Annotated in this window: 48 protein-coding genes and 1 pseudogene (1 of these 49 only partly in view); 21 read left to right on the forward strand and 28 right to left on the reverse strand. The window is 73.0% G+C overall.

The window, feature by feature from the left end:
- Together ACFVHI_RS17420 and ACFVHI_RS17425 are read right to left on the reverse strand one after the other, a co-directional pair.
- Positions 1–860, reverse strand: a pseudogene (locus ACFVHI_RS17420) (hypothetical protein); the annotation flags it as partial.
- Positions 857–2269: an SWIM zinc finger family protein gene (locus ACFVHI_RS17425; protein ID WP_380340153.1), complete on the reverse strand. Its 1413-nt coding sequence runs from the start codon at positions 2267–2269 to the stop codon at positions 857–859. The gene ACFVHI_RS17425 and the pseudogene ACFVHI_RS17420, both read right to left, overlap by 4 nt.
- Positions 2270–2405: 136 nt before the next feature.
- On the opposite strand from ACFVHI_RS17425, the gene ACFVHI_RS17430 reads away from it, so the two are divergent.
- The 4 genes from ACFVHI_RS17430 (at position 2406) to ACFVHI_RS17445 (ending at position 6302) form a co-directional block, all read left to right on the forward strand.
- Positions 2406–3305 (forward strand): acyl-CoA thioesterase, encoded by a 900-nt coding sequence (locus ACFVHI_RS17430; protein ID WP_380340156.1) that lies wholly within the window; start codon positions 2406–2408, stop codon positions 3303–3305.
- A 143-nt stretch (positions 3306–3448) separates the two neighbouring features.
- Entirely contained in the window at positions 3449–4108 is a 660-nt protein-coding gene (locus tag ACFVHI_RS17435; protein ID WP_380340159.1) for a TetR/AcrR family transcriptional regulator, read from the forward strand.
- A gap of 246 nt (positions 4109–4354) precedes the next feature.
- Entirely contained in the window at positions 4355–5998 is a 1644-nt protein-coding gene (locus tag ACFVHI_RS17440; protein ID WP_363367186.1) for a BCCT family transporter, read from the forward strand.
- A 118-nt stretch (positions 5999–6116) separates the two neighbouring features.
- Positions 6117–6302: a hypothetical protein gene (locus ACFVHI_RS17445; RefSeq protein ID WP_063350032.1), complete on the forward strand. Its 186-nt coding sequence runs from the start codon at positions 6117–6119 to the stop codon at positions 6300–6302.
- A 156-nt stretch (positions 6303–6458) separates the two neighbouring features.
- Here the strand turns inward: ACFVHI_RS17445 and ACFVHI_RS17450 are convergent, their stop codons facing one another.
- Positions 6459–8276 (reverse strand): DUF2398 family protein, encoded by a 1818-nt coding sequence (locus ACFVHI_RS17450; protein WP_380340162.1) that lies wholly within the window; start codon positions 8274–8276, stop codon positions 6459–6461.
- A gap of 250 nt (positions 8277–8526) precedes the next feature.
- Between ACFVHI_RS17450 and ACFVHI_RS17455 the strand changes: the two genes are divergently transcribed.
- The gene (locus ACFVHI_RS17455; RefSeq protein ID WP_380340165.1) at positions 8527–9309 is read left to right on the forward strand and encodes a lysoplasmalogenase; all 783 of its coding nucleotides are present in this window, start codon (positions 8527–8529) and stop codon (positions 9307–9309) included.
- Positions 9310–9379: 70 nt separating this feature from the next.
- Here the strand turns inward: ACFVHI_RS17455 and ACFVHI_RS17460 are convergent, their stop codons facing one another.
- From ACFVHI_RS17460 to ACFVHI_RS17490, 7 genes are all read right to left on the reverse strand, one after another.
- Entirely contained in the window at positions 9380–10051 is a 672-nt protein-coding gene (locus ACFVHI_RS17460) for a hypothetical protein (protein WP_380340168.1), read from the reverse strand.
- A gap of 154 nt (positions 10052–10205) precedes the next feature.
- Positions 10206–11009 carry an exodeoxyribonuclease III gene (locus ACFVHI_RS17465; protein WP_063350028.1) on the reverse strand — a complete coding sequence of 268 codons (804 nt, stop codon included), beginning with the start codon at positions 11007–11009 and terminating at the stop codon, positions 10206–10208.
- Positions 11010–11181: 172 nt separating this feature from the next.
- On the reverse strand, positions 11182–12975 hold the full coding sequence (gene ggt / locus ACFVHI_RS17470; RefSeq protein ID WP_380340170.1) for a gamma-glutamyltransferase: 1794 nt from the start codon (positions 12973–12975) through the stop codon (positions 11182–11184).
- A gap of 119 nt (positions 12976–13094) precedes the next feature.
- A complete protein-coding gene (locus tag ACFVHI_RS17475; protein WP_063350026.1) occupies positions 13095–14201 on the reverse strand; it encodes an ROK family glucokinase in 1107 nt (368 codons plus the stop codon).
- A gap of 2 nt (positions 14202–14203) precedes the next feature.
- Entirely contained in the window at positions 14204–15118 is a 915-nt protein-coding gene (locus tag ACFVHI_RS17480) for an ATP-binding cassette domain-containing protein (RefSeq protein WP_380340173.1), read from the reverse strand.
- Positions 15115–16146 (reverse strand): ABC transporter permease, encoded by a 1032-nt coding sequence (locus tag ACFVHI_RS17485; RefSeq protein WP_063350025.1) that lies wholly within the window; start codon positions 16144–16146, stop codon positions 15115–15117. Before ACFVHI_RS17485 ends, ACFVHI_RS17480 begins: the two co-directional genes overlap by 4 nt.
- Positions 16143–17162: a sugar ABC transporter substrate-binding protein gene (locus ACFVHI_RS17490; protein ID WP_063350024.1), complete on the reverse strand. Its 1020-nt coding sequence runs from the start codon at positions 17160–17162 to the stop codon at positions 16143–16145. Before ACFVHI_RS17490 ends, ACFVHI_RS17485 begins: the two co-directional genes overlap by 4 nt.
- A 312-nt stretch (positions 17163–17474) precedes the next feature.
- Between ACFVHI_RS17490 and ACFVHI_RS17495 the strand changes: the two genes are divergently transcribed.
- On the forward strand, positions 17475–18623 hold the full coding sequence (locus ACFVHI_RS17495; protein ID WP_380340177.1) for an alpha/beta hydrolase: 1149 nt from the start codon (positions 17475–17477) through the stop codon (positions 18621–18623).
- 140 nt (positions 18624–18763) lie between these two features.
- On the opposite strand, the gene ACFVHI_RS17500 is transcribed toward ACFVHI_RS17495, so the two are convergent.
- Entirely contained in the window at positions 18764–20356 is a 1593-nt protein-coding gene (locus ACFVHI_RS17500) for a PucR family transcriptional regulator (RefSeq protein WP_380340180.1), read from the reverse strand.
- A 451-nt stretch (positions 20357–20807) separates the two neighbouring features.
- Between ACFVHI_RS17500 and ACFVHI_RS17505 the strand changes: the two genes are divergently transcribed.
- The 5 genes from ACFVHI_RS17505 (at position 20808) to ACFVHI_RS17525 (ending at position 27732) form a co-directional block, all read left to right on the forward strand.
- Positions 20808–21695 (forward strand): xanthine dehydrogenase family protein subunit M, encoded by an 888-nt coding sequence (locus ACFVHI_RS17505; RefSeq protein ID WP_063350021.1) that lies wholly within the window; start codon positions 20808–20810, stop codon positions 21693–21695.
- On the forward strand, positions 21692–22180 hold the full coding sequence (locus tag ACFVHI_RS17510) for a (2Fe-2S)-binding protein (RefSeq protein WP_063350020.1): 489 nt from the start codon (positions 21692–21694) through the stop codon (positions 22178–22180). Before ACFVHI_RS17505 ends, ACFVHI_RS17510 begins: the two co-directional genes overlap by 4 nt.
- Positions 22177–24546 carry a xanthine dehydrogenase subunit D gene (gene pucD / locus ACFVHI_RS17515; protein WP_063350019.1) on the forward strand — a complete coding sequence of 790 codons (2370 nt, stop codon included), beginning with the start codon at positions 22177–22179 and terminating at the stop codon, positions 24544–24546. Before ACFVHI_RS17510 ends, pucD begins: the two co-directional genes overlap by 4 nt.
- 335 nt (positions 24547–24881) lie before the next feature.
- On the forward strand, positions 24882–26369 hold the full coding sequence (locus ACFVHI_RS17520) for an NCS2 family permease (RefSeq protein WP_380340184.1): 1488 nt from the start codon (positions 24882–24884) through the stop codon (positions 26367–26369).
- Between the two features lie 106 nt (positions 26370–26475).
- Positions 26476–27732 (forward strand): XdhC family protein, encoded by a 1257-nt coding sequence (locus ACFVHI_RS17525; RefSeq protein WP_380340187.1) that lies wholly within the window; start codon positions 26476–26478, stop codon positions 27730–27732.
- 9 nt (positions 27733–27741) lie between these two features.
- Here the strand turns inward: ACFVHI_RS17525 and ACFVHI_RS17530 are convergent, their stop codons facing one another.
- The 12 genes from ACFVHI_RS17530 to ACFVHI_RS17585 all read right to left on the reverse strand — a co-directional run bounded on the left by ACFVHI_RS17530 (position 27742) and on the right by ACFVHI_RS17585 (position 42607).
- A complete protein-coding gene (locus tag ACFVHI_RS17530; protein ID WP_063350017.1) occupies positions 27742–28362 on the reverse strand; it encodes a LysE family translocator in 621 nt (206 codons plus the stop codon).
- A gap of 115 nt (positions 28363–28477) precedes the next feature.
- Positions 28478–30262, reverse strand: a complete 1785-nt coding sequence (locus ACFVHI_RS17535) for an SDR family oxidoreductase (protein ID WP_380340190.1) — start codon at positions 30260–30262, stop codon at positions 28478–28480.
- Positions 30259–31122, reverse strand: coding sequence for a M24 family metallopeptidase (locus ACFVHI_RS17540; protein ID WP_380340193.1), 864 nt, complete (start codon positions 31120–31122; stop codon positions 30259–30261). The genes ACFVHI_RS17535 and ACFVHI_RS17540 overlap by 4 nt, the downstream gene beginning before the upstream one ends.
- Positions 31123–31149: 27 nt before the next feature.
- Positions 31150–32235, reverse strand: a complete 1086-nt coding sequence (locus ACFVHI_RS17545) for a PDR/VanB family oxidoreductase (protein ID WP_380340196.1) — start codon at positions 32233–32235, stop codon at positions 31150–31152.
- 123 nt (positions 32236–32358) lie between these two features.
- Positions 32359–33276, reverse strand: coding sequence for a metal-dependent hydrolase (locus ACFVHI_RS17550; protein WP_063350014.1), 918 nt, complete (start codon positions 33274–33276; stop codon positions 32359–32361).
- Positions 33277–33548: 272 nt separating this feature from the next.
- Positions 33549–34328 carry an IclR family transcriptional regulator gene (locus ACFVHI_RS17555; RefSeq protein WP_063350013.1) on the reverse strand — a complete coding sequence of 260 codons (780 nt, stop codon included), beginning with the start codon at positions 34326–34328 and terminating at the stop codon, positions 33549–33551.
- Between the two features lie 325 nt (positions 34329–34653).
- Positions 34654–36114 carry a catalase gene (locus ACFVHI_RS17560; protein WP_063350012.1) on the reverse strand — a complete coding sequence of 487 codons (1461 nt, stop codon included), beginning with the start codon at positions 36112–36114 and terminating at the stop codon, positions 34654–34656.
- 98 nt (positions 36115–36212) lie between these two features.
- Complete coding sequence (alc, locus tag ACFVHI_RS17565; RefSeq protein ID WP_380340201.1) at positions 36213–37472, reverse strand: allantoicase; 1260 nt, start codon at positions 37470–37472, stop codon at positions 36213–36215.
- Between the two features lie 9 nt (positions 37473–37481).
- Complete coding sequence (gene allB, locus ACFVHI_RS17570) at positions 37482–38885, reverse strand: allantoinase AllB (protein WP_063350011.1); 1404 nt, start codon at positions 38883–38885, stop codon at positions 37482–37484.
- Between the two features lie 251 nt (positions 38886–39136).
- Positions 39137–40279 carry a glycerate kinase gene (locus tag ACFVHI_RS17575; protein ID WP_380340204.1) on the reverse strand — a complete coding sequence of 381 codons (1143 nt, stop codon included), beginning with the start codon at positions 40277–40279 and terminating at the stop codon, positions 39137–39139.
- Positions 40280–40734: 455 nt separating this feature from the next.
- Positions 40735–41622, reverse strand: a complete 888-nt coding sequence (locus ACFVHI_RS17580; RefSeq protein WP_363367147.1) for a 2-hydroxy-3-oxopropionate reductase — start codon at positions 41620–41622, stop codon at positions 40735–40737.
- Positions 41623–41761: 139 nt separating this feature from the next.
- On the reverse strand, positions 41762–42607 hold the full coding sequence (locus tag ACFVHI_RS17585; protein WP_380340207.1) for a TIM barrel protein: 846 nt from the start codon (positions 42605–42607) through the stop codon (positions 41762–41764).
- A gap of 225 nt (positions 42608–42832) precedes the next feature.
- On the opposite strand from ACFVHI_RS17585, the gene ACFVHI_RS17590 reads away from it, so the two are divergent.
- From ACFVHI_RS17590 to ACFVHI_RS17620, 7 genes are all read left to right on the forward strand, one after another.
- A complete protein-coding gene (locus ACFVHI_RS17590; protein ID WP_079136014.1) occupies positions 42833–43078 on the forward strand; it encodes a thiamine-binding protein in 246 nt (81 codons plus the stop codon).
- On the forward strand, positions 43075–43455 hold the full coding sequence (locus tag ACFVHI_RS17595) for a helix-turn-helix domain-containing protein (protein ID WP_063350007.1): 381 nt from the start codon (positions 43075–43077) through the stop codon (positions 43453–43455). The genes ACFVHI_RS17590 and ACFVHI_RS17595 overlap by 4 nt, the downstream gene beginning before the upstream one ends.
- A 274-nt stretch (positions 43456–43729) precedes the next feature.
- Positions 43730–44233, forward strand: coding sequence for a 2-oxo-4-hydroxy-4-carboxy-5-ureidoimidazoline decarboxylase (uraD, locus tag ACFVHI_RS17600; RefSeq protein ID WP_380340211.1), 504 nt, complete (start codon positions 43730–43732; stop codon positions 44231–44233).
- Positions 44234–44323: 90 nt separating this feature from the next.
- A complete protein-coding gene (uraH, locus tag ACFVHI_RS17605) occupies positions 44324–44659 on the forward strand; it encodes a hydroxyisourate hydrolase (RefSeq protein WP_063350005.1) in 336 nt (111 codons plus the stop codon).
- 32 nt (positions 44660–44691) lie between these two features.
- Positions 44692–45612, forward strand: coding sequence for a factor-independent urate hydroxylase (pucL, locus tag ACFVHI_RS17610; RefSeq protein WP_063350004.1), 921 nt, complete (start codon positions 44692–44694; stop codon positions 45610–45612).
- A gap of 342 nt (positions 45613–45954) precedes the next feature.
- Complete coding sequence (locus tag ACFVHI_RS17615; RefSeq protein ID WP_380340216.1) at positions 45955–47433, forward strand: nucleobase:cation symporter-2 family protein; 1479 nt, start codon at positions 45955–45957, stop codon at positions 47431–47433.
- Positions 47434–47501: 68 nt separating this feature from the next.
- Positions 47502–48887: an 8-oxoguanine deaminase gene (locus ACFVHI_RS17620; RefSeq protein ID WP_380340219.1), complete on the forward strand. Its 1386-nt coding sequence runs from the start codon at positions 47502–47504 to the stop codon at positions 48885–48887.
- Between the two features lie 304 nt (positions 48888–49191).
- Here the strand turns inward: ACFVHI_RS17620 and ACFVHI_RS17625 are convergent, their stop codons facing one another.
- A complete protein-coding gene (locus ACFVHI_RS17625; RefSeq protein ID WP_079136011.1) occupies positions 49192–49578 on the reverse strand; it encodes a gamma-glutamylcyclotransferase in 387 nt (128 codons plus the stop codon).
- A 153-nt stretch (positions 49579–49731) separates the two neighbouring features.
- The gene (gene aceB / locus ACFVHI_RS17630) at positions 49732–51384 is read right to left on the reverse strand and encodes a malate synthase A (protein WP_380340223.1); all 1653 of its coding nucleotides are present in this window, start codon (positions 51382–51384) and stop codon (positions 49732–49734) included.
- A 188-nt stretch (positions 51385–51572) separates the two neighbouring features.
- Between aceB and ACFVHI_RS17635 the strand changes: the two genes are divergently transcribed.
- Complete coding sequence (locus ACFVHI_RS17635) at positions 51573–52370, forward strand: IclR family transcriptional regulator (protein WP_079136010.1); 798 nt, start codon at positions 51573–51575, stop codon at positions 52368–52370.
- 184 nt (positions 52371–52554) lie between these two features.
- Positions 52555–53175 (forward strand): hypothetical protein, encoded by a 621-nt coding sequence (locus tag ACFVHI_RS17640; RefSeq protein WP_380340226.1) that lies wholly within the window; start codon positions 52555–52557, stop codon positions 53173–53175.
- A gap of 330 nt (positions 53176–53505) precedes the next feature.
- Here the strand turns inward: ACFVHI_RS17640 and ACFVHI_RS17645 are convergent, their stop codons facing one another.
- The gene (locus ACFVHI_RS17645) at positions 53506–54843 is read right to left on the reverse strand and encodes an esterase/lipase family protein (protein WP_380340229.1); all 1338 of its coding nucleotides are present in this window, start codon (positions 54841–54843) and stop codon (positions 53506–53508) included.
- Between the two features lie 209 nt (positions 54844–55052).
- Here ACFVHI_RS17645 and ACFVHI_RS17650 point away from each other — a divergent pair, with 209 nt between their 5' ends.
- Positions 55053–55382, forward strand: a complete 330-nt coding sequence (locus ACFVHI_RS17650; protein WP_063349998.1) for a MoaF N-terminal domain-containing protein — start codon at positions 55053–55055, stop codon at positions 55380–55382.
- Positions 55383–55487: 105 nt separating this feature from the next.
- Here ACFVHI_RS17650 and ACFVHI_RS17655 read toward each other — a convergent pair whose 3' ends face one another.
- Both ACFVHI_RS17655 and ACFVHI_RS17660 read right to left on the reverse strand, forming a co-directional pair.
- On the reverse strand, positions 55488–56630 hold the full coding sequence (locus ACFVHI_RS17655; RefSeq protein ID WP_063349997.1) for an esterase family protein: 1143 nt from the start codon (positions 56628–56630) through the stop codon (positions 55488–55490).
- A 204-nt stretch (positions 56631–56834) separates the two neighbouring features.
- Positions 56835–57108, reverse strand: partial view of a TetR family transcriptional regulator gene (locus tag ACFVHI_RS17660; RefSeq protein ID WP_380340233.1) — the end only. It continues 347 nt past the right edge of the window; the window shows 274 of its 621 coding nt (coding positions 348–621); the start codon falls outside the window, past its right edge; its stop codon occupies positions 56835–56837.

Here is a 57108-nt window from a genome sequence, read left to right on the forward strand (position 1 = left end):
TCCCGTACCCGGGCGGCGTACTCCTGCGGGGTCGGGGCGAGGGCCCGCAGCACGTCGAGGAAGAAGCGCTGGTCGGCCGGCTTGCCGCCGCGCAGCAGCCGGGCCAGGCAGCGGTCGATCAGGTCGGCCCGGTCGAGGTCGCCGGCGGCGGCGAGTTCGGCGATCGCCTCCGTAAAGGCGTCCCCGGGGCGGGGGCTGAACCGCAAGGACACCGCGCCACCGATGTCGGCGAGTTCGAACACCCGGGGCAGCAGCAGCGGGGTGAACGCGTCGGCCCGCAGCAGCTCGACCAGGGTGGGCCGTGCGCCGCTGCCCCGGCGCTGGCGTTCCATCCACTCGCGGACGAAGGGCTCGCTCTGCGGCACCGCGCAGCCGGTGCGGCGCACCACGGCCTCGATCACCGGGTACAGCGCCCAGCCCCAGCTCGGCGCCGGCCGGGCGGCGAGCCGGGCGGCCACCTCGATCTGCCACTCCACCGGCTGCGCCGCGACGAGTTGGCCCACCGCCGGGTGGCGGGCCCAGCCGAGCGAGGTGAAGTCGCGGGCGCCGAGCCAGGTGGCGGCCCCGGCCGGGCCGGGGTGGCAGCCGGCGCCGGCCAGCAGCAGGGCGCCCCTGGTGGCGAGCGCCTCCTTCGACCACTCGTCGCGCAGTTCCTTGCGCAGCGCCTTCAACGCGAGCAGGCAGTCCCGGCGCTGCGTCTGGTCCAGCGCGGCGACCAGCGCCGGTATCTGCGGCATCCGCCCGCCCCGGACGGCGGCGAGCAGGTCCTCGACCGCCGCCTCGCCCCGCACCGCTTCCGGTATCGGCGCCACCGCCGTCGCGCCCCGCACCGCTTCCGACCCCCCTACCGCCGCGCTCATGCCTGGACCCCCTTATCCGTCGTCGGAACCGCCGGAACCTGTTCCCCGGCCGCCCGTTGGGCCGCCTCCCGCACCATCGCGACCGCCAGCGCGTGCTTGCACGGACCGCGCCCGCCACGGTACTTGGCCCACCAGAGGCAGGTGCAGCCGAGGCGCCCCGCCTCGTCCGTACGCACCCGCTGGATGTGGTCGTCCACCGTGACGACGGCCGTCGTGCCGCCCGGCTCCAGCCGCACCGCGCCCGCCGCGACCAGGGCCTGGGCGGCACGCAGCCGCGGGTTGGCGGCCTCGGCCCGCCCGGCGTCGTACGGGAGCTGGCGGTGGAAGTAGGCGGCCTCGGCGGTGTCGTAGCCGATCTGCCCGGCGGTGCCGAGCCGGGTGAGCGCGGCGCGGACCCGCTCGTGGCTGAGCCCGGACTGCTCGGCGAGGTCGGCGACCTCGATCCGCGGCTCCCAGGCGAGCAGCACCGCGACGAGGTCGGCGTCCTGCTCGGCGGTGCCGGTGGCGAGCGCGCCGAGCACTCCGCCCTCGCCGGAGAAGCCCCTGGAGGCGTCGGGCGAGAGGGTCAGGGTGAGCCGCATGCCGGGCAGGACCACTTCCCACGCCGAGGCGGCCGGGCCGGTGGCGGCGACCGGGCCGTACACCCGCAGGGCGAGCGCGTGCCGCAGCACCCGCTGGAGCGCCACCAGCCGGTCGGGCCCGGGCAGGCAGACGGCGCCGGGCACCGGCCGGGTGGTGGGCCGCAGCGTCCGCCCGGCCGGGACGACCCAGGCGGTGCTGGAGCGGCCGCCGCGCGGCAGCGAGCGCAGGAAGCGGACCGCCTCGGCGGCGGGCAGTTCGGCGCGCAGGTCGAAGCCGGCGGCGACGACCTGGGTCTCGGCGAAGCCACGCAGCCAGCGCTGCGGCAGCGGCACCTTCTTCTCGACCAGCGGCCCGTCGAAGCTGGTGACCTCCAGCGCGTCCGGCCCGACCGCGAGGTGCAGCGGGTCGCTCGGGCCGATCCTGGTCAGGGCCTCCCGCAGCGGGTTGTTGACGTCCACGTTGGTGGTGCCGTGGCCGATCTCGTCGCCGTCGAGGCCGGCCTGGAGCACGTCGAGCCGGGCGTAGACGCCGCAGCAGCCGGAGAACGACTCGAAGCGCAGCCGGTCCCCGTTGGCGGTGACCACCGGGTCGAGCGAGGAGCGCAGCTGCGGCTGGTAGTACCGCGCGGCGGCGACGTCCGCGACGGCGAGCAGCGCGGCGGCGGCCGGCGCCGGGTCGGCCAGGAAGCCCGCGAAGAAGCGCGGGTTGGCCGTTTCCCCGAGCGGGGTGGCGCCGCCGGAGGTGGCCAGGTCGAGGTGCCGGCCGTCGGCGCCGTCGAGGACGGCGGACGGGCGCAGATAGGCGTACGCGTGTGCGGATTGCGTCATGTCGAACACGCTAGGTGAGGGCACTGACAATCCGTCGGGCCGCGACCGCACTGGAACAGGTTCTACCGGGCGCCGGAGCCCCGGGGCGTTACCCAGGTCACACCGCGGCGCGGCGGGATTCTGCCACTATGGGCCCGTGACCGACCTGACAGAACAGGAAATCCGGGCTGACCGCCCGGCCGGCTCGTTCGCCGGACTGCTTGAGCTGGAACGACTGGACGAGAACACGTTCCGGGGCCGCTGCCACGCCGGGGCGCCGATGCGCGCGTTCGGCGGGCAGGTCGCCGCGCAGGCGCTCACCGCCGCCGGCCGCACCTGCGAGGGCCCGCGCGCGGTGCACTCGCTGCACGGCTACTTCCTGCTGCCCGGCGACCCGTCCCAGCCGATCCACTACGAGGTCGAACGGGTCCGCGAGGGCGTCTCCTACACCACCCGCCGGGTGACGGCGGTGCAGAACCAGAACGCGATCTTCACCCTCTCCGCCTCCTTCAAGCGCCCCGAGACCGCCACCGACCGCCACCGCACGATGCCGCCGCTGCCCGGGCCCGAGACCCTGCCGGACGCCTTCTCGCTCTGGGATCCGGCCCTGCGCGCGGCGATCACCGGCACCGGCGGCTTCCGCGACCTCGAACTGCGCTTCGTCCCGCCGGACGCGCCGGGCGTGCCGGCGTCCGTGCCGGGGATGCCGCAGCAGTTCGTCTGGCTCCGCATCGCCTCCCCGCTGCCCGAGGGCGACCCGCTCCTGCACGTCTGCGCGCTCACCTACCTGTCCGACCTCACGCTGGCCTCCACCGCCGGCCTGCACGAGCAGCCGAACTTCTTCCAGCGCACCGAGCCGCCCCGGCTGCTGATCGCCTCGCTCGACCACGCGATGTGGTTCCACCGCCCGTTCCGGGCCGACGAGTGGCTGCTGTTCGCCCAGCGCAGCCCGTCCTCCTCGGACGGCCGGGGGCTGTCGCTCGGCGAGTTCTACGACCGGGACGGGCGGCTGGTCGCCTCCGCCGTGCAGGAGTCGCTGATCCGCCGACTGCGCTGATCCACCGACTGCGCCGACCCGGGACAGAACGGGACGGCGCGGGACGGCGCGGGACGGGCCCGGCGACGGTGACCGCACGGCGAACGCAAGGGGGCCGGTCGGCGTCATACTCCTGAGCGGCCCCGGCCCGTATCATGGTGCGGGTGACCAAGGTTGACCTGTCACCACGGCCGGTGGAGGCGATGTCTCCGCGTCAGCTCGAACGCCGCGGAAGCCTGATCGCGACCGCGCTCGCCCTGGTGAACGAGATCGGCGTCGAACGGCTGCAGATGAAACAGGTCTGCGAGCGGTCCGGAGTCGCCCTGGGGACGGCGTACCGCTACTTCTCCTCCAAGGACCATCTCCTGGCGGCGGCGATCGCCGAGTGGCACCGCCTGCTGCTGGCCGACCTGGTGGCGGAACTGCGCGGTCCGCGCGCCGGACTGGGGGCCACCGACCGGGCGGTCCGCTTCGTCCGCGGCGGGATGCGGGCCTACCAGCGCCAGCCCGAGCTGGCCCGGCTGCGCGTGTCCGTCGCCGCCTCCACCGATCCGTTCGCCAGCGAGACCCTGCAGGGCATGGCCCGGGCCGACAGCACCGCCCTCCAGGCGGTGACGACCGAGGTGCCGGCCGCCGCCAGCGACCTGGTCCGGCACATCGTCGCCCACGCCTGGCAGGGCGAGCTGACCGCCTGGGTGACCGGCCGCACCACCCTCGGCGATGCCCGACGGCGGCTGGAGGACGTGGTGCGGCTGGTGCTGAACCCGTACGAGACGCCGTACCCGGCGCCGTACGAGGTCCCGTCCGGCACCCACCGGCCCTGACCCCGTCCGACGCGACAGCCGGCCCAACTCCCCGGCGCCGGACGGCTTCCGCCCGTGGTTCCGGCTCGCCGCGCACGCCCCGGCCCATGAGCACCCGGCCTGACGGGACGTAAGTCCCCACCCGCCGCCTCCCCGGCGCGCCCTCCCGCCCCTCGCGGCACGAACTGGACATAGTGCGACATGCAGCTTTAATCCGCCGATGTCGCCGAAGCCCACGTCCGCCCCCGAGGTAGGAGAGTCCACCCGATGAGCAGCCAGCCGCCGCAGCCCGACCAACGCGCGGAGGAGCCCGACGAACCCGCCGCGACCCTGCCCGCCGACCGGGCGGTGTTCGGGATCAGCGCCGCCCTGGTGCTGGCCGTGGTCGCCTGGGGCGTGTTCGCCGAGGACTCGCTCGGCCGGACCTCCAGCAGCGCGCTCGGCTGGGTCCTGCACAACTTCGGCTGGCTGTTCGTGGTGGCCGCCGACGTCTTCCTCGTCCTCACCGTGCTGCTCGCCTTCAGCCGCTTCGGTCGCATCCGGCTCGGCCGCGACGACGACGAACCCGAGTTCTCCACCCTCGCCTGGGTCGCCATGATGTTCAGCGCCGGCATGGGCATCGGCCTGATGTTCTACGGCGTCGGCGAGCCGCTCCAACTGTTCGCCACCCCGCAACCCGGCTCCGGCCTGGAACCGCAGAGCGCGGCCGCCGCCCAGCAGGCCCTGGAGTTCTCGCTGTTCCACTGGACCCTGCACCCGTGGGCGATCTACGCCGTCGGCGGCCTCGCCCTCGCCTACACCACCTTCCGCAAGGGCCGCGGCAACCGCATCTCCGCCGCCTTCGTCCCGCTCATCGGCCAGCGCGGCGCCGACGGCTGGCCCGGGCGCGCGATCGACCTGCTGGCCGTCTTCGCCACCGTCTTCGGCTCCGCCACCAGCCTGGGCCTCGGCGCGCTCCAGGTCGCCGACGGCCTCGGCTACATCACCTCCGTGCGCAACACCCAGAACGCCCAGCTGATCATCATCGGCTCGCTGACCGCCGCCTTCGTGCTCTCCGCCTTCTCCGGCGTCCACAAGGGCGTCAAGTGGCTCTCCACCGCGAACGTCGTCCTGGCCTCGCTGATCATGCTCTTCGTCTTCGTGTTCGGCCCGACGGTGTTCACGCTGGACGCGATCCCCTCCACCGTCGGCGGCTACCTCTCCGACCTGCTCGGCATGTCCACCCAGACCGGGGCCTTCACCGACGAGAGCTGGCTCGGCTCCTGGACGATCTTCTACTGGGCCTGGTGGCTCTCCTGGGCCCCCTTCGTCGGCACCTTCATCGCCCGCATCTCCCGCGGCCGCACCATCCGGCAGTTCCTGATCGGCGTCCTGCTGGTCCCCAGCGGGGCCACCGTGATCTGGTTCTGCGTGATGGGCGGCACCGCGATCCGGCTGGTCTCCACCGGCGCGGCCGACCTGGTCGCGACCATCCCGAAGGGCGCGGAGGCCTCGCTGTTCGAGATGCTGCGCGCGCTGCCGCTCGGCTCCGCCACCAGCGTCGTCGCCGTGCTGCTGGTGATGACCTTCTTCATCACCAGCGCCGACTCCGCCTCCCTCGTCCTCGGCTCGCTCTCCAGCCGCGGCTCGCTGCACCCGCGCACCTGGCTCGTGGTCGTCTGGGGCGTGCTGATGGGCGGGGTCGCCGCCGCCCTGCTGCTGGCCGGCGGGCTCACCGCGCTGCAGAACGCGACGATCCTGGTCGCGCTGCCCTTCGTGGTCGTGATGCTGCTGCTCTGCGTGTCCCTGGTGAAGGAGCTCCGCGAGGACCCGGCCGCCGGCCCGTCCCGCCTGCACCCCGTGCACGGCCTGCGCGACGCCGTCCGGGTCGCCGTCGGCGAGGCCCTCGCCGAACGCACACCACGCCGCTGACCAGCGCGTACGCCCCACCCGTGCAGGTGGGGCGTACGCGGCCAACCGACGCCCAACCCCCGCCCGGACTTCACCCGCGCGTACCGACCGTTCACACCACCCTGGGACCCTCCCTGTCATGAACGCCAGCCCTCAGGCGCCCTACCAGGAACCGCGCTTCCCGCTCCCCCGGCGCCACCGCCGACTCCTCGCCGCCACCGCCGTCCTCGCCTCCATCGCCCTCGGCACCTTCGGCGTCGGCGCCACCGTCGAGACCGTCCAGCACGACACCATCGCCGCCACCACGGCCACCGCGAGGAAGTGACCCGCGAGAAAGCGACCGGCGAGAAGGAAACCGACAGGCCGTCCGATCCACCCCCTCAGCACCGCCGTCCGCCCCCGGACGCGGTGCTTCCGCCTTTCCGGCGACGGCGGAGCGGGGCAGCGGAGCGGAGCGCGACGGCGCAGCGGCGGACCGGCCTCAGGCGCGCCGCTGCTCCCGGGCCCCGGCCGGCGCGGGGCGGGAGTGGCGGCCGGTGCCGGGGACGGGGTGGAGGTCCGGGGCGGGGGCGTAGCGGGCGGCGGGCGGGCGCAGGAGCCAGCCCGGGGGGCGGCTGCCGCGGGGGGTGGGGGTGATCAGGCCGAGGTTGTGGAGCAGGTCGAGGGCGTCGCGGCGCAGCGCGGTGCGGTCGGCGAGGTAGTCGCGGCGCCAGCGGGCCGGGAGGCCGTACTCGTCGGCGATGTCGCCGAGGAGGCCGTCTATCAGCGCGTCGGGGATCGGGACGTCGCCGCCGGTGGTGGTCTCGCCGGGCAGCGGGCGGACTTCCTCGACCAGGCGTTCGAGCAGCAGCAGGGCGGCCTGCGGCAGGGGGCCGGCGCCGGGGAAGACGAGGTCGGTGAGCTCGTCGGCCGGGTCGAGCAGGGCGACGCCCTCGGTCCGCAGCTCGGCCTCCAGGCCGAGGAAGTCGGCGAGCGCGGCCGGGCCGCTCAGCCGGTGCTCGCGCAGCCAGGCGCGCCGGTCCTCGGGGAGGTCGGCGTCGAGGACGGCGGGGGTCTCGGCGAGCAGGCGGCGCACGGCGGTGGCGGGTTCGGCGTCCGCGGCACGGCGGATGAGGTCGGCGGCGTCGTCGGCGAGGGCGGGCGGGCCGGCCGGGACGGCGCGGGCGAGCTCGCGGTCGACGGTCAGTATGGCGGCCCGGGCGGCCGGGTCTGCCGGGTCGGCCCCGCCGGCCGGCAGGTCGCCGAGGACCTGCCAGTCGGCGAGCGCGGCGAGGGCCATCGCGCGGTCGGCCGGGCCGGCGGCGAGGCCCGGCGCCGCGGCGCGCATGGCGTCGAGCAGCCGCCCGTACGGCAGTTGCTCGGGGGCGTCGACCAACAGGGCAAGGGCGAGGGCGAGTTGGGCGTAACCGGCGGGGGTGAACGGGGCGCCGGTCGCGGGGTGTTCGAGGCGGCGGGCGGCGCCGGGGCCGAGGCCGGCCTTGCAGAGCCGGGCGTGCCAGGGGCCGACGACGAGCCGGTAGCCGAGCAGGGCGTCGAAGCGTTCGACGAGCCAGTCGCGGTGACGGTGGATCAGCGGGAAGCCGTCGGCGTGCGGGCCGGAGGCGGTGACCAGCGGGTGGGCGAGCAGCAGCCGGGCGGCGATCCGGCGCTCGGCTGCGGGCAGGTCGACGGCGGGCAGGGCCGGGGCCGAGACGTCCGCGGCGGGAAGGGCCGGGGCGGGGGCCGGTATCGGAAGGTCCTGGCCGGAGCGATCCTGCGCACCCGGCACCGGGCGGGTGCGCTCGGGCTTGCGGTGCCTTCCGGGCCTGCCCGGCTTGGCGCCTGACCGGACGACGGGCAGCGCGGAGGCGTCCCGCCGGGCACGGCGCAGACCGCCGACGGGGCGGGGCTCCCGGGAGCGCGGGGTGGCGGTGGCGTGCGCGGTGGGGCCGTGCCACCAGCTGACGTCGGCGTCGGGCGCCGCTTCGGCGGGGGCGCCGAGATGGCGGGCCGGGTAGAGGCCGAAGGAGGCGGCGCACAGGTCGTCGGCGGTACCGGGGGTGGCGGCGGCGAACCAGTGGGCGAGCCGGAGCAGGCCCGGGTCGGACGAGAGCGCGGAAGCGGCGCCCGGCTCGGGGGCGGGCCTGGTCGGCGCGGCGTCAGCACGGGGGCCGGACACGGCTTCGGGCGCCGCCCCAGCTGCGGGTTCGCGTACGGCGAGGAGGGCGTCGGTAGCCCTCCGCCCCGTCCCGCCCGTGCGCCCGTCCGGCCTGCCGGTGGCCACCCGGGTGGCGCCGACCGCGTACTCCTGCTGCTCCATGTCGGGGACCAGACTAGACGGTGGCCGGGTCACCCGGTGGCAGCAACCGGCCGCGCGCCGAAGTGACCGGCCGCCCTCCGCTACGCCACCCACCGGCCCGCACCCGGCGCCACGCCGTCACCCGCCCCGCACCGCCCGGGTTACGCACCGCCCGGGTTACGCACCGGTAACCCGCTCTTCCGCCGCACCGACGGGTCGCCTAGGGTTCGTCCCACTCCCCCACCGCCCGACCCCGGAGGTCAGCAGCCGCATGAGCATCCGTACGACCACCCGTGCCGTCCTCGGCGGCCGCCTGCGCTCGGCCGCCGGCCTGCTCGGCGGCTTCGCGGCCGCCTCGGCGACCCACCTGGGCGCGATCGCCTCCGGCGCGTCCGTGCTGCAGAACGCCACCAAGCCGGCCCTGATGCCGCTGCTGGCCGCGCACAGCGTCGCCGCGGCCGCCTCCGCCGGGCGGCGAGCGCCGAAGCCGCTGGCCCCGGCGCTGCTGCTGAGCGCGGGCGGGGACGTGCTGCTCCAGCTGAAGAACGACACCGCGTTCCTGGCCGGGATGGGCTCGTTCGCGGCGGCGCACGTCTGCTACGTGACGATGTTCGTCCGGCGCGGGGCGCTGACCGACCGTCGGCGGGCCCTGGTGGTGGCGGCCGCGTACGCAACCGCCTGGGTGGCCATGGTCGGGCAGCTCTGGCCGGACCTCGGGGACCTGCGGATCCCGGTGGCCGGCTACAGCCTGCTGCTCGCCTCCACGGCCGTCACCTCGGCCGGGCTGGGCTGGCGGACCGGGCTGGGCGGGGCGCTGTTCCTGCTGTCCGACACGCTGATCGCCACCCAGCTGGCGAAGTGGCGGGAGCTGCCGGGGCACCAGTTCTGGATCATGGCGACGTACGTCCTGGCCCAGTACCTGCTGGCCAGCGGCACCCTCCGGCACGAGCACGAGCACGAACTCGGGCACAAGCACGGGCACGAGCACAAGCACAGGCACGAACTCGGGCACGGGCCTCAGCAGCAGCGCAAGCCCGCGCCGCAGGCCGGCTGACACGCCTGTGCGCCGCCGGCCCGGTCAGGGTCCGACGGCGCGCGAGGAAAACAAAAAGGCGCGGTGCCCATCAGGCACCGCGCCGCCGCAGCAGCCAGAAGCCTCCGACGCCGCCCGCCACCAGGGCCAGGCCCCCGGCCAGCTCCGCCGGATCGGCCGCGACCGAACCGCCGAGGCCGGTGTTGACGGCACCGTGCGGGGCGACCTGCTGGCCGCCGGCGCCGGACTGGCCGAGCGAACCCGCCCATTCGCCGGCCGCCTTGCCCCAGTCGCCGAGGCCTTTCTCGGGATCCTTCTCAGGGCCCTTCTCGGGGCCTTTCTCAGGGCCTTTCTCGGAGCCCTTGTCAGAGCCCTTGTCGGAGCCCTTGTCGGAGCCGGCGACCGGGACGCCGGCGACCGCGACCTTGGTGGAGAACGCCCCGCCGTCCGGGCAGGTGCCGTCGATCTTGTTGTCCCCGGAGTGCTGGCCGGCCAGCCGGGCCGAGCCGCTGTGCTTGCCGTCGGAGCCCAGGGTGAGAGTGGCCGGACCGCCCTCGAACGCGGCGGAGTGGGCGGTGATGGTCTTGGCGTCGGGCTTGTCCGACTTCTCACAGGAGACCGTGAGCTTCACGGTCTGGCCCGGTGCGGCCTGGGACGGGCTGACCGAGGCCGAGCCGTCCCTGGCGGATGCAAGGGGGGCCGTCAGGCCGGTCAGCACCGTCGCGCCGATCAGGGCGGCGGCGGCCGTACGCATGGGGCGCATGCCGGAACCTCCGGGATTCTCGGGCGCAGCCGGGGGGACTCCGATGTCCACGTGGTCGAACAACTGCACCCGGTTATGCCCGACAGTAGGCAGCCCGCCCGGACTCGGCCACCGGTCGGGACCGTTCGGGTTACCGCCCCTCACCCAGGGTGATTCACAGGTCGAGGTCCACCACGACCGGCGCGTGGTCCGAGGTGCCCTTACCCTTGCGGGCCTCGCGGTCCACATAGCTGTCGGTGACGGCGTCCACGAAGGGCTTGTTGGCGTAGGTGAGGTCGATCCGCATGCCCCGGTTCTTGGGGAAGGCCAGCTGGCGGTAGTCCCAGTAGGTGTAGGGGCGGTCGTACTTGAGCGGGCGCGGCACCACGTCGTGCAGGCCCACCTCGCCGAGGGCCTCCAGCGCCGCCCGCTCGGCGGGGGTGACGTGAGTGAGGCCCTCGAACGCGGCGACGTCGTAGACGTCCTCGTCAGCGGGAGCGATGTTGAAGTCCCCGAGGACGGCGAACGGGCGGGGCCCGGCGGCGTCCTCGGTGGCGGCCGTGCGCAGCGCCTGCAGCCACTCCAGCTTGTAGCGGTAGTGGGCGTGGTCGACCTCGCGGCCGTTGGGCACGTAGACCGACCAGACCCGGACCGGGCCGCAGGTGGCGGCGACGGCGCGCGGCTCGACGTCGGGTAGCAGGGCGCCGTCGGCGAGGTAGCCGGGCTGGCCGGGCAGGTCGCGCACGACGTCGTCCAGGCCGAGCCGGGACACGATCGCGACGCCGTTCCACCGGCCGGTGCCGTGGGCCGCCGTCTCGTACCCGAGGGCACGCACCTCCTCGTACGGGAAGGCGTCGGCCGCGCACTTGAGCTCCTGGAGGCAGAGCACGTCGGGCTTGGCGCTCTCCAGCCACTCCAGGAGCTTGGGCAGCCGCGCGGTGACGGAGTTGATGTTCCAGGTGGCGATGCGGACGGTCACGGCGGGCGGCCTTCCCGGTGGTTCGGTACGGACGGGCGGTTCGGTACGGACGGGTGCTTCGGTACGGACAGGTGGTCCGGTCAAGACGAGGGGTGGGCACCCCCCGAGGGGACGCCCACCCCGAACATACCGCCCGGCACCGACAGCGCGGCCCGGCCGGCCTGCGGCCCGGTCAGCCCGTGGGCCGGACCACCGCCGCGGAGCCGCCTCCGCGCCGGACCGGTTCGGCCGCGGCCACCCACCGCCCGTCCGGCAGCCGTTCGACGCCGGTCGCGGCGCCGATCTCGGCGACGGACGTGAAGCTGTGCCCGAGCGCCTCCAGGGCGGCCCGTTCGGGCAGCGCCAGGAAGCCGGGCTCGGCCTGGGTGGCGACGGTGTTGCGCTGGCTGGCGCGTGGTGCGGCGATGGCCTGTTCCAGGCTCAGGCCCCGGTCGAGCCGCCCGAGCAGCACCTGGAGGGTGGTGGTGATGATGGTCGCGCCGCCGGGGCTGCCGGTGGCCAGCAGCGGTTCGCCGTCGCGCAGCACGATGGTCGGGGAGATCGAGGAGCGCGGCCGCTTGCCCGGGCCGGGCAGGTTGGGGTCGGGGACGCCCGGGGTGAGCGGGGTGAAGTCGAAGTCGGTGAGCTCGTTGTTGAGCAGGAAGCCGCGGCCCGGGACGGTGATGCCGCTGCCGCCGGTCTGCTCGATGGTGAGGGTGTAGGAGACGACGTTGCCCCAGCGGTCGGCCACGCTGAGGTGGGTGGTGTTGGGGCCCTCGTAGGGCTCGGCGACGGCGGGGCCGGCCTCGGCGCAGTCGGCGGGGTGGCGCGGGTCGCCGGGGGCGAGCGGGCTGGTGAGGGCGCGGTCGGGGCTGATCAGGCAGGCCCGGGAGGCGGCGTAGCGCGCGGAGAGCAGTTCCTTGGTGGGGACGTCGCCGAAGGCCGGGTCGCCGACCCAGCGGTTGCGGTCGGCGAAGGCGATCCGGGAGGCGTCCAGGAAGTGGTGGTAGTACTGCGTGTCGCTGTACGCGCCGAGGTCGCCGTCCTCCAGGATGCCGAGCGCCTCGCCGACGGTGGTGCCGCCGGAGCTGGAGGGGGCGATGGAGTAGACGTCGTAGTCCCGGTACGGGACGTGGGTGGGCGCCTGGCGGCGGACCTGGTAGGCGGCGAGGTCGGCGGTGTCGATCTTGCCGGGGCGGGCCTTGCGGCCGGAGGCCGGGTCGACCGGCGGGTGCTGGACGGTGTCGGCCACGTCCTTGCCGAGGTCGCCCTGGTAGAAGGCCTTGACGCCGTCCTTGGCGAGCAGCCGGTAGGTGGCGGCGAGGTCGGGGTTGCGCAGGACGGTGCCGACCTCGGGGGGCTTGCCGCCGGGCAGGTAGAGCTTGGCGGTGTCCGGGAAGTCCTTGAACCGGTCGTAGTTGTCGGCGGTCTGGCCGTGGAAGGTCTGGTCGACGACGAAGCCGTTGTCGGCGATCCGCTCGGCGGGCTTGAGGGCGTCGGCGAGCGTGCGGGTGCCCCACTGGCGCAGGGCGGTGTCCCAGGTGGCGGCGGTGCCGGGGACGCCGACGGACAGGCCGCTGGTGACGGCGTCGGCGAAGGCCAGCGGCTTGCCGTCCTCCAGGAACAGCCCGCTGTCGGCGGTGCGGCCGGCCACCTCGCGGCCGTCGATGGTGTGCACCCGGCCGGTGGCGTGGTCGTAGTAGACGAAGTACCCGCCGCCGCCGATGCCGGAGGAGTAGGGCTCGGTGACGCCGAGGGCGGCCGCGGTCGCGACCGCCGCGTCGACCGCGTTGCCGCCCTTGCGCAGCACCTCGATGCCGGCCGCGGTGGCGTCGGCGTCGACGCTGGCCACAGCTCCGCCCCGGCCCACCGCCTCGGGGGCCTTCGGCGGCGGGGCCGCCCCCGCCGCCCCGGCCGGCCCGGCGCAGGACCAGACCAGGGCGGTGGCGAGCAGCAGCGATGGTGCGATCCGGGCCAGAGCCCTCATCCTAGTCCTCCTGAGTCGACGTCAACTCCGTTGTCTCACAGGAGGCATGGTCCCGACAATCACACCGCACCGCTACCAACCGGTAGTTGACGCGGCCGACGCGATCGGGGAGAGGACGGTCAGACGCCGCTGCGCTCGACCCGGCGCCGCTTGATGGTGCGGAACCGGCGGGCGACCTGCCGGGCGAGGTCGGCGGCGCCGACCAGGCCGGCCTCGTTGCCGAGTGCGGCGTGCACGATGCTGGCCTCGGGCCGGAAGCCGCGCCCGGTGAGGGTGCGGCGGAAGGTGTCCCGGGCCGGGCCGAGCAGCAGGTCGCCGGCCTCGGAGACGCCGCCGCCGATGACGAAGCGGCCCGGGTCGAGCGCGGCGGCCAGGTTGGCGATGCCGACGCCGAGCCAGGTGCCGACCTCGTAGAGCAGTTCGGTGGCGGTCGGGTCGCCGGCCCGGGCGGCCTCGGTGACCAGCGGTCCGGTGATGCCCTCGACGGTGCCGCCGGCCCGGGCGAGCAGCGGCTGCACCACCGGGGACTCCTCGGCGACGAGTTCGCGGGCGTCGCGCACCAGCGCGTTGCCGGAGGAGTACTGCTCCCAGCAGCCGCGGTTGCCGCACGGGCAGCGGTGGCCGCCGGGCAGCACCTGCATGTGGCCGAACTCGCCCGCCAGGCCGTACTTGCCGCGGTCGACGTAGCCGTCGCGGACGACGGCGCCGCCGATGCCGGTGCCCAGGGTGAGCATCACCATGTGGTCCTCGCCGCGCCCGGCGCCGAAGCGCCATTCGGCCCAGGCGGCGGCGTTGGCGTCGTTCTCGACGATCACCGGGAAGCGCAGCCGCTCGCTGAGCGCCTGCTGGAGCGGCTCGCCCCGCCAGTTCAGGTGCGGGGCGAACAGCACCGTGGAGCGGTCGGCGTCGACCCAGCCGGCCGCGCCGATGCCGACGGCGTGGACGTCGTGCCGGTCGGCGAGCTCCAGCACCAGGTCGACGATGACGTTCTCGACGACCTTGGCGCTCTTGCTCTTGTCGGGGGTGTCGGTGCGCAGCTTCTCCAGCACCGTGCCCTCGCCGTCGACCACTCCGGCGACCACCTTGGTGCCGCCGATGTCGACGCCGATGGTGGGCAGTCGCAGTATCCCGGCGGGCAGGGCGCGGCGGCGGCGCTCGGCGCGGGGGCCGAGGCCGAGCAGGGTGGGCAGGACGGCCGGCCGGGTGCTGCCTTGGGGGCTGGTCACGGCTACGGACGCTCCTCACGGGGCTCGGGGTCAGGACGGGGCTCGGGGTCGGTGCGGGGCCGGGGTTCGGTGCGGGACTGGGGTTCGGTGCGGGGCCGGGGTTCGGTGCGGGACTGGGGTTCGGTGCGGGGCTCAGGCTCGGTGGGCCGGGCCAGCTCGTGCGAGAGTTCGGCGAGGTCGGAGCCGCCGGCCATCTCGGTGGTGAGCTGTTCGAGGCCGATCTCGGTGCGCGGGTGGCTGCCGGCCATCCGGCCCCGCTTGAGCAGGGTGAAGTGGTCGCCGACCAGGTACGCGTGGTGCGGGTTGTGGGTGATCAGGACGACCCCGAGCCCGGCGTCGCGGGCGGCGGTGACGTACTTGAGCACCACTCCGGACTGCTTGACGCCGAGCGCCGCGGTCGGCTCGTCCAGGATGAGCACCTTGGCGCCGAAGTGCACGGCCCGGGCGATCGCGACGCACTGGCGCTGGCCGCCGGAGAGGGTGCCGATCGGGCGGTCCACGTCGTGCAGGTCGATGCCCATCCGGGCGAGCGCCTCGCGGGTGGTGGCGCGCATCGCCTCGGCGTCCAGCCGCAGGCCGCCCCAGCGGCGGTGGCCCTGTTCGGAGCCGAGGAAGAAGTTACGCCAGACCGGCATCAGCGGGACGACGGCGAGGTCCTGGTAGACGGTGGCGATGCCGCGGTCCAGGGCCTGGCGCGGGGAGTCGAGCCGGACCTCCTCGCCGCCGACGGTGTAGGTGCCCTCGTCGTGCCGGTGCAGCCCGGAGATGATCTTGATCAGGGTGGACTTGCCGGCGCCGTTGTCGCCGAGCACGCAGCTGATCTCGCCGGCGTGCAGGGTGAGCGAGACGTCCTGGAGGGCGCGGACGGTGCCGTAGCTCTTGCCGACGCCCTCCAGGGCAAGCAGTTCGGTCTTCATCGGGGCCCCCGTTCGGCCTGGCGCTTGACGTACGCGTTCAGCAGGGCGGCGAGCAGCAGCATCGCGCCGAGGAAGAACTTGAACCAGTCCGGGTTCCACTGGGCGTAGATGATCCCCTTGCTGGCCATGCCGAAGATCAGCGCGCCGAGCGCGGAGCCGACCACCGAGCCGTAGCCGCCGGTGATCAGGCAGCCGCCGATGACGGCCGCGACGATGTAGATCAGCTCGTTGCCGACGCCCTCGCCGGACTGCACGGTGTCGAAGGAGAACAGCAGGTGCTGGCCGAGCACCCAGGCGCCGAAGCCGACGCCGAGGTAGAGCAGGGTCTTGGTGCGGGCGACCGGCACACCGACCGCGCGGGCGGCGTCCGCGTCGCCGCCGACGGCGAAGATCCAGTTGCCGAAGCGGGTGCGCAGCAGCACCCAGCTGCCGACCGCGAGCAGGCCGAGCCACCACCAGACGGTGGCCTTGATCGTCAGTCCGCCGACGGTGACCTCGGAGGCGAACAGCCAGCGGCAGGCGGCGAAGCCCTCCATGTCGGAGATCGGCTTGGTGGAGACGGTGCCGGAGACCAGCTTGGTGACGCCGAGGTTGGCACCGGTCAGCATCAGGAAGGTGCCAAGGGTGACGATGAAGCTGGGCAGCCGGGTGCGGCCGAGCATCCAGCCGTTGAAGGCGCCGACGGCCAGGGTGACGGCGAGCGAGACCAGCACGCCGACCCAGGTCACCGCGGTGAACTGGTAGGAGACCATCGAGGAGGTCAACGCGGCGGTGGTGACCAGCACGCCCGCCGACAGGTCGAACTCGCCGCCGATCATCAGCAGCGAGACCGGGACGGCCATGATCCCGATGGTGGACGCCGCGTAGAGCACGGTGCCCAGCGAGGAGACCCGCAGGAAGGGTTCGGCGGCCACCGCGAAGACGGTGAACACCGCGACGGCGGCGATCAGCGAGCCGAGCTCGGGGCGGGCGAGGAGGCGGCGCAGCGCGGCCGGGCGGTCCTGGGCGAGGACGTCGGTGGTGCTCACCTGGTCCCCCTCGCGACGTACTCGGCGAGCGCGTCGGCGTCGTCCTTGGTCAGGATCTGCGGGCCGGTCGCGACGGGCTTGCCGCCGCCGAGCATGTCCAGGTTGGACTTGTACAGCCAGAGCAGGTCGACGCCCTCGTAGCCCTGGAGGTAGGGCTGCTGGTCGACGGCGAAGCCGACGGAGCCGGACTTGAGGCCGGCCACCACCTGCGGCCCCAGGTCGAAGGTGTCGAGCTCGACGGCGCGGTGGACGTCCTGGACGGCCTGGAGGCCGGTGGCGGCCATCGGGCCGGAGAGGGTGAGCACGGTGTCGATGGCCGGGTCGGCCTGGAGCTTGGCGGAGATCGCGGCGCGGGCGTCGGGCATGTTGACGCCGTCCACGTACAGCACCTGGAAGGCGCCGCCGGCCTTGGACTGGGCGCCGGAGCAGCGCTGCTCCTGGCCGATGTTGCCCTGCTCGTGGATGACGCAGAGCACGTTCTTGCGGCCGCGGCCGGCCAGCTCGGTGCCGGCCGCCTGGCCGGCGGTGGACTCGTCCTGGCCGATGTGGGTGAGCGCGCCGAACTTGGCGGAGTACTCCTGGCCGGAGTTGACGGTGATCACGGGGATGCCGGCGGCCTTGGCCTTGCCGAGGACGTCGGCCATGGCGTCGCCCTTGGCGAGGGTGACCAGCAGGCCGTCGACCTTCTGGTCGATGGCGGCCTGGACGAGCTGGACCTGGTTCTGGGTCTGCGCGTCGTTGGAGTACAGGAAGGTGATGTTGTCCTTGGCGGCGGCCTGCTCGGCACCCTTGCGCACGCTGTCCCAGAAGGCGTCGCCGGCCCCGGCGTGGGTCACCATGGCGACCTTCCAGCGCGGGGTGGTGACGGCGCTGCCGCCGGCGGCCGACGCCTTGGCGCGGGCCTCCTCGGCACGGCGGCCTCCGGTACTGCTGCAACCGGCCGCTGTGACCGCGAGTGCCAGGAGGGCGCAGACGGGCCAGAAGCGGCGGGACGGGCGAAAGCGGGTTGTGCTCATCCCCCTAGTCTCTCTGGCCGGGCGGCACGTGGATGACACCGCCTCGCCCGGCGGCGCCCGCGACGCGGGAGGTAAGGTGCCCCGGGGGACCTTCCTGGAAGTTCGCTGGACATCTCGTCCGGACGACGGCCGTCCGGGTGGCAGACTTAGCGCCGACCCGAAACAGGAACATCACAGGAAACGTGATGTTCCTCTCAGGTTCCGCACAGATTCGGATGGCAACCGATCATCGGTTCAGCGCCGTCCAATGCCATTGGAGTGCGTTCGGGCGAGTGGGGCTCGGGCGGCCAGCAACCCGGATACGAGAACTTGATGCAACTGACAGGTACGCCATTCTTCATCCTCACCGTCATCCTGGTGCCGGTGTCCATCGCGGTGGCGCTCCTGTACTGGGGCAAGGTCCGCGGGCCGAACCCGGTGCGGATCCTGTCCAGGCTCGTCATGATCATGTTCTGCCAGATCACGGCCGTGCTGATGGTCTTCGTGATGGTCAACAACGCCAACCTGATCTACGGCAACTGGGACGACCTGCTCGGCACCGGCGACCACGTCCGGGCCGTGCCGCAGGTGGCGCCGGCCGACCAGGGCGGCGCCGCGGGCAAGGACGGCGCCGGCCAGGGCACTGGCGACGCGGCCAAGCAGCCGCCGAAGGCGCTCCAGAAGTTCGCCGGCGTGGGCGACCCGGCGGTGCCCGGCGACGTCCAGAAGACCGAGCTCAAGGGCCAGGTGTCCGGAGTCGACGGCGAGGTCCTGGTCTGGCTGCCGCCGCAGTACAACGACCCGGCGTTCAAGGACAAGAAGTTCCCGGTGGTCGAGCTGATCCCGGGCTACCCGGGCTCCTCCTCCACCTGGTACGGCACCCTCAAGGTCTCCGAGCAGCTCAAGCCGCTGATGCAGCAGGGCAAGGTCTCCCCGTTCATCCTGGTCTCGCCGCGCACCCTGCTCCTCGGCAGCCACCAGGACGCCGGCTGCACCGACATCCCCGGCAAGATCAACGCCGATGCCTGGCTCACCCGGGACGTCCCGCAGATGATCATGGACAACTTCCGCGCCGACCAGTCCCCGGACCGCTGGGGCATCGCCGGCTACTCGGCCGGCGCCCACTGCGCGGCCAAGCTGTCCCTGGCGCACCCCAACCGGTACCGGGCCGCGATCTCGATGTCCGGCTACAACGACCCGGCGTCCGAGAACGACTCCCTGGTCGGCAAGGACCCGAAGCTGCGCGAGGCCAACAACCCGGTCAACATCCTCAAGAGCGCCCAGCAGCCGCCGAAGGTCAGCCTCTACATCAGCGGCAAGAAGGGCGACGGTCTGGAGGACGGCCAGGCGATCGCGGCGGCGGCCAAGGAGCCGACCAAGGTGCAGGTCCAGGAGAGCAACGGCCCGCACACCACCGAGCTGTGGAAGACCATGGTGCCGAGCATCTTCGAGTGGATGACCTCGGTCATCCCGCCGCAGTAGTCCCACGCAGTAGTCCCACGCAGTAACGATCATGCAGGAGGGGCCCGCCGCAAGCACTCGCGGCGGGCCCCTCCTGCATGCGGCACGGCTCTCAGGCCCGGCCGTCAGGCCCAGCCCTCGGACCCGGCCGTCCCGACCCGTCAGGCCAGTTCGAGCGCCAGGTAGAAGTCCACCCGGTCCTCCAGCCGGGAGAGGTCACGGCCGGTCAGCTCCTCGATCCGGCCGATCCGGTAGCGCAGGGTGTTGACGTGGACGTGCAGCTGCGCGGCGCAGCGCGTCCAGGAGCCGTCCGAGCGCAGGAACGCCTCCAGGGTGCGGACCAGGTCCGCCTGGTGCTCGATGTCGTACGCGATCACCTTGTCCAGCAGCCGGCTGCGGAAGGCGCGGCGGACCTCGTCCGGGACGGCCGCCAGCAGCAGCACGTGCGAGGCCAGCTCCTCGGGGCCCGCCACGCAGACCCGGCCGACCCGGGCGGCGGCGATCCGGCGGGCGTGCCGGGCCTCCTCCAGGGCGCCGCGCAGGCCGCCGGCCTCGGAGGCGGGGGCGGAGACGCCGAGGGTGATCCGGCCCTCCGAGCCGAGGCCCGCCTCCAGCGGGGCGAGCAGGTCGCGCAGGGTCTCGGCGGGCACCGGGCCGTCCAGGGCGGGCAGCACCACGACGGCGCCGGAGCCGGCCCCGGCGACCAGCGCGCGGTCGGTGGTGCCGCCCAGCGCCTCCTCCAGGACGGCGCGCACCACGCCCTCGGGCAGGCCGGTGCCCTCGGCGCTGAGCACCAGCCAGGACCCGTCCTGGGCCTGGGGTTTGGGCTCGACGCTCTCGTAGCGGGCGGCCATCGCCGTGGAGGCGTACAGGGTGCGGCTGATCTCGGCCGGGTCGGCGTCGCGCTGGAGCAGGGCCAGCACCTCGTCGGCGAGGCGGCGGCGCAGCCGGCGGCCCTCGTCGCGGCGGTGGCGCTCGGCGGCGACCAGCCGGGCCAGGTTCTCGGCGAGCTGCTGGCGCTTGGCGGTCCACTCGGTGACGTCGCCGGCCACCGCGAGCACCCAGTCGGCCAGCGGCGCCTGGTGGTCGGCCGAGGCCGGGGCGGGCAGCAGCGAGTAGGAGCCGCCGGCCAGGCGGGCCCGGTGCGGGGGGCGGCGGCGCTGGCGCTGGGCGCCGAGGTGGGCGCGGACCAACTGGTCGCGGTCCTCGGCCGGGAGGCGGTCGGCGGGGCCGGCGATCACCGCGCCGGTGGGGGTGAGCACCCAGCAGTCGAGGTCGAGGTCGCCGCCGAGCAGGTCCAGCACCGCGTCCAGCCCGCCGCCGCCGGCCGCCGAGACCAGCAGGCGGTGCCGGTCGACGAGGGCGGCGAGGTCGGCGGCGCGGTCGGCGGAGACCTGGCGGCCGATGAACTCGGTGACGGTGCCGAAGGCGATGTCGTCCGGGACGGCCAGCAGCGGCATCCGGTGCCGCCGGCAGGCCTCCACCAGGTCCTCGGGCACCGGGCCGACCTCGGCCTCGCCGGCCGCCAGGGCGACCGCGCCGCCGGCCACGATGGTCCGCACGAACCGCTCGGAGTCGGCCGGGGCGGTGCGCCACAGCATGCCGGTGAGCACCAGCTCGCCGCCGTGCAGGTAGCGGCCGGGGTCGTGCAGGTCCGTGGTCATGACGCCGCTGACCTGCCGGTCCAGCTCGTCCTCGGCCGCGAGCAGGCGCAGTCGCGGGGCGCCGGGGGCGAGCAGGTCACGGACACGCATCCGCGGACTCCTAACGGGGCTGAGGGTGGGATGGGGCTGAGGGGGTGGGCCGAACGGGGGAGGCCCGAGCGTTCGGTCGGGGGTCACAGTGTGCCCGAACATCCGTACTTGTCGTCACGTCCGGGCGGGCGACCGGATCACGGGCCCGTCGCTTGCGAATCACGGCCGGATTACGGTCGTAGGTAGCACCTGGTGAACACCTGGGCTGCGCATTCCTCTCCTTAGAGGAACGTACAGGATGCCGGGCGGGAGCACAGCCGGGGCTTCATGCCATCGGTGACTGCCTGTGGGCCCCGTCGCGGCGGTTCACTGGGCGACACGCCGCCGGACGCAGCCCGGTGACCGGGGCCCGACGCGGAGGCGACGAAGCGGTTGGTTGAGAGGTCCGAACACCGAGTTCCGGGCACTGTGCCCACCCGTCCGGCAGGCGACGACTTGAGGAGACACCCGCATGGAGTTCCTTCGGCCCGCTACCTGGGACGAGGCACTCGCGGCGAAGGCCGAGTACCCGACCGCACTGCCCATCGCGGGCGGTACGGACGTCATGGTCGAGCTGAACTTCGACGTGCACCGGCCATCCGCGATTCTCGATCTGAACCGCATCACCGAGCTCACCCAGTGGTCGAACGACGGCGGCGTCGTCAGGCTCGGCGCCTCCGTCCCCTACTCCCGGATCATCGACGAGCTGTCCGGGCCGCTGCCCGGGCTTGCGCTGGCGGCCCACACCGTCGGCTCGCCACAGATCCGCAACCGCGGCGGCGTCGGCGGCAACCTCGGCGCAGCCTCCCCGGCCGGCGACTCCCACCCGGCGCTGCTGGCGGCCGGCCGGGACGTCCTGGTCGAGGCCGCCTCCGTGCGCGGCACCCGGCTGATCCCGATCGACGACTTCTACGTCGGCGTGAAGCGCAACAGCCTGGAGGCCGACGAGCTGATCCGGGCCGTGCGCATCCCGGTGGCGGACGGCCCGCAGCAGTTCTCGAAGATCGGCACCCGCAACGCCATGGTGATCGCGGTCTGCGCCTTCGGTTTCGCCCTCCACCCGAAGAACGGCACCGTCGGCACCGGCATCGGCTCGGCCGCCCCCACGCCGCGCCGCGCCGTCGAGGCCGAGGAGTACCTGGGGGGCGTGCTCGCCGAGCGCGGCCTCTGGGAGTCCGGCGACCTGCTGGGCGCCGAGGTGGTCCAGCGCTTCGGCGAGCTGGTCAAGGCGGCCGCCTCGCCGATCGACGACGTCCGGGGCACCGCCGACTACCGCCGGCACGCGCTGGCCGTGATGGCCCGCCGCACCCTCACCTGGACCTGGAACGACTACAGCAAGCAGATCAGGAGCGCGGCATGAGGGTGACTTTCACCGCCAACGGCAAGCCGGTCGAGGCGGACGACGTCTGGGAGGGCGAGAGCCTCCTGTACGTGCTGCGCGAGCGGGTCGGCCTGCCGGGCTCCAAGAACGCCTGCGAGCAGGGCGAGTGCGGCTCCTGCACGGTCTACCTGGACGGCGTGCCGGTCTGCAGCTGCCTGGTCGCGGCCGGCCAGGTGCAGGACCGCGAGGTGCGCACGGTCGAGGGGCTGACCGACGAGAACGGCGAACTCGGCCTCGTCCAGCAGGCGTTCATCGATGCCGGCGCCGTCCAGTGCGGCTTCTGCACCCCCGGGCTGCTGGTGCAGACCGACGCGCTGCTGGAGCGGGACGCCCAGCCGAGCGACAACGACATCCGCGAGGCGCTGTCGGGCAACCTCTGCCGCTGCACCGGCTACGAGAAGATCATGGACGCGGTGCGGCTGGCGTCCGCCCGCACGTGCGCCGGAAAGGCCGTGTCGCAATGACCACCCGCACCATCCAGGGGCAGAAGAACCTCCAGGACATCCGGCAGGCCAGCAAGGACGGCATCGGCGGCTCGCCGCTGCGCCCGGACGGCCACCTCAAGGTCAAGGGCGAGTTCGCGTACTCCTCCGACATGTGGCACGAGGACATGCTCTGGGGCACGGCGCTGCGCTCGCCGCACCCGCGCGCCACCATCCTGTCGGTGGACATCTCCGAGGCGCTCAAGGTGCCCGGCGTCTACGCCGTCCTCACCCACCAGGACATCCCCGGCGCGAAGTACTACGGGCTGGAGATCCAGGACCAGCCGGCCCTGGCCATCGACAAGGTCCGCTACCACGGCGAGGCGATCGCCCTGGTCGCGGCCGACCACCCGGAGACCGCCCGCCGCGCGGTGAAGAAGATCAAGGTCGAGTACGAGGTGCTCACCCCGATCGTCACCGAGGAGCAGTGCCTCGACCCCGCCACCCACGGCTACGTGCACGAGCCGCACGAGTACAAGTCGCACGGGTACGGCAACATCTGCCACGAGCAGCGGCTGGTCTCCGGCCTCGGCGTCACCGACGAGGTCCGCGCGCTCGCGGACGTCGTCGTCAGCGGCGACTACGAGGTCGGCATGCAGGACCAGGCCTTCCTCGGCCCCGAGTCCGGCCTCGCGGTGCCCGCCGAGGACGGCGGCATCGACCTCTACATCGCCACCCAGTGGCTGCACGTCGACCGCCAGCAGATGGCCCCGGTGCTCGACCTGCCCGAGGAGAAGGTCCGGCTCACCCTGGCCGGCGTCGGCGGCGCCTTCGGCGGCCGCGAGGACCTGTCGATGCAGATCCACGCCTGCCTACTGGCCCAGCACACCGGCAAGCCCGTCAAGATCGTCTACGCCCGCGACGAGTCCTTCTTCGGCCACGTGCACCGCCACCCCGCCAGGATGCACTACGAGCACGGCGCCACCCGCGACGGCAAGCTGGTCTTCGCCGACTGCCGGATCGTGCTGGACGGCGGCGCGTACGCCTCCGCCTCGCCCGCCGTGGTCGGCAACGCGGCCTCGCTCGGGCACGGCCCGTACGTGATCCCGAACGTGCGGATGCACGCCATCGCGCTCTACAGCAACAACCCGTCCTGCGGCGCCATGCGCGGCTTCGGCGCCGTCCAGGCCGCGTTCGGCTACGAGTCGCAGATGGACAAGCTGGCCGCCGAACTCGGCATGGACCCGGTCGAGTTGAGGCAGCTCAACGCCATGTCGGAGGGCGACCGCATGCCCACCGGCCAGCAGATCGACTCGCCCGCCCCGGTCGCCGAACTGCTGCGGCGCGCCAAGGAGATGCCGCTGCCGCCGCCGCTGGACACCGAGCACCCGGACGTGCGCCAGCTCCCCGGGGCGCTGTCCAACACCTCGCACGGCGAGGGCATCGTGCGCGGCGTCGGCTACTCGGTCGGCATCAAGAACGTCGGCTTCTCCGAAGGCTTCGACGACTACTCCACCGCCCGGGTGCGCCTGGAGGTGATCGGCGGCGAGCCCGTCGCCATGGTGCACACCGCGATGGCGGAGGTCGGCCAGGGCGGCGTCACCGTGCACGCCCAGATCGCCCGCACCGAGCTGGGCGTCGAACTGGTCACCATCCACCCGGCCAACACCGAGGTCGGATCGGCCGGATCGACCTCCGCCTCGCGCCAGACGTACATGACCGGCGGCGCCGTGAAGCTGGCCGCCGAGGCGGTCAGGCGGGCGCTGATCGAGAAGGGCCGCCGCCGCTACGGCTGGACCCACGGCGACATCACGCTGATCGCCGGGAAGGTCGTCTCGGAGAGCGCCGGCGTGCTGGTCCCCATGGTCGACCTGCTCGGCGAGGAGGCCATCGACCTCACCCGCGAACACCACCACCGCCCGACCGTCCCCTTCGACAAGGAGACCGGGCAGGGCTTCGGCCACGTCCAGTACACCTTCTGCGCCAACCGCGCGGTGGTCGACGTGGACGTCGAACTGGGCCTGGTCAAGGTCGTCGAGCTCACCGCCGTCCAGGACGTCGGCAAGGCGCTCAACCCGCTCTCCGTCGTCGGCCAGATCCAGGGCGGCTGCACCCAGGCGCTCGGCCTCGCCGTGATGGAGGAGATCATCGTGCGGGACGGGAAGGTGCGCAACGCCTCCTTCACCGACTACCTGATCCCCACCATCCTCGACACCCCGCCGATCCCGGTGGAGATCCTCGAACTGCCCGACCCGCACGCCCCGTACGGGCTGCGCGGCGTCGGCGAGGCCCCGACCGTGTCGGCGACGCCGTCGATCGTGGCAGCCATCCGCAACGCCACCGGCCTGGCCCTCAACCGGATCCCGGTCCGGCCCGAGCACCTGACCACGGAGGCCCCCGGGGCCTGACGCCCCCGGAGCCCGCAAGCTCCCCCGGGCTCCGGGCCCCGGGGAGCACGGCCGGGGTGCAGGAGAACCTCCCCGGGGCGGCGACCGTCTTCCCCGCCGCCCCGGGGCCGCTCCACCGCGCCACCCCCACTCGCGTGCACCCCCCACCGGCACACGACCGCACCATCCCGCTGCCTCTCCCACGCCGGGGTTCTGCAGCGGTGCGCACCACCCACGCACCGCAGGCACCGCCACAGTGCGCCCAGTGAGTCGAGCAGTCCCCCTGCGCCAACCTCGTTGACTGGCAGTCAGGTCGGCTCGCCCACCCCAACCCCCTTTGACACTTGGGAGTGGACATGACCCAGATCCCCACGGAACACAGCCCCACGGAAGAGAGACCCACCGAGGACGACACCGCCGCGCCCGCCCCCGCCCCGGCCCCCGCGCCGAAGAACGCACTGGACGCGTACTTCAAGATCACGGCCCGGGGATCGACCTTCGGCAACGAGATCCGCGGCGGCCTCACCACCTTCATGGCGATGGCCTACATCGTGCTGCTCAACCCGATCATCCTGAGCGGCGCCGACGTCAACGGCCTCAAGCTGGACCACGCGCAGCTCACCACCGCGACCGCGCTCGCCGCCGCCGTCACCACGATCCTGATGGGCGTGGTCGGCAACGTCCCCCTGGCGGTCGCCGCCGGGCTCTCGGTCTCCGGCGTGATATCCGCGCTGGTGGTGCCGCACACCACCTGGCCCCAGGCCATGGGCCTGTGCGTGATCTACGGCCTGCTGATCGTCCTGCTGGTCGTGTCCGGGCTCCGCGAGAAGATCATGAACGGCATCCCGCTGCCGCTCAAGCACGCCATCACCATCGGCATCGGCCTCTTCGTCTCGCTGATCGGCCTGGTCAAGGCCGGCTTCGTGCACACCGGCGGCCCCACGCCGCTCGCGCTCGGCCCCTTCGGCGAGCTGGCCGGCTGGCCCGTCCTGGTCTTCTGCCTCACCGTGCTGACGATCTTCGTCCTGCTGGCCCGCAACGTCCGCGGCGCGATCCTGATCGGCATCGCCGGCGGCACCGTGGCGGCCTTCGTCATCAACGCGGTCGCCGACCTCCCCGCGAAGACCTGGGTCAGCTCCGCCCCGGTGTGGCCGGGCAGCCCGGTCTCCGCGCCCGACTTCGGCCTCTTCGGCCACGTCGACCTCTTCGGTGCCTTCGGCAGCCACGGCCTGGGCGCCATCAGCGCCTCGGTCGCCGTCTTCACCCTGGTGCTGGCCGGCTTCTTCGACGCGATGGCCACCATCATCGGCGTCGGCACCGAGGCCGGGCTGGCCGACAAGCAGGGCCGGATGCCCGGCCTCTCCAAGGCCCTGTTCATCGACGGGGCCGGCGGCGCCATCGGCGGCCTGTCCGGCGCCTCCGGCCAGACCGTGTTCGTCGAGTCCGCCACCGGTGTCGGCGACGGCGCCCGCACCGGCCTCGCCTCGACCGTCACCGGCGGCGTGTTCGCGCTGATGCTGTTCTTCTCGCCGCTCGCCGCGATCGTCCCGACCGAGGTGGCCTCCGCCGCCCTCGTCGTGATCGGCTCGATGATGATGAGCCAGGCCCGGCACATCGACTGGTCCGACCGCGAGGTCGCCATCCCGGCCTTCCTCACCTGCACCCTGATGCCGTTCACCTACAGCATCACCGCCGGTGTCGCCGCGGGCGTCATCTCGTACACGGTCATCAAGGCGGGCACCGGCAGGTGGCGCGAGCCCGGCCCGCTGATGTGGATCCTCACCGGGGTCTTCGTGGTCTACTTCGCGCTCACCCCGATCAAGTCCTGGCTGGGCGTGCACTAGGCCTTCTCGGCCGGACAGGGCCTGGCCGCACCGCCGCCGTGCGGGAATCGTTTCCCGTACGGCGGCACCTCCCGTCTACCCTCGCTTGTGTAAGGAGCTCCCCGACATGCAGGACATCGCCGAGCAGTTGCAGGCCTGGCACGCGGCCGGGCGCTCCTTCGCCGTGGCCACCGTCGTCGGCGTCTCCGGCAGCGCGCCCCGCGACCCAGGGGCGGCCCTGGCCGTCGACGCGGCCGGCGAGGCGATCGGCAGCGTCTCCGGGGGCTGCGTCGAGGGCGCCGTCTACGAGCTGTGCCAGGCCGCCATCGAGTCCGGCGAACCCGTGCTGGAACGGTTCGGCTACAGCGACGAGGACGCCTTCGCCGTCGGCCTGACCTGCGGCGGCGTCCTCGACGTGTTCGTCCAGCCGATCCGGCCCGGGGCCGACGACGGGCTCGACGCCGGCATCGCCTACATCGCCTCCGGCACCCCGGTCGCGCTCGCCCGGGTGATCGCCGGGCCCGGCGGACTCGTCGGCGCCACCGTCGCCGTCACCGCCGACACCCACCACGGCGCCCTCCCCCCTGCCCTCCCTCCCGCCCCCTCGACGGCCCAGCCGTCGCCCGCCGCTGCCCCTGCGGCGACGCGCCCCGCGCGACACCTCCTGGCCGCGCTCGAACAGGCGGTCGTCACCGAGGCCCGGGCCATGCTCGACGCCGGACGCACCGGCCGGATCGTGCTCGGCCTCGACGGACGCCCCTGCGACGACCGCGACCAGGGCACCGTCACCTGCTTCGTCGAGTCCTACGTGCCCGCACCGCGGATGCTCGTCTTCGGCGCCATCGACTTCGCCGCCGCCGTCGTCCGGATCGGCCGCTTCCTCGGCTACCGCGTCACCGTCTGCGACGCCCGGCCCGTCTTCGCCACGAAGCAGCGCTTCCCCGAGGCCGACGAGGTCGTCGTCGACTGGCCGCACCGCTACCTCGACTCCCAGCTCGACCGGATCGACGGGCGCACCGTGCTCTGCGTGCTCACCCACGACGCCAAGTTCGACATCCCGCTGCTGGAACGCGCCCTGCGGCTGCCGGTCGGCTACGTCGGCGCGATGGGCTCGCGCCGCACCCACCGCGACCGCGAGGCGCGGCTGCGCGAGGTCGGGCTCACCGAGGCCGAGATCGGCCGGCTGCGCTCCCCCATCGGCCTCGACCTCGGCGCCCGCACCCCTGAGGAGACGGCCGTGTCCGTCGCCGCCGAGATCATCGCCCACCGGCGCGGCGGCAGCTGCCTGCCGCTCAACGCCGGGGACGGCCCGATCCACCACGAGGCACCGGCCACCCCCGAAGAGCCCCGGGCACGACGCACGCACCGGACGCACGCCGCCTGAGGCCGGCGGTCAGTCGCTCAGCGCCAGCTTCACGCCGAAGCCCACCACCACCGCGCCGGTCACCCGGTCCATCAGCCTCCGAGCAGCCGGGCGGCGCAACCAGCCGCGCAGCGCCTGGGCGAAACCGACCAGGACCGCCGACCACAGCACGCCCTCCACCACGTGGACGCAGGTGAGCGCCACCCCGGCGGCGAAGTGCGGGGCCCCAGCGGGGATGAACTGCGGCAGCACGGCCACGTAGAACACCCCGACCTTGGGGTTCAGCAGATTGGTCAGCGTGCCACGCCGCCAGCCGTACCCGAAGCCGCCCTCGGCCGGCTCCTCCTCGGCCGCCGCCTCCCCGCCCCGGCTGCGCAGCATGCCGACGCCCATCCACACCAGGTACGCGGCCCCGCCCCAGCGCAGCACCTCGTACGCCACCTGCGAGGCGGTCAGCAGCGCCGTCACCCCGGCCGAGGTCAGCGTCCCCCAGACCAGCGTCCCGGTCTGGATCCCCAGCACCACCCCCCACGCCTGACGCCGCCGCCCGAGCGCGGACGTGCGCAGCACCAGCGCGGTATCGAGCCCGGGTGTGAGCGTGAGCAGCCCCACGACGAGGGCGAAGGACCACAGAGCCGTTGTCATCTCCATGGGCCTCGATGCTCTCACAGGCCCGATGGGGCCCTCGGGTCGACCTCCCGGAGCGAAGCGGGCCTGCGATATACGGGAGCAAGTGTTGCCGATACCGCAGGCCCGCAGGGGCCGCTCAGGTGACGTTGAGGCGGGCTGCCAGGCGCAGGAGGCCGGGGCTGAGGCGGGAGAGGAAGCGGGCGGCCTTGGCCTCGGGGGTGACGGGGACGACCGGCTTGCCGGTGCGGACGGCGGTGAGGATGGCGGTGGCGACCTTCTCCGGGGGGAAGCCGCGGCGGGCGTAGAGCCTGGCGGCGCGGGCCTGCTTGGCGGCCTGCTGGTCGGCGGTGGTCGCGGAGAAGGTGGAGGTGCGGGTGATGTTGGTGTTGACGATGCCCGGGCAGATGGTGGAGACGCCGATGCCGTGCCCGGCGAGTTCGGCGCGCAGGCAGTCCGAGAGCATGAACACCGCGGCCTTGCTGGTCGCGTACGCGGTGAGCGCCTTGGACGGCAGGTAGGCGGCGGCCGAGGAGACGTTGACCAGATGGCCGCCGCGGCCGCGGTCGGCCATCAGCGTGCCGAAGGCGCGGCAGCCGTGGATGACGCCCCAGAGGTTGACGTCCAGGACGCGCTGCCACTCCTTCTCGGTGGTCTGCAGGAACGTCCCGGAGTGGCCGATGCCGGCGTTGTTGACCACCACGTCGGGCACCCCGTGCTCCTCCGCGACCGTCTGGGCGAAGGCGTCCACCGCAGCGCCGTCGGCGACGTCCACCCGGTAGGCGTGTGCCTGCGGGCCGAGCAGCGAGGCGAGTTCGGCGGTGCGCTCGGCGGCGGCGAGGTCGAGGTCGCAGACCACGACGCGGGCGCCGGCCTCGGCGAAGGCGAGCGCGGTGGCCCGGCCGATGCCGCTGCCGCCGCCGGTGACGACGACCAGCCGGCCGTCGCCCTGCTCCCGGGCCGGCTCGGCGGTCCCGCGTTCGATGCGGGTGGTGAACTCGCGGACCATCTCGGCCACGGTAGCTCCCTTCTCCAGCAGCGCCGACCAGTGGCCGGCGTGCAGCGTCCGTCGGGTCAGCTCGGGCACCCAGCGCTCCAGCCCCTCGGAGAGGAACGGCGCGACGTAGCGGTCCCGGGTGAGGGTGATCAGCTGGACCGGCACCTGCGTCGGCCGCTCGCGCGGACTGCGCAGCGTGGGGCGGAAGTTGGCCCGGTACAGCTCGATGCCGCGGACGGCGTCGCGGCGCAGGCCGGGCTGCGGGTGGTCGGGCCGCGGGGTGACCTGCTCCAGGTCGCGCAGCACCCGCGGCCAGGCCCGGGCCAGGCCCAGGCGCCACACGCCGGGGGCGAGGAAGGGCAGGTGGAAGGCCGTGATGTACCAGGAGTGCAGGCCCTGGTGGAGGAGTTGGCGCAGGTGGCGCGGGGTGGGCCGGCGCATCCGGTGGCGCAGCCAGTAGCCCATGTGGTCCAGGCAGGGGCCGGACATGGTGGTGTACGAGGCGATCCGCCGCTCGGAGCCGGGCTCGGTGACGGCCTCCCAGGACTGCAGCGAGCCCCAGTCGTGGGCGACCACGTGCACCGGGCGGTCGGGGCTGACGGCGTCGGCGACCGCGAACAGGTCGGCGGCCAGGTGCTCCAGCCGGTAGCCGTCCCGGGTGGCGGGTACCCCGGACTCGCCGGCGCCGCGCACGTCGTAGCGGACCACGCGGTGGTCGCGGGCGAGGTCGGCGGCGACGTCGTCCCAGACCGCGTGGGTGTCCGGGTAGCCGTGCACCAGGAGGACGGTGGGGGCGGCCGGGTCACCCTGTTCGAAGACGGCGAGCGGGAGGCCGTCGGAGTGCACGGTGCGGCGGCGCACGGGCGGGGCGGCCGGCGCCTTCGGGGCGGCTGCGGCCTTCGGGGCGTCTGCGGCGGGGGTGGTCATCGGGCGGCCTCCAGGGCAACGTCGTGGGCGGCGCCCGCCGTCCAGCGGCGGACGTGCGGCAGGTCGTCGTCGAGCCAGTGGGCGTCGTCCTCGGTGACCACCAGCAGTTCCTCGAACTTGATGCCCACGCCGCGGAAGCCGATGTGCGGCTCGACCGCCCACAGGCCCGGGGTGGGCGCGTGGCGGGACGACCGGCCGTCCGCCCAGAGCGGTGAACGGCCTTGCAGGCGCTCGGAGATCAGCTCGCGCCCGAGGGTCTGCAGGGTGCGCACGCCGAAGCCGAGGACGTTGACCCCGGCCGGGCCGCGCACGGTGGTGCGGGTGACCTGATGGCCGATCACCCGGCCCGGGTAGACCTGGTGGCGGTTGTCGTAGCCGTGCGCGGCGATCTGCGCGTCCACGGCCGCGTACACCTCGTCGAGCGGACGGCGGGCGCGCACCTCGGCGAGGATCAGCTCGCGGTACACCTGGAGGTCGGCGGCCAGGCGGTCCCAGACCCGGTTCTCACCGACCTTGCCGCCGTAGCCGATGTCGGCGGTGTAGCCGTCGACGATGGGCGCGCAGTCCAGGACGTACGGCATGCCCTCCTCCAGGCGGCGTTTGCCGGCGAAGAACTGGAGCGGGGTGTGGAAGTGCCGGAAGGCCGTGCGGTCGCCGAACCAGGCGAACGGGACGTGGAAGAAGTCCTGCACCCCGGCGGCGACCAGGCGGCGTCGCAGTTCGGAGGTGGCCTGGCGCTCGGTGACGCCCGGTTCGATCCAGGCGGCGACCTGTTCGGCGCAGTCGTAGGCGAGTTGCTGGGTCTCGCGGAAGCGGGCGAGGTCGCGCTCGTCGTAGGGGAAGGTCGGGGGGTTCGCCATCGGGGCTCCTTCTACAGGTCGAGCACGCTACAGGTCGAGCACCAGGGTCTCGCCCTCGGCGGCCCGGGAGACGCAGGGCAGCACGGCGCCGGCGGCACGCTGCTCGGGGGTGAGCCGGCGGTCCCGGTGCTCGGGCGTACCGGCCAGCAGGCGGACCTCGCAGGTGCCGCAGAAGCCCTGGTGACAGGAGTACGGGAGGTCGGGGCGGGCTTCGCGCAGCACGTCCAGGGCGGAGCGGTCGGCGGGGACGTCCAGCGCCGGGCCGTCGACGCCCAGGCGCAGGGCGAAGGGCTCGCCGCCGACGATCGGGGCGGCACCGAAGCGCTCGAAGTGCAGGGCGGTGGAGGGGGATTCGTCCAGGGCGCGCTGCACGGCGGTGAGCATCGGGGCCGGGCCGCAGCAGTAGACGGCGGCGCCGTGCGGGGCGTGGGCGAGCAGGTCGGCGCCGGTCGGCACGCCGTGCTCGTCGTCGGTGCGCAGCACCACCCGGCACGGGTCGAGGGCGCGCAGCTCGTCCGCGTACGGGAGGGTGTCGGCGCTGCGGCCGACGTGCACCAGGCGCCAGTCCAGGCCGTGCCGCTGCGCCTCGCGGGCCATCGGGAGCAGCGGGGTGATGCCGATGCCGCCGGCGAGCAGCAGGACGGCGGGCTCGGCGCAGAAGGCGAAGCCGTTGCGCGGGCGGCGGGCGGTGAGGCGGCTACCGGAGTGCAGGGTGTCGTGGATCTCGACGGAGCCGCCGCCGCCCTCGGGCAGTCGCCGTATGGCGATCCGGTAGGCGGCGCGGTCGGCGGGGTCGCCGCAGAGCGAGTAGTGGCGTTCGCGGCCGGAGGGCAGGGCGAGGCGCAGGTGGGCGCCGGGCTGCCAGTCGGGGAGCGGTCCGCCGGAGGGGTCGGCGAGTCGCAATTCGACGACGTCGGAGGCGAGTTGGCGGCGGGCGGCGACGACCAGCTGGAGCGGCGGGGTGGGGCGGCTGAGCGGGCGGCGGGGGTTGCGGCGCAGCAGGGGGCTGCCGAGGGCCGGGGTGTAGCGGTCGCCGAAGGCGGTGAGCCGGCGCATGAACGCGTCGGCGCGGGGGCGGCCGTAGAGGTCGGGGGGCGGGTTGAGCAGGTCCATCCGGCGGTCCTTGGCGTCTGGGAGGGGGCGCGGGCGACGGGTGACAAGTTTCAGAGTTCAGATTTCAGATAACAGATAACGTTTTCTGTTATCTGTTATCTGAAATCTGTCGCCTGAACTCTGTCAGTGGCCCCCTGCCGCCGCGCGGGCGGCCGGGGAGGCGGCGAGGTAGCCGAGGGCCTGGCTGGAGGAGCCCTCCTGGGTGGGGTGGTAGCCGGGCCGCAGGTAGCGCAGGCCGGAGCGGATCGACCGGAGCGGATCGGGCAGCAGGCCGCGCTTGGCGATCTTGCCGGCCTCGCGCCAGGTGGGCTTGAGCCGTCCGCCGAGGGTGGGGTCGGCGGCGAGCAGGAAGCGGGCGCCGCGCACCCAGAGGTGGACGAGCAGCGGCCCGGAGACCGCCATGCCGCGGACCCGGCGCAGGTAGCCGGGGTCGAGGTGGACCATCAGGTCGAAGGCGACACTGCGGTGTTCGACCTCCTCGGCGCCGTGCCAGCGCAGCAGGTCGAGCATCGTCGGGTCGGCCTTGGCGCGGTCCAGGCCAGGGGAGTTGAGCGCCCAGTTGCCGAGGAAGGCGGTGAAGTGCTCGATCGCCGCCACGAAGGCGACCCGCTCGATGAGGTTCTCGCGTCGCCGCGCGGGGCTGAGCCCGGGCTTGTCACCGAGGACGCGCTGGAACAGCCAGGCGATCTGCCGGACGTACGGACGCGGGTCGAGCCCCTGGCCGAGCAGGTGGTCGAGGACCTCCTGGTGCGCCTCGGCGTGGATGGCCTCCTGGCCGATGAACCCGAGGACCTCCTCGCGCAGTTGCTCGTCGCGGATGAGCGGCAGCGCCTCCTTGAAGACCTTGACGAACCAGCGCTCGCCCTCGGGCAGCAGCAGGTGCAGCACGTTGATGACGTGGGTGGCCATCGGCTCGTCAGGAATCCAGTGCAGCGGCAGCCGGTCCCAGTCGAAGCGGACGTCCCGGGGTTCGAGGACGAGGCTGTCGTGGACGCGCGCGGCGGGGACGGCAAGGGCGGGTACGGGGGTTGAGCGGGGCACGGCAGGCCCTCCTGACCTCGGGGCGGCGGCTCGACTCAGGGAAACGTACTCGCGGGTAGCGGCCGGGACAAGGGGTTCGGCGACTCCTATCGACATCGAGTCTAATAAGTGACGCACTCCGGGGCCGTCACCGGAAACGCTTGCGAACGGACGCGCCCGTGAACGAACACGCCTGCGAACCGTCATGTCTGTGAACCAACACGCCCGCGGACAAACACGCGAGCCCCGCCGGATCACTCGGATCCGGCGGGGCCCACGGGAGCGACCGGCCGTCAGACCGCCATTGCCAGCATCAGCGGCGCCGCCCTGGCCGCCAGCAGTTCGGCGGCGGCCTTCAGCTTGTGCACGTTGTCCACCGGCATCGACGTGGCCAGGCAGCCGACCGTGCTGCCCGCCGTGATCGGGACGGCCGCGCACACCGTGCCGAGCGCGTACTCCTGGATGTCCAGCACCGGCACGGTGGCCGGCTGCCGCTCCAGCCGGTGCATCAGCTGGTCGGCGTCGGTGACGGTCCGGGAGGTGAGCCGGGCCACCGGGTGGCGGGAGAGGTGGTCCCAGCGGGCGTCCGCGTCGAGCTGGCCGAGCAGGCACTTGCCGATCGCGCTGGCGTGCGCGGTGGCCCGGAAGTCCACCCACTCCTGCACGGCCGGAGCGTACTCGGCCGCGGACACCGCCTCCACCGACAACTCGCCGTCGTGGTAGCGGGTGAAGTACACTGCCGCACCCAACTCGTCGCGCAGCTCGGCGAGTTTGCGGTTCAGTCGGGCCTTCACCAGCTGCTCCCGGTTGTGCTGGCCGAGCAGGGCGAAGGTACCGCCGAGCACCCAACCGCCGTCCTGGCACTGGAGGTAGCCCTCGATCTCCAGGATCTCGGCGAGCTGCCGGACGGTCGGCAGGCCGAGCGAGGTCTCCCGCGCGAGGGCGACCAGGGTGGCACCGTCAGGGTGCCGGTCGACGGCCTCCAGCAGTCTGAGGGCGTGCTGCAGGGAGGTGAACGGGCCGGCGAGGCCCTGGTCCAGCGCGGCGTGGCGACCCGGGGCTGGTGTCGACATGTCGTCCCCTTCCGATGTCCCCCCACGGAGCGACCGCGGGCGCCCTCCAGCCTATCGACCCGGCGGGCCCGGCGACTGCCGTCCGTGAATATCCGTGAACATTCCGTGGAGCACCCACCGATCGCCTGGAGGAACGGTAGTGGAGGACAGCACGACGGGCCCCTCCCCCACTGCCCGGGGAGAGGAGGCCGTCCCGCGGCCGCCGGGTTGCGGGGCCCCGGCGGCCGGTGGGGGCGGGTCAGTCGGTCAGCGGGGCGTCACGCGAGGCGCGCCACGACGGGGTGGCCCAGCCCTCGTTGCACGTGGCACGCCATAGCGAGGTGGCTCAGCCCTCGTCGCCCGCCCGCAGCTTGGCGACGGCCGCCTCCAGGCGGGCGCCGTACTCCTCGTCCGCGGCGTGGAAGTGGGCGAGGTTCTTCTCGACCACGTCGTCGCGGCTCACCTGAGCGAGGAAGCCCGCGATGTTGTCGATCAGCCGGGTCCTCTCGCCCGCGGACATCAGCCGGTACAGTTCGCCGGCCTGGAAGAAGTCGTCGTCCTTGGTGTGGGCCGGCGTGGTGTAGGTGCCCGTGTAGCCGTCCAGCCGGACCGGCGCGGCGAGCGCGGTGTCGGTCTGGGCGGGGCCGTCGTACGAGTTGGGCTCGTAGTTCTTGCCGCGGCCGGACTTGTTGACGGCGTGGAGGCCGTCGCGGCCGTAGTTGTCCGCCTCGGTGGCGCGCGGGGCGTTCACCGGCAGCTGGGTGTGGTTGACGCCGAGGCGGTAGCGCTGGGCGTCGGCGTAGGCGAACAGGCGGCCCTGGAGCATCTTGTCCGGGGAGGGGCCGATGCCGGGCACGAAGTTGTTCGGCGAGAACGCGGACTGCTCGACGTCGGCGAAGACGTTCTCCGGGTTCCTGTTGAGCACCAGGCGGCCGACCTTGACCAGCGGGTAGTCGGCGTGCGGCCACACCTTGGTGAGGTCGAACGGGTTGAAGCGGTAGTCCGCGGCCTCGGCCACCGGCATCAGCTGGACGTAGAGGGTCCAGGACGGGAACACGCCGCGCTCGATGGCCTGGTGCAGGTCGCGCTGGTGCGAGTCGGCGTCGGCACCGAGCACCTCGGCGGACTGGTCGCCGTCCAGCGAGCGGATGCCCTGGTTGGTCTTGAAGTGGTACTTGACCCAGTAGGCGTCGCCCTCGGCGCTGACCCACTGGTAGGTGTGCGAGCCGTAGCCGTTCATGTGGCGGTAGGAGGCCGGGATGCCGCGGTCGCCGAACAGCCAGGTGATCTGGTGGGTCGAGGCGGGCGAGTGGGCCCAGAAGTCCCAGACGTTGTCCGCCTCCTGCACGCCGGTGTACGGGTCGCGCTTCTGCGAGTGGATGAAGTCGGGGAACTTGAGCGGGTCCTTGATGAAGAACACCGGGGTGTTGTTGCCGACCAGGTCGTAATTGCCCTGCGCGGTGTAGAACTTCAGCGCGAAGCCGCGCGGGTCGCGCACCGCGTCGCTGGAGCCCAGGTTGCCGGCCACGGTGGAGAACCGCAGGAAGACCTCGGTGCGCTTGCCGACCTCGGCGAGGAAGTCCGCGCGGGTGTACTGCGACACCTCGTCGGTGACCTCGAAGTAGCCGTACGCGCCGGAGCCGCGGGCGTGCACGACGCGCTCCGGGATGCGCTCGCGGTTGAAGCGGGCCAGCTTCTCCAGCAGCTGCTGGTCCTGGATCAGCAGCGGGCCGTACTCGCCGGCCGAGGCCGAGTTCTGGTTGTCGGCGACCGGGGCGCCGGACTCCGTGGTCAGGATCTTGGACATGGAGGGTCCTTCAGGTGTCGATAAAAGCAGTGCGTGGAGAGTGAAATGACGCAGCGTCAGTTTGTGGCACAGGGCTCCGCCGGATCGCCGAACGGGCGTCAGGCGCCCAGCAGGCGCCACACCGCCGAGCGGCGGCGGGAGGAGTGCTCGCCGTCGGGGCCGTCGGCGGGCCGGAGCGCGGCGACGGCGCCGGCGGCCGCGGTCTGGTCCGCCAGCGGGCGGGCGGCGGTCAGCGCGGCGGCCTCGTCGGCGGTCAGGCCGGCCTCGGTGAGGGCCGCGGCGGCCTCGGCGGCCGGGACGGCGTTGAACCAGCGCAGCGCGAGGGCCGCGCGGCCGGCCTCGGTGAGGCGGCCGGTGAGCCGGAGGCGGGCGAGGCCGCCGTCCGGGTGGACGTTGATGCGCACGTGGGTCACCGGGCGGCCGGCGTCGAGCCGGAAGCGGTGCCGGGTGTCGGGCTGCAGGCGGGTACGGGGCAGGATCTCGAACCATTCGCCGTCGGCCGGGTCCGCCCCGGTCGAGGCGTCGAAGCCGACGAGGTCGGCCCAGCCGGGGGCATTGGCGACGAAGTGGGTGGTGTCCACCTCGGCGGCCAGGGCCTCACCGCCCCCGGCCAGGGCGATCTGCACCCAGTCGTTGGCCTTGTCGCGCCGACGCCGGGTCTCCCAGCCCTCGCCCATGACGGAGGCGCGGCCGGGAGCGTTCAGGTTGTGCGGGGAGGAGAAGTAGCGGTCGGACGCCGCCTCGGCCACGCCGCCGTACTCCTGGGCGGCCAGGTCGAAGGTGAGGCCGTCCAGTTCGCGCGGGTCGGGCAGCACCTCGCCGTGGACGCGCAGCCGGGCGACGCCGCCGTCCGGGAAGATGTTGAGGCGGATGTGGGTGTAGCGGTTGGCGTCCTCGACGGCGAACTCGTGGGCGGTGTCGCCCTGGAGCGGGGTGCGCGGCACCAGCGTGGTCCACTCGGCGTCCGCGACTTCCTCGGGCGAGGGGTGGCCGGGCACGGAGGCGGCCTCGACGGAGGCGCTCTCCGGGTAGTTGCCGGTGAAGTGGGCGGTGTCCACGACCAGGCCGCGGACCACACCGCCGGCGCCGAGCCGGACGATCGCCCAGTCGTGGTCCTGGTCGGTGGGGTGGGGCTGGTCGGCGGAGACGCCGCGGCGGCGCTTGGACTCCCAGCCGTCCATGATCTGGCCCTTGTGGCCGAAGGTGTGCGGGCGGAACTCGGCGGGCTTGGCGACCAGGAGGTTCTCGGCGTCGGCGAAGGTGTCCTCGTTGGTGGCGACGACGCCCGCGCCGAGCAGCCGCGAGGCCAGGTTGACCAGCTCGGTGAAGGGAGCGCTCGGGGTGTCGGCAGTGGTCACGAAGTCTCCTCAGGACGGGCGATCGGACGGGGTGGTGGGGGCGGCGGCGGGCCGGGTGAGCGGGCGGCCGAAGGGCTCGGCCGAGACGTCCACCGCGCGGCCGCGCAGCCAGGTGGTGCGGACCGCGCCGGTCAGCGTCCGGCCCGCGTACGGGGTCACGGGGTTGCGGTGGTGCAACTCGCGGGGGTGGACGGCGAATTCGCCGTCGGGGTCGAAGGCGACCAGGTCGGCGTCGCAGCCCGCCGCGATGGCGCCCTTGACCCCGGTGAGGCCGGCGAGTTCGGCCGGTCCGGCGGACATCCAGCGGACCACGTCGGCGAGGCCGTGGCCGCGGCGGCGGGCCTCGGTCCAGATCGCCGGCAGGCCCAGTTGCAGGGAGGCGATGCCGCCCCAGGCGGCCGCGAAGTCACCGCTGCCGCCGTACTCGGGCAGCAGCTTGAGGTCGGGGGTGGAGGGCGAGTGGTCGGAGACGACGGCGATGAACTCGCCGTCCGCCAGGGCCTGCCAGAGCAGGTCGCGGTTGGTCTCGTCGCGGATCGGCGGGCAGCACTTGAAGGCGGTGTCGCCGTCCGGCACCTGCTCGGCCGCCAGGGTCAGGTAGTGCGGGCAGGTCTCGGCGGTGACCTGGACGCCGTCCTCGCGGGCCTGGCGCAGCAGCGGCAGCACGGCGGCGGAGGAGACGTGCAGGATGTGGACGCGGGCGCCGGTGCGCCGGGCGGTGTCGAGCAGGACGGCGACGGCAGCGGTCTCCGCGTCGGCGGGGCGGGAGGCGAGGAAGTCGCGGTAGTGGACGCCGGGTTGCTGCGGGGCGGCGGCCAGCACGGCCGGGTCCTCGGCGTGGATGATCGCCAGCGCCCCGAGCCGGGCCTGCTCGGCCAGCGCGGCCTCCAGGTCCGCGGCCTCGACGTGCGGGAACTCGTCGACGCCGGAGGGGGCGAGGAAGCTCTTGAAGCCGAACACGCCGGCCTCGTGCAGCGGCGCGAGGTCCGGGACGTTGCCGGGGACGGCGCCGCCCCAGAAACCGAGGTCGACCCAGGCCTGGCCGTCCGCGGCCTTCCGCTTGGCGGCCAGGCCGTCCAGCGTGGTGGTGGGCGGGACGGAGTTGAGCGGCATGTCGATGATCGTGGTGACGCCGCCGGCCGCGGCGGCCCGGGTGGCGGTGGCGAAGCCCTCCCACTCGGTGCGGCCGGGCTCGTTGACGTGCACGTGGGTGTCGACCAGGCCGGGCAGCAGGGCGGTGTCGCCGAGGTCGGCGAGGCCGCCGTCGCCGTCGGGTCGGTCGCCCGCGAGGAGCGAGCCGTACGCGGCGACCTGCTCGATCTTCCCGTCCCGGATCAGCACGTCGGCGGGGCGCTCACCGTCGGGCAGGACCACCCGTCGGGAGCGGATCACCGCTGGCTGGCTGAAAGGCATGGGAGACCTCCGAAACCTGGAAGTTGGGGGTGGGCGCCGGGCAGGAACCGGGCTTGAACCGGGCGGGGAACCGGGAGGGAACCGGGCGGGGAAGCGAAGGATTGCCGGGAGCCTAGGCCCGCCTTCAACAAAACGTCAATGGAGGAACGTACGAGGGAAACGTACGGGGGATCCGCACGCCCCATCGGCATGAGGGATCGGCCCGACCGATCGGCGTGCGGGACCGGGGTGCGGCGGATCGGCACGAGGGATCAGCCGGCCAGCAGCTCGCCCGCCAGCCGCTCCCCCGCGACCTCGGCCAGCTCGCCGGCCTTGGTCATGCTGTCCCCCGGCCGCTCGGCGAGGTCAGTGAGGGCGATCGCGGCGGTGAACCCGGCGGCCCGCCACTCGGGCTCGGACAGCTCCAGCCGCCCCGCCACGGCAGCTACCCGAACCCCCGCCCGGGCGGCCGCCGCGGCAACGCCGGCGGGGGCCTTGCCGTGGAGCGTCTGCGCGTCCAGACAGCCCTCGCCGGTCACGACGAGGCGTGCCCCACGCACGGCCTCGTCGAAACCCAGCAGTTCGAGCAGCAGCTCGATACCGGGTCGCATGGTGGCGCCGAGCAGCGCGAGGGCGGCGAAGCCCACCCCGCCGGCGGCCCCGGCGCCGGGGGCGTCGCGCACGTCCCGTCCGGTGGCCAGGGCGACCTGGTCGGCGAAGCGGGTCAGGCCCTCCTCCAGGATCACCAGGTCGTCGCCGTCGGCGCCCTTCTGCGGGCCGTAGACGGCGGTGGCGCCGCGCGGGCCGAGCAGCGGGTTGTCCACGTCGCAGGCCACGACGATCTCGACGCCGGCCAGCACGTCGGCCAGCGGGCCGGGCTCGATCCGGTCGAGCCTGCGCAACGCGGCTCCGCCGGGGGGCAGTTCGGCGCCCTCGACGTCGAGCAGGCGGGCCCCGAGGGCCTGGACCATGCCCGCGCCGCCGTCGGTGCAGGCGCTGCCGCCGAGGCCGAGCACGATCCGCTTGGCGCCGAGCGCCACGGCCCGGCCGATCAGCTGGCCGACGCCGTAGGAGCCGGCCGCGAGCGGGGCGGTGCGGCCGCCGGGGAGCCGGGCGAGACCGGAGGACTGCGCCAGCTCGACCACGGCGGTATCCTCCCGCACGGCCAGCGCGGCGCCCACCGGCAGTCCGGTCGGACCGGCCACCTTGGCCGGGACGCGGGTGAAGCCGGCCGCGAGCGCGGCGGCCAGGGTGCCCTCGCCGCCGTCGGCGACGGGCAGTTCGCGCACCTCGACGCCGGGCGCGGCGCGCCGGACGCCGGCGGCGATCCGGGCGGCGACCTCGGCGCCCTCCAGGGTGCCCTTGAACTTGTCGGGAGCTACGACCACATGGCCCTGGTGGGGGGTGACGGGCATGGTGCGGTCCTCACTTCCGTACGGGGTCTGGCGATGTTTCGACAGCCTGTGCCAAGCATGGGCCCGGGTGCACCTGGGGTGCGACCCCCCGTCAGGAGAAACGTCCCCGCTCGGGAGACTCGGGAGATACGCCCCCGGCCAGGAGATACGCCTCCCGCCGGGAGGGTGCGACTCCCGTCGGGAGGGTGCGACCCCCTCCCCGCCGTTCCCCTCGTCCCGCTTCCGACGTACGAGAGGCTCCCCTCGACGGGGAGGGGGCCAGGCGAGGCGTACCGGCACGACCGAAGTGCCCCCGACAGGGGAGGTACGCATCACCGGCTGGATCGACCGGCGGGCGGGCGGATGAGCCCCGGTCCCGGCCGCCGGTCGGGTCTGGCCTCCTGGTGGCGCGGGCACGACCGGATGAGGTACACGCCACCAGGAGGAGTTCACGAAGGCCCGAGGAGCCCCGGGGCCTACTTGACCTCGCGGCCCGAGAGGCGCTCGACGCCGCGCAGCAGCGCCGAGTGGTCGAGCGAGCCGTCGCCGTTGGCGCGGGCGGAGGCGACCAACTGGGCCACCACGGCGCCGACCGGCAGCGCGGCGCCCACGGCGCGGGCGGCGTCGGTGACGATGCCCATGTCCTTGTGGTGCAGGTCGATCCGGAAGCCGGGGGCGAACTCGCGGCCGACCATGTTCGCCTTCTTGCGGTTCAGCACGGTCGAACCGGCCAGGCCGCCGCCGAGCACGTCCAGCGCGGCGGGCAGGTCGACGCCGGCGTTCTCCAGGAACACCACGGCCTCGGCGAGCACCTGGATGTTGACGGCGACGATCAGCTGGTTGGCGGCCTTGACGGTCTGGCCGGCGCCGGACGGGCCGACGTGGATGACCGTGGTGCCCAGGACGTCGAACAGCGGCTTGGCCTCGGCGAAGTCCTCGGCGGCACCGCCGACCATGATCGACAGCACCGCCTCGACGGCACCGGCCTCGCCACCGGAGACCGGGGCGTCCAGGGTGCGCACGCCCTTCTCCTTGGCGGCCGCCTCGACCTTCTGGGAGGTCTGCGGGGTGATCGAGGACATGTCGATCACGAGGGTGCCGGGCCTGGCGTTCTCCAGCACGCCGCCCTCGCCCAGGACGGCCTGCTCGACGTGCGGGTCCGCCGGAACCATGGTGATGACGACCTCGGCGTCCTTCACCGCGTCCGCGATGCTGGTGGCGCCGTGGCCGCCGGCCGCGACCAGGGCGTCGATCTGCGGCTGGGTGAGGTTGTAGCCGGTGACGTGGTGGCCGGCCTTGACCAGGTTGGCGGCCATCGGGCTGCCCATGATGCCGAGGCCGATGAAGGCGATCTTGCGGCTCATCGCGTCGTTCCTTACGTCGTTCGTGGGGTGGGGAGGGTGGTGGGCCGGGCTTGCTCGGCGGCGTGCGGCCCGCCTAAGCAGCGGTGCCGTGCCCGCTCACGCGGCGGCGGTGCCCGCCTACTCGGCGCCTACTCGGCGACTACTCGGCGGCGCGGTGCTCGCGCGGCAGCCACCCGAAGCTGTCGGCGCTGACGCCGGTGGAGGGCCGGTACTCCAGGCCGATCGGGCCGGTGTAGCCGGCGGCGGTGAGCCGGGCGAAGAGGTCCTCGAAGTCCAGCCCGCCGGTGCCGGGCTCGTTGCGGCCCGGGTTGTCGGCGATCTGCACGTGGCCGAACCGGTCGGCGTAGGCGTCGATGACGGCCGGCAGGTCCTCGCCGTTCCTGGCCAGGTGGTACAGGTCGCAGAGGAACTTCGCGTTGCCCAGGCCGGTGGCGGCGTTGACCTTGTCGACCACCTCGACCGCGGCGGCCGCGGAGACCAGCGGGTAGTCCGGGGACTCCGCCGTGTTGAGGGCCTCGATCAGCAGGATCGCACCGATCTCGTACGCGGCCCCGGCGGCGAGCACCAGGTTCTCCAGCGCGAGGGCGTCCTGCTCGGCGGCCTCGACGCCTTCGATCCGGTTGCCGTACAGCGCGTTGAGCGCCTTGGCGCCGAGCGAGGCGGCGAGCCCCGCGGCGACCGGGACGTTGGCCCGGAAGCGGTCCCTCTCGGAGGGCACCGAGACGGTGCCACGGGCCCCGAGGGTGAGGTCGTCCAGGAAGTTGAGGCCGGTGAGCCGCACGCCCGCGTCGCCGAAGGCCTTGCGGAGGGTGTCCAGCTCGGCTTCGGACGGGGTGGGCTCGGCGCCGAAGGGCCACCACAGCTCGGCGGCGGTGAAACCGGCGGCGGCGGCCGCGGCGGGACGCTCCAGCAGCGGCAGTTCGCCGAACAGGATCGACAGGTTGACCGTGAAGCTGTGCCGGGAAGCGGCCGTCACGTCACTCACCTCTCACTCTCTTCCGAGATCCGCAACTTCCACGATCCGGAAGAGGGATTCTGCTTGGTGGAAGCATCTCCGGCTCGGCGAGCAGATGTCAAGACCGCCGCAACATTTTGTTGAAGAAGCCCGGGCGCGAACCCGGAAACCCCCTCCCGCCGGCACCGCGGCCGTCTGATCGACCGGCCCCTGCCCGCCCGCACCGGCGCTCGCTACAGTGAGCACGTGCGATTGATGGTGGAGTTCACGACAGAACCGTTCGAACTGGACACGTTCCCCGAGCACGCCGCGGCGGCCCGCCAGGTCGTCGACGAGGCCGGCCTGGCCGTCTCGGTCGGCCCCTTCGGGACCGGCGCCGAGGGCGAGGCCGACCAGGTGCTCGCCGCGGTGACCAAGCTGCTCCGGGAAACCCTGACCGCGGGCGCGACCCGGATCTCGGTCCAGGTCAGCGTGCTCGGCGAGGAGGGCGGTACGCCGTGACCGAGCACGTGGAGCACCCGCTCGCCCTGGCCATCAAGCCACTGCTCGACGCCGTCGGCGCGACGCCCGTCCGACTGGACGAGGCGAAGTCCGAGGACGTCGTCCTGGAGTGGGAGGGCGCCCCGGCGCTCGCCGTCCGGCTGCCGCACCTGAGCAGCGCCCTGGACCGACTGCTGGCCGAGATGGCCCGCCAGTTCGACGGCCGCCCGCTGGCCGAGCTGGATCGCGGGGAGAAGCAGCGGGTCGTCGCCCTCCTGGAGGAGCGCGGCGCCTTCACCGTCCGCCACGGGGTCGAGACGGTCGCCTCGGCACTCGGCGTCAGCCGGTTCACGGTGTACAACTACCTCAACCGCCAGGACGGCTCGAAGCCCTCCTGACCCCGGTCGATCCCCCGGTCGATTCCTCCAGCACTTCCGCCAGGACCTCCGCCAGGACTTCCTCCTGACGGAAACCTTCCGAACGGACGGACCCCGCCGGCGCGGCCAGTCTGAACCAGCCCCCGGCGGGGCGCACTTGGCGAATCGCACACGAATCGCGCCGGCAACGGCGGCCGGTTCAAAACGTAACCACCAACCGTTCAACAAAGTGTTGACGGCCGGGTGGGGTGGATCTAGCTTGTGCGGGTGGCACCACTCTTCAGGAGGTCCACCCGTGACCAACCACCCCCACACCCTTGACGCCCTGGCCGCGGCCGACGCCGCGGACCTGGAAGCCGTTCTGCTGGAGGTCTGCCCCAGCCCCCACTGGGCCGCCGACGTCGCGCGGGCCAGGCCCTGGCCCGACCGGGAGTCCCTGCTCACCGCCAATGCGGCGGCCATGGCCGGACTGACGGTCGCCGACCTGCACGACGCGATGGCCGGCCACGCCCGGATCGGCAAGCCCAAGACCGACGACGCCAGCTCGCAGCGGGAGCAGGCCGGCATCCAGGGCGCGGACCGAGCCCTCCTCGACGAACTGCACGAGGCCAACGCCGCCTACGAGGCCAAGTTCGGCCACGTGTTCCTGATCTGCGCGACCGGCCGCACCGCGGCCACCATGCTCGCCGCCCTGCGCGAGCGCCACCCCAACGACGCCGCCACCGAGGCGGAGATCGTCCGGGGCGAACTGCGCAAGATCAACGACATTCGGCTCAATCGCCTGCTCGACGCATCCTGACGGGCCCTGGCGAACCCTGACAGATCCTGACGGATCGTTAGAATCTGCTGACGAATGATCACCTCTGCCATCAGTAAGGTCACTTCACCCATGACTGGCATCTCCACCCACGTGCTCGACACCAGCCTCGGCCGCCCGGCCGAGGGCGTCCCGGTCGAGCTCGCACTGCACACCGAGGGTGGCTGGCAGGTGCTCGGCACCTCCGCCACGGACTCCGACGGCCGGGCCAAGGACCTGCCGGCCGTGGAGGCGGGCTCGGTCGTCCGGCTGCTCTTCGACACCCGCGCCTACCACGCGCTCAAGTCCGCGGAGCCGCCGTTCTTCCCCGAGGTCTCGATCGTCTTCACGGTCGCGCCCGCGCAGCACCACTACCACGTGCCGCTGCTGCTCAACCCGTTCGGATACTCGGTCTACCGCGGAAGCTAGTAGACCGACCTGGAAGCCCTAGGAGCCACGTCATGGCCCACGTGCTCGGTCAGAACCAGTACGGCAAGGCGGAGAACCGCATCGTGCGGGTCTACCGCGACTCCACCCGGCACGAGATCAAGGACCTGAACGTCTCGGTCTCCCTCCGGGGCGAGTTCGAGGACGTCCACCTCACCGGGTCGAACGCCAACTGCCTCCCCACCGACACCACCAAGAACACCGTGTACGCCTTCGCCAAGGAGCACGGGATCGAGTCGGCCGAGGCCTTCGGCATCATCCTGGCCCGCCACTTCGTCGACGACACCGAGCGCGGCGTCGTGCACAGCGCCCGGATCCGGATCGAGGAGTACGCCTGGGACCGGATCAAGACGCCGGACAACTCGGCCCGCTTCATCGGCTCGGAGGAGGTCGGCCACTCCTTCGTCCGCAACGGCCAGGAGACCCGCACCACCGAGATCGTCTACGACGGCGAGACCGTCCAGGTCGTCTCCGGCCTCAAGGACCTCATCGTCATGAACTCCACCAACTCGGAGTTCTGGGGCTACATCAAGGACAAGTACACCACCCTGCAAGAGGCGTACGACCGCATCCTCGCCACCCAGGTCACTGCTCGCTGGAAGTACGGCTACGACGGCCGGGACGACCAGGCCCAGCCCAACTGGAACCGCTCCTACACCCACGTGCGGCGGCACCTGCTGGAGGCCTTCGCCGAGACCTACTCCTACTCGCTGCAGCAGACCCTGCACTCGATGGGCACCCGGGTCCTCAACAACCGCGCCGAGGTCGACGAAGTCCGCCTGGAGCTGCCCAACAAGCACCACTTCCTCGTCGACCTGGAGCCCTTCGGCCTCAAGAACGACAACGAGGTCTACTACGCCGCCGACCGGATGTACGGCCTCATCGAGGGCACCGTGCACCGCGAGGGCGTCGTCCCGGTCATCCCCGTCGCCTGACCGCCCCACCCCACCCCCATGGACACCGCCCGGAATCGCCGCACCCGCCGGCCCCCGAACGCCGGCCGCGTCCGGGCGGGCCGCAGTACCCGCACCACCAGCCCCACCAGCCCCACCAGCCCCACCAGCCCCACCAGCCCCACCAGCACGATCTGCCCCACCAGCGCCACCCGTTCCACCAGTTTCTCCACCCCCACCCACCGGAGTTCGTGTCTGCCTCGCGGCGGCCGGCCCGGGGCACTGGAGAAGCGCCCCGAGGGACTCCTGCACCGCCGTCCCGCCCTCGGGGCAGCTCCAGCGCCGCGGGCGCGCCGGGAGTCACGGGCACAAGAGGGGCTCGACATGGCACCCAGCGACACCAGCAGTAAAGACGGCGGTTCCACCCCGGAAAGAACCCCTGGCCCGGACGGCACGTCGGCACACCTCCCCGGTGAGCCGTCCGGGCCCGGAACCCACCCCGTGGACGAGTTGCTGCCCCCGGTGAAGCTCTTCTCCACCGGACTCCAGCACGTCGCCGCGATGTACGCGGGAGTCGTCGCACCCCCGCTCATCGTCGGCGCCGGCGTCGGGCTCTCCCCCGCCGAACTCGCCCTGCTCATATCGGCCAGCCTGTTCACCGCCGGACTGGCCACCCTGCTCCAGACCCTCGGCATCTGGAAGATCGGCGCGCGACTGCCGTTCGTCAACGGCGTCTCCTTCGCGGGAGTCGCGCCCATGATCGCCATAGCCAAGGGCTCCATCGAAAGAACGGGGGGCCCGAAGGACGCCCTCCCGGTGATCTTCGGAGCGGTGATCGTCGCGGGGCTCCTGTGCTTCCTCGCGGCACCGTACTTCTGCAAGCTCATCCGGTTCTTCCCCCCGGTCGTCCAGGGCACCGTGATCACCCTCATCGGGGTGTCCCTGCTTCCGGTGGCGGTCAACTGGGCGCGCGGCGGCTCGCCGGGCGCCCCCGGATACGGCTCCATGCGGGCCGTCGGGCTCGCCGCGATCACCCTCGTCGCGGTGGTGCTCTGCAACCGGCTGCTGCGCGGCTTCTGGCAGCAGCTCTCGTTGCTCATCGGCCTGGCGCTCGGCACCCTGATCGCCTTCCCGCTGGGCCTGGCCGACTTCGGCGCGGTCAAGGACGCGAAGGTCTTCGCGCTCCCCTCCCCGTTCCACTTCGGCGCGCCCGTCTTCGACGCCGCCGCGATCGTCTCGATGTGCATCGTCATGGTGGTCGCCATGACCGAGTCCACCGCCGACATGCTCGCCCTGGGCAAGATCGTCGAGCGCGAGGCCGACGAACCCACGCTCGCCGCCGGCCTGCGGGCCGACGGACTGGCCACCGCGCTCAGCCCCGTCTTCAACGGCTTCGCCGCCAGCGCCTTCGCCCAGAACATCGGGCTGGTGGCGCTGACCAAGATCCGCAGCCGCTTCGTGGTCGCGGCCGGCGGCGGCATCCTGATCCTGCTCGGGCTCTTCCCCGTACTCGGGTCGCTCGTCTCCCTGGTACCGCAGCCCGTCCTGGGCGGCGCCGGGATCGTGCTCTTCGGCACCGTCGCGGCGAGTGGCATCCGCACCCTCGCGGAGGCTGGGATGGAATCCAGCTCGAACACCATCCTGGTGTCCGTGTCACTCGGCGTCGGCATCATCCCCATCGCGGTGCCGACCTTCTACGACTCCTTCCCGGAGGCCGTCCGGACCCTGATGCACTCCGGAATCTCGGCCGGCTGCGTGATGGCCGTCCTGCTCAACCTGCTCTTCCACCACGTCGGAGCCGCCCGCCGGACCAGAACCGGCCAGGCCTCCGGCGCGACGGTGCCGACGGCGACACCGTCCTGACCGACCCGGGAGGGGTACACGCCGCGCGGCGCACGCCCCTCCCGGCCCTCCCCCATAGGAGTGACACCATGGCAGTCCAGCCCCCACCCGCCGACCAGCGGATCGTCATCGAGAACGTCGCGATCGCCACCGTCGACGCCGACGACACCGAGTACGCCCGCGGCCACGTGGTCATCCTCGGCAACACGATCGAGTCGGTCGGCGACGGACCCGCCCCACAGTGGCTGGACAACGTGGTGCGCCGGATCAACGGCGAGGGCCACCTGATCACCCCCGGCCTGGTCAACACCCACCACCACTTCTACCAGTGGATCACCCGCGGCCTCGCCCAGGACGACATCCTCTTCGACTGGCTCGTCGCCCTCTACCCGACCTGGGCCCGGATCGACGAGAAACTCGTCCACGCCGCCAGCCAGGGCTCCGCCGCCGCCCTCCTCAAGTCCGGCTGCACCACCGCCTCCGACCACCACTACGTCTTCCCCAAGGACGGCGGCGACGTCCTCGGCGCCTCCATCGAGGCCGTCCAGGAGCTCGGCCTGCGGTTCACCGCGCTGCGCGGCTCCATGGACCGCAGCAAGAAGGACGGCGGCCTCCCGCCGGACCACGCGGTCGAGGAGCTCGACGACATCCTCACCGCCTCCGAGGCCGCCGTGGACACCTACCACGACTCCTCCTTCGGCTCGATGCTGCACATCGCCATCGCGCCCTGCTCGCCGTTCTCGGTCTCCACCGACCTGCTCCGCCGGTCCGCCGAACTCGCCCGCCGCAAGGGCGTCCGGCTGCACACCCACGGCTCGGAGACCGCCGAGGAGGAGCAGTTCTGCAAGGAACTGTTCGGCATGGGCCCGACCGACTACTTCGAGTCCGTCGGCTGGCTCGGCGAGGACGTCTGGATGGCGCACTGCGTCCACATGAACGACTCCGACATCGCCAAGTTCGCCGAGACCGGCACCGGCGTGGCCCACTGCCCCTCCTCCAACGCCCGGCTGGCCGCCGGGATCGCCCGCGTCCCCGACATGCTCAGGGCCGGCGTCCCGGTCGGCCTCGGTGTCGACGGCACCGCCTCCAACGAGTCCGGCGAACTCGGCACCGAGCTGCGCAACGCCCTGCTGATCAACCGTCTGCACGGCTCCCCGGCCGCCCTCACCGGCCGCCAGGCGCTGCGGCTGGGCACCATGGGCGGCGCCCGGGTGCTCGGCCGCCAGGACGAGATCGGCTCGATCGAGGTCGGCAAGCTCGCCGACCTGGCGCTGTGGAAGATCGACGGCGTCCTGCACTCCTCCATCGCCGACCCGGTCGCCGCCCTCACCTTCGGCGCCCTGCCGCCGCTGGCCGTGCTGTTCGTCAACGGCAACGCCGTCGTCGAGAAGGGCCAGCTGACCACCGTCAACGAGGACCGGATCGCCCGTGCCTGCGCCCGTGCCGCCAAGGAGCTCGCCGCCCGGCCGCTCTGACGCCCCGCCGCTGCTCCTCCACCCCTGAACTCCGGGCCGCCCAGGGACGGTGCGTGACCCGGACTCCGCAACCCGGCCTTCCCGACCGGCGCGCGGACCGCAGCCCCGGACCCACGGCGAGGGTCCGGGGCTGCGGCGTGCCCGGGGGTGGGTGACGAGTGACGGATAACAGCGAACAGATAACAGATGACGAAAGTTGTCATCTGTTATCTGTTCGCTGAAATCTGTTCGTCGTGATTCGTTCGCCGTGATCCGTTCGCCGTGATGCGTCCGCTGTGGTGCGTCCGCTGCTACGCGCCCGGTCTCAGGCGGTGCGCCCGAGCGAGCCGAGGTAGGCGCGCCAGCCGCCGTGGTGGGTGATCTCGCGGTGCACCCCCCGCTCCACCTCACCGCGGGCGAGCAGCATCGACAGGCAGGCGGAGCCGTCGTCGAGCTCGATGACGCCGAGCTCCAACTCCCGCGGCTCGCCGGGGAGGATGACGTCACGCAGGTGCTCCAGGGTGATCTCGTAGAGCTCGCCCTCGATGGCCGTGTCGACCGCCGGATCGGCGAGCAGGCCCGGGCAGACGTCGTCGATCGAGAAGAAGCGGTAGCCGGGGGCCGTCCGGGCCGGGCCGATCAGCGAGTCGGCGACCTTGGCGTGGAACGGTCCGCCGACCATGGCCTGGCCGTTGAAGAAGATGCGGGGCACGGTTGAACTCCTTACCGGGTACCGGGAAAAGGCCGTTCCGCACGGCGACGAGAGGACAGGTGGAATCGTCGCCGTACGGAACGGAGCAATGGGCCGGCGGGACTGCTACAGCCTGGCAGGCAGCAGCGGCGGCGCCGGCGGATAGATTGGGGCTCAGCCCAGCAGGGGAAGCGCGGGGAGGGTCAGGAAGTCCGCGAACTCCTCGGCCAGGGCGACCTGTTCGAAGAGCTGGGCGGCCTCGCGCCAGCGGCCGCCGGCGTAGGCGTCCGCGCCCAGCTCGGCCAGGAGTTCGGCCAACTCCGCGGCGACCAGGGCGCGGACGAGGTCCGCGGTGGCCTTCTCGCCGGTGTCGGACAGGACGACGCCGTTGTGGATCCACTGCCAGATCTGCGAGCGGGAGATCTCGGCGGTGGCGGCGTCCTCCATCATGTTGAAGATGCCGACCGCGCCGAGGCCGCGCAGCCAGGCCTCGATGTAGCGGATGCCGACCTGGACGGCGTTGTGCAGCCCCGCGCGGGTGCAGGTGCCGCCGGCGCCGGCGATGTCGAGCAGCTGGGTCGCGGTGACCGGCTCGGAGGGCCCGGGGTCGTCCTTCTGGTGGGGGCGCTCGCCGAGCACCGCGTCGAAGGAGGCACGGGCGACCGGCACCAGGTCCGGGTGGGCGACCCAGGAGCCGTCGAAGCCGTTGCCGGCCTCGCGGTCCTTGTCCGCCTTGACCTTCTCCAGGGCGGCGGCGTTGACCTCCGGGTCCCTGCGGCTGGGGATGAACGCGGCCATGCCGCCGATCGCGTGGGCGCCGCGCTTGTGGCAGGTCTGCACCAGCAGGCGGGTGTAGGCGGCCATGAACGGCGAGGCCATGGTGACGCTGTTGCGGTCCGGCAGGACGTACTGCTCGCCGGCGTCGCGGAAGTTCTTGACGATCGAGAACAGGTAGTCCCAGCGCCCGGCGTTGAGGCCGGCCGCGTGGTCGCGCAGCTCGTAGAGGATCTCGTCCATCTCGAACGCGGCGGTGATGGTCTCGATCAGCACGGTGGCGCGGACGGTGCCGTGCGGGATGCCGAGCGCGGCCTGGGCGTGGGTGAACACGTCGTTCCAGAGCCGGGCTTCGAGGTGGCTCTCGGTCTTCGGCAGGTAGAAGTACGGGCCGGAGTTGGGGTCCTCGGCGCCCTTGGCGAGCAGCCGGGCGGCGTTGTGGAAGAAGTACAGGCCGAAGTCGAGGAAGGCTCCGGCGACCGGGGTGCCGTCGACGAGCAGGTGGTTCTCGTCCAGGTGCCAGCCGCGCGGGCGGACCACGACGGTGGCGAGTTCGGCGGCGGGCTTGAGGGCGTACGCCTTTCCGGCGGGGGTGGTGAAGTCGATCCGGCCCTCGAAGGCGTCGATCAGGTTGATCTGGCCGCTGACCACGTTCTCCCAGGTCGGGGAGGTGGCGTCCTCGAAGTCGGCGAGCCAGATCCGCGCGCCGGAGTTGAGGGCGTTGATGACCATCTTGCGGTCGGTGGGGCCGGTGATCTCGACCCGGCGGTCCTGGAGGGCGCGGGGCGCCTCGGCGACCTTCCAGTCGCCGGCCCGGACGTCGGCGGTGTCGGGGAGGAAGTCCAGCGTGCCGGCCCTGGCGATCTCCGCCCGGCGGGCCTTCCGCCCGGCCAGGAGCTCCTGTCGGCGCCCTTCGAAAGCGCGATGGAGGCCGACGACGAAGGCGACCGCCTCCGGAGTGAGCACCTCCTCCGCCCGGTGAACGCGCGGACCGGCGACAGTGACGACCGGAGCAGCGGGGGAGGCGCCGACGGGTCCCTGTTCTGTAGCCATGGGCAGGACACTCCTAAGCGGTTGAGCCTGGCGGAGGGAGCTCCGGTGGGAACTTCCTTGATCGGGACCCGCCTGTCGGCGAGTTCGATTCTGTAAGGTGGAGACTAGTTTCCGCGATACAGAATTTCAACGGTTTGTTGATGTGATCGCCGGGACTCTACTCCTCCCCGACAGCGAAGGGAACGCCGGTGGTTTCGACCCCCGACACAGCACCGACGACCAGCACGGACCGCGCGACCGGCGGTGTGCAGTCCGTCGAGCGCGCCTTCCAACTCCTGGAGGCGCTGGCCGACTCCGGCGGCGTGGCCACCCTCAGCGAGCTCTCCGCCAGCTCCGGCCTGCCGATGCCGACCATCCACCGCCTGGTTCGTACCCTCGTCCAGCAGGGCTATGTACGCCAGGACACCGCGCGTCGCTACACCCTCGGCCCGCGGCTGATCCGCCTCGGCGAGACGGCCGGCCGGCTCCTCGGCAGCTGGGCCCGCCCCTACCTGGCCGAACTCATGGAGGCCACCGGCGAGACCGCCAACCTGGCAGTGCTGGAGGGCGGCGAGGTGGTGTACGTCGGGCAGGTGCAGTCGCGGCGCTCGATGCGGATGTTCACCGAGGTCGGCCGACGGGTGCAGCCGCACTGCACGGGCGTCGGCAAAGCGCTGCTCGCCCAGCTCCCCGAGGACGAGGCGCGCGCCATCCTGGGCCCCAACCCGCTGCCCGCACACACCGAGTACACCGTCACCGATCCGCAGGAACTGCTGCACCAGCTCGCCGAGGCGCGCGAGCGCGGCTACGTGGTCGACGACCAGGAGCAGGAGATCGGCGTCCGCTGCATCGCGCTCGCCGTACCGGGCGCACCGACGCCCACCGCCCTGTCGGTGTCCGGCCCGGAGGCCCGCATCCGGGCCCTGGAGGAGCAGACCGGCGCGTCCTCGCTGGTGCCGGTGATGCACCACATCGCGACCCGGCTGGGGCAGGTCCTCGCTCCCTGACTCATCGTCAGCACCCGTTTCACGCACGGGAAGTCGGTCCCGCCGACTTCCCGTGCGCGCGTTCCCCCGTTCGAGCGGACGCCGAGCGGGTTGCACCGGGCCCCGACGCAGGCTCCGCCACCCTGGTGCGGACGCGGCCCGCAACGGCGCGGGCGGCCGGAGCACAGGGACAGGGTGGACGACGATGACGTACAGGCGTTCGGCAGCGCGGGGCGGGTCCAGGCAGGGCGGGCCCGGGCAGGGCGGGTCCAGGCAGGGCGGCAGGCTCTGCGGATTCCGCGCGGCCTCGCTGGTCGCGGCCGTGGCGGCCGGCTGTTCGGTGGCGACACTGGCCGCCGGCCCGTCCTGGGCGCTGCGGCGGCCCGAGCCCCGGCCGGCGGTGGATACGGCAGCCCCCGCGGCGTCCCGCTCCGATCTGGAGGTGGTCCGGCTCGACCCGGACGCCGCCCCGCCCGGCGGCACCACCACCATCCACGCCTTCATCGCCAACCGCGGCCCGGACACCACCGCCGCACCGTTCACCGTGCTGGTGACGCTGCCACCCGGGGTCACCCCCGAGGGCCCGTACTTCCCGGAGGACTGCGAGGTGCGGCTCAACGGCCGACAGGTGCGCTGTGTCTTCCCAGCCGGACTGCCCCCACTGCGCAGCGCGACCGCGCTGGTGCCGGTGAGGTTGTCCCCTGACCTGCCGATCGGCAGGCTCACCGGCGGCTCGGTCGCGGTGCGCGACGTGGACGACCCGGACGAGGGGAACAACCGGCAGCCGTTCGACATCACGGTGGTCGAGACGGCTCCCGGTTCCTGACCCGAAAGACCCGAAGGCCCTACCGGTACACGCGGACGTAGTCGGCGGCGAAGGTGATCGGGGCGGTGCCCTGCGGCGCCGGGTGGTGCTTCCCCCCCCCCACCGACCGACAGGTTGCGGATCAGGTACGCCGACCAGTTGGCGCCGACGCCCTTGCCGTCCGAGAACACCTTGGCGCTCGCGTCGGTGTAGTACCTGGGGTTGCCGGGGCTGACGTGGTTGGTCGGCTCCAGCAGGTTCGGATTGTCGGGGTGGTACTCGAAGGAGTCGACCTCCCCGTTGTCCACGGGTCCGCGGGTCCGCGGGCCCACGGGCCCACGGGCCCACGGGTCAAGCGAGCCAGTTGTCGACCTGGCTCTCGGCCTCCGGTGCCCAGGCGAGTTCCAGGTGGTTGAGGCCGGTGAGCAGCCGGGTGCCGCCGATCGTCGCGATGCCGGTGGTGTCCAGCGCGCTCGCGGTGAACACGATGCCGTCGCTGGGCCCCCGGTTCTCGTTGAGCACGCCCGGGATGTCGGCGGACCCGCCCGCGAGCAGGTAGGTGCGCACCGACGCCGGGACGCCCGCCTGTTGCAGCGGCGCGATCAGCGAACCGGCGTCGATCGCCGCCTGGATGCCCTGGCCGGAGGTGTAGAAGCCCTGGCCGCCGTAGTAGGTGGTCCACCAGTCCTGGGCGGTGCCGTCCACCCCGTACCGGCCGTCCCAGCGGGCGAGCAGCTGGCGCTGGCCCGGGTAGCAGTCGTAGCCGCCGGTGGGCAGCACGCCGAGGCAGGGTTGCGCGGTGTACGTGCCGTAGCAGGTCATGTACAGGTGCGGGGACGGCGCATTGGCGGTGCCGCCGCAGGCCGGCCAGCTCGCGAGGTCGAACGACCAGCCGTGCGCGTACACGTAGTCGAGCCCGCCGTTCGGGCCGCCGAGGGTGATCAGGCGGCGCACGTCGCCCGCATAGGCCCGCCCCCAGGACGGGCGCACCGAGGACACGTACGCCCGGGCGGCGACCTCGCCCTTGCTCCACGCCACCACGTCCACCTGGGGGGCGCCGAGGCGGGCCCGGATCAGCGCGACGGCGTCGCCGACGGCCTGCGCCTGGAGCAGGTTGTCGCCCTGCTTGTGGGCGAAGCCGATGGCGAACACCCGGTGGCCGGTGCCGGCGAGGTACTGGGCGAGGCCGGTGGACGGGCAGGCGGAGGCACCGCAGGTGCCGCTCTCCCCCGGGTTCGCCCAGGCGCGGTCGGCGTTGTCGTTGGCGCCGTGGACCAGCAGCACGGGAGTCGGGCGGCTGCCGGTGTCCCAGCCGGTCGCCGAGTACAGCAGGAAGCGGCTGGAGGAGGGCTGGCCGGTGCCGCCGAAGTACGTCCGGCGGGCGCCGTCCTGGTCGCCACGGCCGTCGGCCGGGTACTGCTCGGTGCGAAAGCCGGGGGTGGTGTCGAGGTAGCGCTCGACCTTGGCCCAGCCGTTGCCGGGGGCGGGGAAGGCGGCTTCGAGGGTGAGCGGGGCGGTGGCCGCCTGGGCGGCGGTCTGGGCACTGGCGGTCCGGGCGGGGGCGGCCTCGGCGGGGGTGGGGGTGCCGAGGAGCAGCGCGGCGAGGGTGAGCAGGAGGGCGGACAGCCCGGCAGGGGTGCGTCTGATGGCGGTGGGGATGTGCCGCACGGGAATGGGGGTGCGTCTCATAGGGGTGGACGGTAGGACCGGCCGTCGGCGGGCGCCCAGGTGCCGATCGCACACCCCGCAGGCCTGCGCGGTGGCGGCCGGTGCCGTGGCGCACCGCCCACGGGTGCGCCCACCCGGCTCACCGGGTCGGATAAATTGGAGCTCCGACATCTTCCGCAGTGCACAAGACCGCCGTGCACGGCCTCACAGGAACGAGGTACCGCCCCACCATGACCGCGCCCCTGCCCGCCTTCGCCGGCCGCACCTACCTCTTCCGGGCCGACAACGGAGCGGCCTTCCGCAACACCTACTCGGCCGACGGCAGGCGGCTGCGCTGGGAGGGCCTCGGCGAGTCGGCGGGCCAGTGGGAGGACGTGCGGCTGCACGTCGCCGAGGTGGCGCCGGAGATCTACTTCATCAGCTGGACCGAGGAGAGCGGGATCACCGTCAGCCACGTGATGGACCTCGGCCGGCTGACGGTGCGCGCCTTCTGGACGTACGAGGGCGAGGGCGGCCGCGTCGGCGAGCTGCACACCGGGACGCTGGAGCGGGTGGCCTGAGCCTCGCCGCTCCCGCGCCCCTCGCTGTCCGTCGGCTCGCTCAAGCCGCCTGAGCAGACGGCCTGCTCAGACGGCCTGCTCAGACGGTCCGCTCAGACGGTCTGCTCAGGCGGTCTGGTTCGGGACCTTGAGGTGCTGGGACAGCCACTCCAGCGAGGACGGCAGCAGCGCGCTCCAGGTCTCGAAGTTGTGGCCGCCGTTCTCCAGCATGCTGTAGGAGACCTTCATCGGGGACTGCGCGGCGTCGACGAAGGCCTCGGTGTCGTGCCGGTAGTCGCCGTCGCCCTTCTTGGTGCCGGCCAGCAGCACGGACACCTTGGGCTGCGGCAGGTTCTTCAACCGCCACATCAGGTTGGCCTCGTCACGACGCTGCTTGCTGCCGCCGAACAGGTCGCCCGTGGTCGGGTCGTCGGCGGCGTCGTAGTAGGCGGAGAGCGCGACGGCGGTCGGAAAGACGTCCGGGTGGCGCATGGCCAACTTGAGGGCGCAGTAGCCGCCGGTCGAGTTACCCATGAAGGCCCAGGCCTGCGGGTCGGAGGAAACCCGGAAGCTCGCCTGGATCGCTGAGGGGACGTCCTTGGTGAAGTACGTGTCGGACTGCGCGCCGCCCGGGATGTCCTCGCACTCGGTGTCCTGCGGCAGGGCCGGCGAGGGGCGCATCAGCACCATGACGGTCGGCTGCATCTTGCCGTCCTGGAGCAACTTGAGTGCTGCGCCCGGGTAGTTGAACCGGGTGATCAGGTTCTCGGCGATCCCGGGGAAGCCGGTGCTGACGATCACCGCCGGGAACTGCCGCTGTGCGTACTCCGGTTGGAAGTACTGCGGCGGCAGGAAGACGTACCCCTCGGTGGACAGCCGGCTGGCCGCGCCGTCGATCCGCACCTTGCGGATCTCGCCGGACTGGCTGGGCTCTCGACCCATCGCGCCGCCGCCCTTGACGGAGGCGTGGCCGATCGTCTCCACGAGCAGCCGGCCGGACGCGTCCGCCTTGTTGTGGATCACCACCGGGCCGGTGTCACCGGTGCCCAGCAGGTCGCCCCAACTGCTGTAGAAGGCGAAGTAGTTGTTCGCCACCAGGCCGAGTGCGGCCAGCACCGCGAGCTGGGTGGCGAGCAGTGCGCCGATCCGGCCGAGCACCGCCTGCCAGGTCTGCTTGGCGAGTCTTGGCCACAGCCAGACCGTGCCGGCCGTCATCACGACGGCGATCAATACGGCCAGCGCCAACACCTTGTGGCTCGTCAGACCCATGTCCTACTTGCTCCCACGCCTCGAACTCCCCGCCCCCTCCGTCCAGGACATCCAAGGTGGTCACCCCGGTTCCCCCGCCGGGGCGCGCGATCACCCACCCTAACGGGGCCTGGGAGGAGGAACGGGTGACAGATGACAGCCGACAGATAACAGATAACAGATAACGAAATCTGTCAGCTGTTATCTGTTCGCGGCCTGACGGGCTCAGCCCTCCCGCCCGTAGAGCCGCAGCCCCGCCGTGAGTTCACGCATGCAGCGCGCGCCGAGCTCCCGCGGGGAGCCCGGGCCGACCGTGGGCGCGTCCGAGGCGGCCCATTCCTCCAGCGCGACCCGGATCGCGGCCGTCGCCGCAGCGGCGGCCAGTCGGATCTCCAGCGGGTCGGTGCCACCCGGACAGCGGGCCGCGAGGACCGTCCGCAGCCGCTCCTCGGAGTCGGCGTGGACGCGCTGCCACGTGCCGTCGAGGCGCGGGTCACGC

It is taken from the genome of Kitasatospora sp. NPDC127121 (assembly GCF_042677305.1).
Classification (GTDB): domain Bacteria; phylum Actinomycetota; class Actinomycetes; order Streptomycetales; family Streptomycetaceae; genus Kitasatospora.

Bases quoted from the DNA above. Each gene is read 5' to 3' on its own strand.
- ACFVHI_RS17425 (WP_380340153.1), bottom strand. From the start codon at position 2,269: ATGACGCAATCCGCACACGCGTACGCCTATCTGCGCCCGTCCGCCGTC.
- ACFVHI_RS17440 (WP_363367186.1), top strand. From the start codon at position 4,355: ATGAGCAGCCAGCCGCCGCAGCCCGACCAACGCGCGGAGGAGCCCGAC.
- ACFVHI_RS17445 (WP_063350032.1), top strand. From the start codon at position 6,117: ATGAACGCCAGCCCTCAGGCGCCCTACCAGGAACCGCGCTTCCCGCTC.
- ACFVHI_RS17450 (WP_380340162.1), bottom strand. From the start codon at position 8,276: ATGGAGCAGCAGGAGTACGCGGTCGGCGCCACCCGGGTGGCCACCGGC.
- ACFVHI_RS17455 (WP_380340165.1), top strand. From the start codon at position 8,527: ATGAGCATCCGTACGACCACCCGTGCCGTCCTCGGCGGCCGCCTGCGC.
- ACFVHI_RS17460 (WP_380340168.1), bottom strand. From the start codon at position 10,051: ATGCGCCCCATGCGTACGGCCGCCGCCGCCCTGATCGGCGCGACGGTG.
- ggt (WP_380340170.1), bottom strand. From the start codon at position 12,975: ATGAGGGCTCTGGCCCGGATCGCACCATCGCTGCTGCTCGCCACCGCC.
- ACFVHI_RS17480 (WP_380340173.1), bottom strand. From the start codon at position 15,118: ATGAAGACCGAACTGCTTGCCCTGGAGGGCGTCGGCAAGAGCTACGGC.
- ACFVHI_RS17490 (WP_063350024.1), bottom strand. From the start codon at position 17,162: ATGAGCACAACCCGCTTTCGCCCGTCCCGCCGCTTCTGGCCCGTCTGC.
- ACFVHI_RS17495 (WP_380340177.1), top strand. From the start codon at position 17,475: ATGCAACTGACAGGTACGCCATTCTTCATCCTCACCGTCATCCTGGTG.
- ACFVHI_RS17500 (WP_380340180.1), bottom strand. From the start codon at position 20,356: ATGCGTGTCCGTGACCTGCTCGCCCCCGGCGCCCCGCGACTGCGCCTG.
- ACFVHI_RS17505 (WP_063350021.1), top strand. From the start codon at position 20,808: ATGGAGTTCCTTCGGCCCGCTACCTGGGACGAGGCACTCGCGGCGAAG.
- ACFVHI_RS17510 (WP_063350020.1), top strand. From the start codon at position 21,692: ATGAGGGTGACTTTCACCGCCAACGGCAAGCCGGTCGAGGCGGACGAC.
- pucD (WP_063350019.1), top strand. From the start codon at position 22,177: ATGACCACCCGCACCATCCAGGGGCAGAAGAACCTCCAGGACATCCGG.
- ACFVHI_RS17520 (WP_380340184.1), top strand. From the start codon at position 24,882: ATGACCCAGATCCCCACGGAACACAGCCCCACGGAAGAGAGACCCACC.
- ACFVHI_RS17525 (WP_380340187.1), top strand. From the start codon at position 26,476: ATGCAGGACATCGCCGAGCAGTTGCAGGCCTGGCACGCGGCCGGGCGC.
- ACFVHI_RS17530 (WP_063350017.1), bottom strand. From the start codon at position 28,362: ATGGAGATGACAACGGCTCTGTGGTCCTTCGCCCTCGTCGTGGGGCTG.
- ACFVHI_RS17535 (WP_380340190.1), bottom strand. From the start codon at position 30,262: ATGACCACCCCCGCCGCAGACGCCCCGAAGGCCGCAGCCGCCCCGAAG.
- ACFVHI_RS17540 (WP_380340193.1), bottom strand. From the start codon at position 31,122: ATGGCGAACCCCCCGACCTTCCCCTACGACGAGCGCGACCTCGCCCGC.
- ACFVHI_RS17545 (WP_380340196.1), bottom strand. From the start codon at position 32,235: ATGGACCTGCTCAACCCGCCCCCCGACCTCTACGGCCGCCCCCGCGCC.
- ACFVHI_RS17555 (WP_063350013.1), bottom strand. From the start codon at position 34,328: ATGTCGACACCAGCCCCGGGTCGCCACGCCGCGCTGGACCAGGGCCTC.
- ACFVHI_RS17560 (WP_063350012.1), bottom strand. From the start codon at position 36,114: ATGTCCAAGATCCTGACCACGGAGTCCGGCGCCCCGGTCGCCGACAAC.
- allB (WP_063350011.1), bottom strand. From the start codon at position 38,885: ATGCCTTTCAGCCAGCCAGCGGTGATCCGCTCCCGACGGGTGGTCCTG.
- ACFVHI_RS17575 (WP_380340204.1), bottom strand. From the start codon at position 40,279: ATGCCCGTCACCCCCCACCAGGGCCATGTGGTCGTAGCTCCCGACAAG.
- ACFVHI_RS17580 (WP_363367147.1), bottom strand. From the start codon at position 41,622: ATGAGCCGCAAGATCGCCTTCATCGGCCTCGGCATCATGGGCAGCCCG.
- ACFVHI_RS17590 (WP_079136014.1), top strand. From the start codon at position 42,833: ATGGTGGAGTTCACGACAGAACCGTTCGAACTGGACACGTTCCCCGAG.
- uraH (WP_063350005.1), top strand. From the start codon at position 44,324: ATGACTGGCATCTCCACCCACGTGCTCGACACCAGCCTCGGCCGCCCG.
- pucL (WP_063350004.1), top strand. From the start codon at position 44,692: ATGGCCCACGTGCTCGGTCAGAACCAGTACGGCAAGGCGGAGAACCGC.
- ACFVHI_RS17615 (WP_380340216.1), top strand. From the start codon at position 45,955: ATGGCACCCAGCGACACCAGCAGTAAAGACGGCGGTTCCACCCCGGAA.
- ACFVHI_RS17620 (WP_380340219.1), top strand. From the start codon at position 47,502: ATGGCAGTCCAGCCCCCACCCGCCGACCAGCGGATCGTCATCGAGAAC.
- aceB (WP_380340223.1), bottom strand. From the start codon at position 51,384: ATGGCTACAGAACAGGGACCCGTCGGCGCCTCCCCCGCTGCTCCGGTC.
- ACFVHI_RS17640 (WP_380340226.1), top strand. From the start codon at position 52,555: ATGACGTACAGGCGTTCGGCAGCGCGGGGCGGGTCCAGGCAGGGCGGG.
- ACFVHI_RS17645 (WP_380340229.1), bottom strand. From the start codon at position 54,843: ATGAGACGCACCCCCATTCCCGTGCGGCACATCCCCACCGCCATCAGA.
- ACFVHI_RS17650 (WP_063349998.1), top strand. From the start codon at position 55,053: ATGACCGCGCCCCTGCCCGCCTTCGCCGGCCGCACCTACCTCTTCCGG.
- ACFVHI_RS17655 (WP_063349997.1), bottom strand. From the start codon at position 56,630: ATGGGTCTGACGAGCCACAAGGTGTTGGCGCTGGCCGTATTGATCGCC.